A 56,021-nucleotide genomic window follows, 5' to 3' on the forward strand; every position below is an offset into this window, starting at 1 on the left:
TGGCGCACAGCAGGTGGTCTATTCGCATCAGCTGACGGCCGATCAAGCCCGGCGACGGGCGATCGGTAATGCGTAGCGCCAGATCGACGCGGTCGTCGATCAGATCCATATAACGATCTTCCAGCCGCAGCCTCACGTCCACCTTCGGGTAACGTCGCAGAAACTCAGGCATGTGCGGATGCAGCACGAAACGGCCTACCGCCTTGGGCACGCTGACGCTGACCAGCCCTTCGGGCTCTGCGGCGCCGCGCCCGCCGATCGCCATCACCGCGTCGGCCGCCGCCAGCAGGGTGCGGCAGTGCGCAAACGCCTCTTCGCCGCTTTCGCTCAGCCGCAGTTTACGGGTGGTGCGATGCAGCAGCTGCAGCGCCAGCGCCTGTTCGAGCTTCGCCACACTGCGGCTGACGGCGGAAGGTGAAGCGCCCAGTTTGCGGGCGGCGGCGGAAAAGCTGCCGCTCTCCACGACCTGGACGAAAACGGCCATTTCGGCCAACAGCGCGTAAGAAAGATTTGTGCTCATGACGCAAAGGTCCATTGTGATGGCGACGGATTATGCTCCGATTATGACATGAATATAATGGCTCTTCGAACCGAGGAGAAAAATGATGACCGAGCGACGTTATTACTACAGCGACGATTTACAGGGCCAGGCGCAGGTATTGAGCTGTGAGCCGGCCGAGGCGGGCGCTTACGCCGTGGAACTGGACGCCACGCTGTTTCACCCGCAGGGCGGCGGGCAGCCGGCCGACGTGGGAGCGTTGAACGGCGTCACCGTGTTGCGGGTGCAGCAGCAGGGGGATAGGGTGTTGCACTATACCGCGGCGCCGCTGCCGATCGGGCCGGTCAATATGCAGGTCGACGAAGCGCAACGCCGGCTGCACGCCCGCTGGCACTCCGGCGGCCATCTGATCGGCTGGCTGGGGGAAACCCGCGGTTGGCGGCCGATGAAAGCGCATCATTGGCCGGGAGAAGGGCGCATCACGTTCACGCCGGGGCCGGACGTACAGACGCTGGAGGCGGCGTTTTTACACGCGGAGCTGGCGCGCCTGATCGCCGCCGATTTGCCGCGTCGCCAACAGGCGGTGGACGGGATGCGCCAGATCGGTTTCGGCGATCTGCCTGCCTACGGTTGCGGCGGCACGCATGTCGCCACGTTGGGCGAGGTGGGCGCGATCGCGATTACCGGCGTAAAGATGAAGAAAGGGCAGCTGATCGTGCAGTATGCGCTGGAATAAAAGCGTCAGCGCCCGGCCTGCCGCAGCTGGGTGCAGAAGGCGCACTGGCATCCCGCCACCGGCACCGCCTCACAGCGGCCGATATTCACCGGCTGGGCATCCATAGCGTGAAAGCCGTAAAACAGATTTTCGATGTTCTGTTCCGCCGCACGCGCCTGTTCGGTGCGTGGCTCGGGCACTTTTGACTGAAACGCCGCAGCCTTGCCGGCCAACAGGCTGAGAAACAGCAGCGACAGCTGGATTTTCATCGTCGTCTTCCCTTTACTTTTTTTGATACGTTATAACAAAACCAAAGCGCCGCCAAGCGCCGCTCTCGCGCTCGGCGCCCGCCGGCGCGTGAGCCGGTGCGGTGAACGCCCGAGCTTAATTCTGGTTACTCGTTGATTTTATTGAAATTGATGAAATAGTCAGATGCCATCATCCAGGGCATGACAGGGCAGCCAATATTCTAAATACTTAATTGAAGAGGCGCTCGGGGCAGGAGAAGCGCTTTGGGCGCGCGTTTTTGCACGGCGCGCCCGCCGTTTTTGGCATGGACTGCATTTTCTCAGTGTCGTGGATTGTAAAATGGATTTTTGTAACCGGATTTCCGTGTGTTTATTGACGTTTAATTCATCGCGCCTGCTGCGTGACGTGTTGCAACCTGTGGCGGCGTTCGCCGATGAAATCATCGTGGTGGATTCGGGCAGTACTGACGGCACCTTGGCCATTTGCGACGACTTCAATATCAAGCCTCTTTATCACCCGTTTGAAACCCATGGCCGGCAAATGAATTACGCCATATCCCGCGCGCGATATGACTGGGTTTTGTGCCTGGACAGCGATGAGATCATGGATGATGAAGCGGTCGACGCGATGCGGCTTTTCAAGCGCACCCCAGGCCCCGACAAAAATAACGCCTATCGCATTCGTCGCGATTGGTTTGTGTTGGGACAGGCGGTCAGAACGCTTTATCCCGTCTCGTCACCAGATTACCCCATTCGCTTTTTTCATCGCCAGGTGGTGAAGTTCAATGATGCGCCGGTAGATGATGCGGCGGAAGGGGGCGCATCCACCTTGATACTGGCCGGGCACGTTAAACACGACACTTTTTTCTCAATCGAGGAAGTGTTTGCCAAGCTGAACAGCTATACGGCACGCGTGGTGAAATACAAGGCGATAAGGCCATCGATTCTCCGAGGGGTGATTAGCGCCATCGGCGCATTTTTCAAGTGGTACATTTTCAGCGGCGCCTGGAAAGCGGGCCGGGTCGGGGCCGTGACCGGCGTTTACGCGGTGTCCTACAGCTTTTTGAAGTATTTCAAGGCGTGGTACCACAGATAGCCGAACGGCGGGCGTGGCGTGAGCTCCCGTTCGATTGCGGCGCGCGATTGCGGCGTTGGGCCGGCAACCGCGCGCCGAAGGCGGGGGGCGAACCGCCTTCATCTCCTCGTTTAAACGCTGTCTTCAGCGATCAGCACCTCAGTAATATCAATGCGATGCAGCAGCTTTCTCTGTTTCTCATGGCTGATTTTCTTCATGCGGCGCAGCCGGTACAGCTCTTCTCTTTCCGCGTGCAACGAGGCTAAGTACAGCTGCTTTTCCAGCCGCTTCAGCGCCACGATATTCTTAACGTCTTCTTTGGTCAGAATTTTACGTTGCAGCACGTCCAGCATCCGCCGCGTCGTTTCTTCAATCAGTTCCGGCGTGGCGTCGTCCGGCGGGGCGACGAGCAGCTTTTCCTTGGTTTCGTTGACGGCCTTGGTCGCCGCGCTCGCCAAGGCTTCTGAAACGGAGAAAGCCTCTTCCTGATCTTCTTCCGGCGGCAGATTGCCGCGCAACAGGAAGGGCAGCGTGACGATGCCGACGACGATCGACAGCAAGATGACTCCCGAGGCGATAAACACCAGCTGATACCGCCCCGGGAATGGCGAGCCATCCAATAGAAACAGCGGAATTGACAGCACGCCCGCCAGGGTCACCGCCCCTCGCACCCCGGCAAAGGCGGCGACGAACAGATCGCGCGTGCTGAATTTCGAAAATAACAGCGGATCTTTGCGCATCAGGGTCGCGCTGCCGACCTTCATCAGCCACAGCCAAATCAAACGCACGGCGATCAAACTAAAATAGATGATCACCACGTAAGCCAGCAGTGTCTCCAGGCTGATGGAATGATCGATACCGGTTTGCGCCACGGTGAAGTTCAAGATGCCCGGCAGCTGCAGCCCAAGCAGAATAAACACCATGCCGTTAAACACGAACTCGAGCATTTCCCAAATATTATTGGTGCGTAAACGCACCAGCGGCATGCTGCGATTCACTTTGGATTGGCCAATCATCATGCCGGCGCTGACGGCGGCCAGGATGCCGGATACGCCGATTCTTTCCGCAATCAGATAGCAGGAAAAGGGCAGTAACAGCGAGAAAATAATCTGGGTGGCGGAATCGTTATACATCCATTTATGGATGAACTTAACCATTTGATTATAGAGAAAGACAATAATGATGCCGCACAGCACCCCGCCAATCGATACCTGAAGAAAGGTCAGAAAGGCGCTCTCCAGGGTAAACGCCATCGCGCCGAGCGCGACAGCGATGGAGAAGTTGAGGGAAACCAACCCGGAGGCGTCGTTCATAAGCGCCTCCCCTTCAATTACGCTCATCACGGGTTTGGGCATGCGTCCTTTACCGACGATGCCGGACAGCGCCACGGCGTCCGTTGGCGACAGAACGGCGGCCAGGGCAAATGCGGCGGCGAGGGGGATTGACGGGAGCAGGAAGTGAATCAGATAACCCACCCCGACGACCGTGATGATCACCAGCACCAGGGCCAGACAAAGGATTTCTCTGCCGTAATGGATGAACTCTTGCGCCGGCGTTTTCCAACCGTCGGCGAACAGCAGCGGGGGAATAAACAGCATCAAGAAAAGCTCGGGATTGAAGTCGATATGCAACCCAAACTGCGGCCAGGCCAACACGGCGCCAACGATGATTTGCATCAGCGGAAGCGGGATTTGGAAGGGCAATATGCGCGTCACGACGCCGGACAACGAGACGGTGAGCAATAAGATCAATATGGTGAAGAATGTTTCCATCGTGAACCTTTTGTGGATTTAATTTTTCTCGCCGTTATCAAACGGTTTTTCTGCATGCCGCCCCTCTGGCGGGCTCGTCGGCCAAGGCTGAACAGCGGCCACGGCGGCCGCTGTCGATAAAGAAAGCGCAGTTGAGCAAGGCCGGTCTTCGCCCCGCTTGCCTGTGGAATGGCGCAGGCAAACGGTGCAAAGGGTTAAGGCAGCGCAAACGCCATCACGTAATCGCCGGTTTCTGACGAATGCGCGGCGCCGCCGACCACAATAACGATGTATTGCTTGCCGGTTTTAGGCGAAACGTAGCTCATCGGCGTCGCGCTCGCGCCGACCGGCAGCGCATATTTCCAGACTTCTTTGCCGGTGCTGCTGTTATAGGCGCGCAGATAATAGTCCTGGAAGCCGGCGAAGAAGACCAGGCCGCCGGCGGTCGTCATGGTGCCCGCGTAGGTGGGCATGCCAACCGGCATCGGCAGGTGCGATCTGATGCCCAGCGGCCCCATTTTTTCGGCGGTGCCGGCCGGTATCTGCCAGGCGATCTTTTTGTTTTTGTAATCGACGGCGGTGATCGTGCCGTAAGGGGGTTGGTTGCAAGGCACTTCGAGCGGCGACATCCACATCAACGTGATCATGCCGTATGGCGTGCCGATCATGGGAGAAGGCCCGTGGCCATCGATCACTTTTTGCGGGTACTGCTTCGCGACGCGTTCATAGCTGTCGCGCGCCACTAACCAAAACACATTCGGGATGCGCACATCGTTCATGTAAGCCATATGGTTTACAGGATCAATCGACATGCTCCCCCAGTTGAGTCCGCCTAAATTGCCGGGCTGCTCGAGCGTTGGGCGGGTGCCGATCGGGGTCATGTCGCCCTGGTAATTCATCTGTTTGAACAGGATGCGGCAGGCCATCTGGTCAAACAGGGTGGTGCCCCACATTTTTTCTTCGGTCAGGCGCTCGGCGCCAATGGTCGGCATGCCGACGGAGAACGGCTGGGTTGGCGAGAGGCGCTCTTCCTCTGCGGCGCCTTGCGTCGGCACGGCTTTCTCTTCAACCTGCGCCAGCGGTTTGCCGGTCTCCCGGTTCAGGTAGAAAATCTGCCCGCGTTTGGTGCCGAGCAAAAGGGCGGGCACCGGGCGATGTTGCTCATCAAAACCGTCTACCAGCGCGGGTTGGGACGCGAGGTCATAATCCCAAATGTCGTGATGCGTGGTTTGGAATTTCCAGCGCTCACGGCCTGTTTCAATATCAATGGCGACCAGGGCAGAGTTGTACTCATCCGAATTTTCCGGGCGATTCATGCCGTAATAGTCGGGCGTTGCATTGCCAAGCGGCGCATACAACAAGCCTAATTTGTCGTCATAGGCGGCGGTGGTCCACATATTCGGCGTGCCGCGCGTATAGGTGCTTCCGGCCGGCGGCGCCTTGGTGATGCCCGGATTGCCTAAGTCCCACGCCCAGTCCAACTCGCCGGTTTTGGCGTCGAACGCCCTGATGACGCCGGAAGGCTCGCCTTTCATTACGTTATCGATAACCCAGCCGCCGACGATAATCTTCCCTCTGGCGATGGTCGGCGCCGAGGTTTGGAAGTAATAACCCGGTTTGACTTCCCCCATATGCTGGCCGAGATTCACCTCACCGTTTTGACCGAAGGCGGGGCATTTCTGGCCCGTTTTGGCATCCAGCGCAATGAGGCGGGCATCGATCGTGGTGTGAACGATCGTTTTCTCGCACAGAGCGCCTGGCGCAACATCCTCATTTTTGTAGTAGCCAAGCCCGCGGCAGCGTTGCCAAACGGGGGAGGTGGAATGCGAGTCAAATTTCCAGCGCGCTTTACCCGTATCGGCATCGATAGCGGTGATAAGACCGTTGGGCGTGCAGCTATACACCACATCATCAATCGCGAGCGGGGTATTTTGGTCCACGCCCGGCCGGAAATCGCCGGTGCGATACACCCAGGCGAGTTTCAGATCTTTGACGGTTGAACGGTTCACCTGATTGAACGGCGCGTAGCGCGTTCCTTCCGTCGTGCGGCCATAGGCGCTCCAATCGGCAGGCGCGTTGTCGCTTTTGCTCTCGATAAACGTCACGTCGCCAGCAGGGGTAATTTCGCCATGGGGAAAGAAGGCGCCGATAAAGAAAGCGACAAAGGCCACGGATAATGCCGAACCGGCGATGTAAGCCTGCTTTCGACTCTTGGCGCCGTGCAGGTACGAGGGAAGTAAAAACGCGGCGATAATAGAGAGGCCGGCGGGCACCAGCAGGCGTGGGAACAATGCCCAGTAGTTAAGCCCCGATTCCCAAAGCGCCCACAGCATCGTCATCAAAAACAGCAGGCCGGTTAAGTAACAAGCCGATTTGCTGCGCTTGAGGACCAGCACTGCGGCGGCGATGTAGCCTATCCCGGTAATGGCATAGTAGAACGATCCGCCGAGGGCGATCAGCCAAATTCCCCCCACGGTTAACGCGACGCCAGAAAAAACCAGCAAGCAAAAGAACGTGATTATTGCGGCTCTCTTACCAAACGATGTTCTAATCATATGTTTTCCTTTGACTTTTAAATCCACATTGGATCACCATCCCATCGCTGCCAACGCGTGAAAATGCCGGCGCGAAAGGCAAGGCATGTCCCGCCTTGAGACTTTTTATTCTTTAACGCTTTAGGGGCATTGAGTTGTCGTTTTGATATACATTTCAACAGTGGCCATTGCGGCTTGGATCAGTCGCCAGACCAAGATAAGGGGTTTTTATTGGGCGATGACAGAACGCGCGCGATAAAAATAACCATCAACATTTTTATTTAATACCGGGTTGTAACCGTCTCGCAGAGATACGGTTTTGGGTGCGCTGGGCAATCCGATATTTTATTGCAGTGATAAGCGCATTGAATGAAAGAGCCTCTCTGGACTAATTATTTAGAGTGATGATGAATGCGAAATTGCTTTTAATCACGAGGTTGCGTAGAGGTTTACCCTGCGTTGAGTTCAGGGTGAAACATCATTCTTTATCAAGCCGGTGTCGATAGAAACGGCGAAAAAAATGATTTAATGCCATTCTTTCCCCATCGACATAGACAATATAACCTTTCCCGCGTTCGCCGACGGTGACTTTTTCAACATTAACATTAGGATAGTGTTTTTTTAGGTTTTTAGACCATACTTGAATACTCATAATTCTATTTTCCTGATGCGCTTTATTCTTGTTTAAGGCATATTGATAGCACCCGTAAAAATAAGTCTCGTAGAAATAAAATATCGTCACTACCTGGGGATGTCTACAAGCGTGCGGGCGGGATAAAGCGAAAAATGCCGGTTGCGCTCAGGCGGGGTATTTAGTGCAAATATAATAAAAACAATAAGTTACCCAATCGGCCGCACAAAAAGCAAATGTGGGTAACACATTGATATTTAAGGTTTTGGTACGTAAGTCATATCGAAGTCAACGCTTAACGGATAAGCGGTAATTCCTTGTGGGGGCGAGAAGAACTCATCTTGGCGCGATCTTCATGGCGATATTGACGTGTTTTCCAATTAGATAAGTCTTAAAGTTGGCGCTTTGCAGCGAGTGGGTAATGAGTGGTTTTGAGCCTAAATTCAGCATAAATCTTTATTGTTTAATATAAATCATTACCCTTTTTAATAAATGGCAACGCCGATAGTGACAGGGTTACCGCGCTGGCCCTGGCGCTACCTCTTTCTCTCTGTGCTTGATAGGGAAGACAATGGGGATATAGGTCTTCATCTCTATTCTATCGCCGCCTTTGGGGGTGATAATTTCAATGAGAAAGCGATCGATCATGCCAACTTTATTTATCGGGAATGATTTGGTGTAGATACTTTGCGTGAATTTTTGCGCCTCATCGCTTGCGCCGTCATAACTGAACTCTGCATAAAGTTGCATGTCTTTTTTTCCCTGGGCGTCGGCCAGAGAGGCAAGCACGCTGCCAAGACAGTCTTCTTCAGAAATATAGAGGGTCTTCAAATAGATGCTGACGTAATTCTCTTTCTTGATGCTCGCGCCAAAATTGAAAAAGTTAATCACGCCGCTATCCGTTTTTTTCATGTTATCAATTGCCGCCAATCGCAGCGCGGAAACCGCAGGATGGAAGTGATCTATCTCTGCATCAACGCCATCCCCTGAATCGTCGAAAAATTTTGGCAGGTGCACATAGCGATGCTCGGGAATGCCGTCGAGAAACAGCAATGGGATGGCGGAGGACACGTCCCACGATTTACTTTTGCGATACTGCATCGGCGAGGTTCTGAATTGCTTGCGAAACGCCCGTTCAAAGGATTGATATGACTGAAAGTTCAGCGCTTTAACGATATCGGAAATAGAGAGGTTCGTCGCTTTCAACATAAATGCGGCGCGAATGAGTTTTCTGCCCCTCACATAGCTCCCGAAAGTCATCCCTGTTTCATCTTTAAACGCTTTTTGGATATGCCCGCGTGAATATCCGCTTTTTTCTGACAGCATCTCAACGGTGAGCTTCTCATTGAACCCACTTTCTTCCACCCAGGCGAGCAGCTCCTCAATGACTTTGGTTATAAACATGCAGGAGCTCCCTTTTAGTTATCTGCCTAATGGTTGCGTTGGGTAAAATAACGCGTTATCGGTATTCAGCGATAAGCCCCCAATTTATCCGTTCTTTTAGGAAATATCCTGAGTATAGAACGCTTGCAATATTAACGCGGTAAATTAAAAAAAATGTACTTAAAAGTGTCATTTACCAAATAGCAGCGTATGGCGAAGAAGGAGAAAGTGCAGGGATACATTTTAAGTGTATTAATTTATTGATTTTTATGAGTTTGTATGAATGAATCAAGGCGGTTGGAGCACATTTTTTGCTCATTGATAGATAAAAACTCTATATGGCTGTCAATTTATTGACAGTAACATCTTTTCGAATCGAAATAATTAACTATTCTATGTTTAAGAGTGGGTGGTTAAGCGGCAAATAGGCCAGGCAGGGGATTGCGCAATTAAATAATGGTTAATCCAAGGGGGTATCAAGGATAATGACATTCAGGGAGGAGTATGAGGGGGGTATTTTCACGAGAAATAGCGTTTGCTATTTATCTTCTGGCTGTGGCCTGCGTTTTTTGAGGCAGAATAAACGCTGAGCGTTGTTCTGTCTTGGCGTCCGTGGTTTATCAGCGTTTTTCCACACGACTTCTTTGTGAATCTCATCTTGTGCGAGAGGTGAATCGGCATCTTTCGCCCTGGAAATGATTTTTGTGCAACGTGATGCGTGGATATATTTGAACGGATATGGGAATGCCATTCTTCGAAAGAAAGCAAGCCGGACAGCTTTTGGTTCCGCAAGAAGAGAGATGCATTCAATAATAAAAATAGCAAGATGACAGGCTTTACTATGGATTGTTCTAACAAGTTCAGACGCAATATTTTAGATGAGATAATCGCTATCATTGAAAAAGCCATTGATACACAAAGCCATGTATCAATAAGGGCGCTATCCATTAAGTCAGGGTATTCCATCGGGCATTTACAGCGGATGTTCTATTTGTATGAAGGGATGAAGATAGGGACCTATATCAGAAAGCGCAGACTAAGCCGCGCGACGTTATTGCTGAAATGTACCGATATGAAGATCTATGAAATCGCGTTGCTCTCCGGGTTTAGTTCTCAGCAATCATTTAGCCGTGCGTTTTCAAATCAATTCGGTTGCCCGCCGAGAACATTCAGAACCCTGCGCGATTGGCCTTTTCTCAATTATCAACCGATTATTGGCTTCGATAAAGAGCCTTTCCCCAGCAGCATCGTGTACTTGAATTTGCATGAGTATTACGAGAATAAAAGGATCGTGCAACTGCTTTCGCCGGTAATCAGCCGGGGGCAGATGAAGGTAAACGTAAAGAATCCAATAACCTGTAGCCTGTACAACGCATCGGCAAAGTACATTGCGATCAGACGCAATGAAAAAAAGATGAGCGAAAACGAGTTCATCCTATCGCTCTATGAGGGGGTGTTGGCTTCCCTGGATATCTTCATCACGCAAAGCGTAATATTTAAAATTCACGATCACTGCCCAGGTGAAAAGGAAAACGTCAGCATGTGGTATTTCATCCCGATAAAATGAGCTCTGTTTATCGCGCGCGGCAGCAGGTTGCCTGATCACAACGGAAAGCTTGGGTTATGCCATCGATATTTTGATGGCGCCCTCCCGTCAACGCCCCATAAGCCTGTTGCCGCCAACGGAACGGTTGGTGAGGGAGAAAAAAAACCGACCGCGAGGGTCGGTAAGCATGGGGTATTCAATAGGTATGACAACACTACAATTAAATAATAGCGCGCGTTGAGGTTTTGTCTTTACCGAAAAGTGTTATCTCACGGAACAATAGACTCGGCATGCGCGCATCCTCTTTGGCAATAAGACGTGGGGCCTGCGACGCGCAGGCGTCATGAAATGAAGATAAAAAAAGCCGGCGATTAACGCCGGCCAATGAAACATCGACAATCTCTCTGAGATGCACGGCCCTACACGGGAAATAAGGCCATGCAGTTGCTATGTAATCCTACCTGGCGCGTTTTTTTTTACCAAAAAGCGATATTTTTTGGCAGGGGAGGTGGGAGAATAAAAAAGCCGGTCGTGACGACCGGCGAATGCGAAAATAACAGGGTAACGTTAATTGAAAGTGCACATAAAATGATAGCGAATTAATCCTAGCACTGACATCGGCGGTATATTTTACCTAAAAATGTCTTTGCGGCATTGGCATTACCGCCCGGCTCCGACGGCGGTATGAGTTTGTGCGCAGAGGAGAAAGGGCGGCCGATGCTGCGCCCTCCGAAACCAGGCTAAGATCCCAGCGGCCAAACCGCCTCGCGCACGGCGATCGCTTTGGGCAACAGCCCCAGGGCGTAGAAGCGGTCGGCGATGCTTTGCTGCTGGCGGATCACCTGCAAATCCATGGCGCGGATCTCGTGGCTGCGGCGCGACAGCGCGAGTTCCAGCGAGGCGCTCGCCAGCCCCAGTTCGTCGGAAAGGTGACGAGCGGCTTCTCTCGGCTGCGCGGCAATGTAGCGGCTGGTGTGCTGCAATGCTTGCATCAGCGGCTGCAACAGATCGCCCGAGCGTTCGGCGAACTCGCGGCGCGCCAGATAGAATTGCTGATTGAGCACCCGTTGGGTGCCGTCGGCGATCACGCGCAGTTCCCCGCTGCGCTGCGCGTCGCTGAGCAGCGGATCCCACATCATCCAGGCGTCCACCGCCTGCAGGTCGGTCGCCGACAGCGGATACTTCGGCGGCGCATAGACGATGCGCACATCGTTCAACGTCATTCCCTGTTCGTCCAACATCTGCAGCAATAAATAGTGCACGTTGGAGCCTTTGTTGAGTGCGATGCGTTTGCCGCGCAGATCGGCGGCGCTGCGTATCGGGCTGTCTTGCGGCACCACCATCGCCACGCTTTGCGGGGCCGGCGGCTCAAACCCGACATACACCAGCGCATTGCCCTGCGCCTGCGCGAAGATCGGCGGCACTTCGCCGGTGGTGCCGAAGTCTATTTCATCGCCGTCGAGCGCGTGCAGCAGCTGCGGCCCGGCGGGAAACTCGCTCCACAGTACGCTGATGCGCTGTGCGGCGAAGTGCTGTTCCAGGCTTTGCCGCGCCTTGAGCACGCCGAGGTTGCCAAATTTTTGATAGCCGATGCGCAGTTCGCGTTCGGGCAGCGGCGCTGCGCTGATGGCCGGCGAATGCGCGGGCGCGCCGACGCTGCGGCGGCGCGGTTTGATCAGGCCAAGATGCGCCAAATGGGTGCGCAGGGTATTGCGGCTGACGCCGAGCAAGGCCGCCGCCTGCAGCTGGTTGCCGCCGCTGCGTTCGAAGGCGTTGCGCACCAGCGCATCCAGCACCCGTTGGTAGAGCTGGGTTCCGTCGCCTTGCAACTGCTGCTGCACGAAGCGATCGATGGCGTCGTCACCGCCGCCGCCGTGATCCGTCAGGCGTTGCGTGAGCCGCAGTTGCTGCGGGGCGATCGGCCCCTCCTGGCTCAGCAAGACCGCATTATGCAGCGTGTTCTCCAGCTCGCGCACGTTGCCGGGCCAGGGGTAGTCCAGCAGCGCCTGCTGCGCCTCCACCGTCAACTGCAGCGGCGGCCGTCCCAGCCGGCGGGCGTACAGCGCAAGAAAGTGTCTGGTCAGCGCCGGAATGTCCTCCGGCCGCTGGCGCAACGGGGGTAAGGTCACCGCCGCGACGTTCAGCCGGTAATAGAGATCTTCGCGGAAGCGTCGTTGGCGGATTGCGCCGGCCAGATCGACGTGGGTGGCGGCGATGACCCGCACATCGATCTTCAGCGGTTTGCGCGAACCGACGCGGGTGATTTCTCGTTCCTGCAACACGCGCAGCAGCTTGACCTGCAGCGACAGGTTGAGTTCGCCGATCTCGTCCAGCAGCAGGGTGCCGCCTTCCGCCGCTTCGAACCAGCCCTGATGGGTGCCGACGGCGCCGGTGAAGGCGCCTTTCTCATGGCCGAACAATTCGGCTTCCGCCAGGCTTTCCGTCAGCGCGCCGCAGTTGACCGCCAAAAAAGGGCGATGGCGGCGCGCGCTGTGGTGGTGCAGATAGCGCGCCACCACCTCTTTGCCTGTGCCGGTTTCGCCGACGATCAGTACGGTGGCATCGGTGGGGGCCAGCCGATCGAGCACGCTTTGCAGAGCGAGCGACGCCGGATCGATCAGCACCGGTTTGTCGGCGGCGAACGGTTGGGGATCGTACATGGGCGTCTCCTGGCTGACGGCGAAGGGGGAAAAAATCTTATCCCAGCCCATGAGCGGCCGCGAGAGGGTAAAAGGCGCACGGTGCTGCATTGGCAACAGCTTTTCGCCGCCGCCTGCTGCCAATGCAGCAGCGCTCGGGCGGTAATGTCTTTTCAACGCATTGATATGCATTGCTTTTTAAAATCCGCCACTGTGGCATGCATCCTGCTTTTCGTTTTATAACCAAGAAAGATTTTTCTATCGATAAATATTGAGAATAGTTATATAGGAAAAGCATAAATGACTGAGTCAGCGAAAGAACGCATCAACGTTTTCTGGTTTCTGCCGACCCACGGCGATGGCCGCTATCTGGGCACGGCGCAGGGCGGGCGCCCGGTAGACCTGCCTTACTTGCAGCAAGTGGCGCTGGCCGCCGATAACCTTGGCTATTACGGCGTGCTGATCCCAACCGGTAAAAGCTGCGAGGATTCCTGGCTGGTGGCGGCGGCGCTGGCACCGATCACCCGTCGGTTGCGCTATCTGGTGGCGGTGCGCCCCGGCCTGCAGCCGCCGAGCCTGGCGGCGCGCATGGCCGCGACGCTGGACCGGTTGTCGGACGGGCGCCTGCTGATCAACGTGGTGACCGGCGGCGATCCGGTGGAAAACAAAGGGGATGGCATCTTCCTCAGCCATGCCGAACGCTACGAGGTGACACAGGAATTTCTCACGGTGTATCAACGGCTGCTGCAAGGGGAGAAGGTGGATTTCAGCGGTAAGCATATTCGCGTCGAAGGCGCCGAGTTGCTGTTCCCGCCGGTGCAGGAAAACGGCCCGCCGCTCTATTTCGGCGGCTCCTCGCCGGAAGCGATCGACATCGCCGCCGGGCAGATCGACACCTACCTGACCTGGGGCGAGCCGCTGGCTCAGGTGGCGGAAAAGCTGGCGGCGGTGCGCCAGCGCGCCGAGCGGCAGGGGCGTAAACTCAGCTACGGCATTCGCCTGCACGTTATCGTGCGCGAAACCGAAGACGAAGCCTGGGCGGCGGCTGAGCGCCTGATCGCGCATCTGGATGACGACACCATCGCGGCGGCGCAGCAGATCTTTGCGCGCATGGACTCCACCGGCCAGCGCCGCATGAGCGAGCTGCATGGCGGCTCGCGCGAGAGTCTGCGCATCGGCCCCAACCTGTGGGCCGGCGTCGGCCTGGTGCGCGGCGGCGCCGGCACCGCGTTGGTGGGCAATCCGCAGCAGGTGGCGGCGCGCATACGCGAGTATCAGGCGCTGGGCATCGACAATTTCATCCTTTCCGGCTATCCGCATCTGGAAGAGGCCCACCGCTTCGCCGAACTGGTGATGCCGCTGTTGCCGCTGGCGCAGCCGGCCCATCAGACGGCCCGCACGATCAATACCGGCCCGTTCGGCGAAACCATCGGCGGCGATCGTCGCCCCGGCCCGGTACAGCGGGAGGGCTGATGGCGAAGCGTGCCCATATTATCGTTATCGGCGGCGGTTTCACTGGCGCGGCGCTGGCGATCCAGCTGGCGCGCGGAGCGGTGGATGTCACGGTGATCGAACCGCGCGCGGCGCCGGGCTATGGCGTGGCCTACTCGACCACTGAACCGACCCACCGCATCAACGTCCCGGCCGATCGGATGCAGCTGGCGGATGAGCCGGCGGGGGATTTTGACCGCTGGTATCGCCTGGGCGGCGGATTGGTGGCCGATCCGCAGGCGTTGTGGCGCGACGGTAAAGTCTATCCGCAGCGCGGCGCCTTCGGCCGCTATGTCGAGGAACGTTTCCATCAGGCGGCGCAGTCGGGCCGGGCCCGCTTGCGGCACCTGCGCGATCGGGCGCTGCACCTGCAGCCGCAGGCGCAGGGCGCGACCGTCATCACCGCGGGCGGCGAACGGCAGTGGGGCGACTATGTGGTGTTGGCGACCAGCCATCCGCCGCCCGCGCTGCCGCGGCAGATCGCCCCGGAGCTGGCGCGCGATGCGCGTCTGATCGCCAATCCCTGGGCGGCGGAGGCGCTGGACGAAGTTGAACCCGGTGAGGCGTTGGCGATCGTCGGCACTGGGTTAACGATGGCCGATACGGTGGCGGCGTTGCACCGCCGCGGGCATCGCGGGCCGATTACCGCCTTCTCTCGTCACGGGCTGCTGCCGCGCCCCAATGCCGAAGGGGAGTACCCGACATGGTCGTTTGCCCCGCCCGCCGGACTGCGCGATGGGGTGCGGCAGGTGCGCCTTGAGGTGGCGCGCGCCGCTCGGCAACGGGTGCCGTGGCAGGCGGTGTTGGACGCGGTGCGCGCCCAGGGGCAGCGCCTGTGGCAAGCGTTGACGCCGACCGAACAGCAGCGCTTTCTGCGGCATTTGCGCGCCTATTGGGACGTGCATCGCTATCGCCTTGCGCCGCAGGTGAGCACGCTGCTGGCGGAGCAACAGGCGGCGGGCACGCTGCAGGTATTGGCCGCTCGTTTGCGTAGAGCGGAGCGAACGCCGCAGGGCGTAAGGTTGACGATTCTGCCGCGCCAAGGCGCAGAGCGTGCGCTGCAGGCGCAGCGGCTGCTGATCACCACGGGCCCGGCCCATGCCGGGCTGATCGCCGCCAGCCCCTTGCTCCATTCACTGGCGGAGCAGGGGGCGCTGCGCGCCGATCCGCTGGGGCTGGGGCTGTGGGTCAATGCCGACAGCCAGGCGATCGGCGGCGACGGCCTGGCCAACCCGCGCCTGCTGGTGGCCGGCCCGGCGGCGCGCGGCCGCTTCGGCGAACTGATGGGGCTGCCGCAGGTGGCGGAACACGCCGAAAGCGTCGCGCGTCATCTGCTGGCGGCGATCGCCGCCGGAGGGTGACAGTGCGATTTACCGGCAGACTCAAGCGTCAGTCCGCCCACACCTGCGTGCTGCGCGGGCTGTCCATCTGATAATCCGAATAGGGGCGGGTGAAGAACTCGCGCCCCAACTCGCGGGCGATCTCGCCGCGTTGGTTGCCGGCGCCGTGCACCAGCCCAACGAAGGCGGAATGGGTGTAGCGGCTGAACTCCTGGATCTGATGCACGATGCCCAGCGCCGCGCCGGGGTAGGTCTCTTCCGACGCCACCGCCAGCCCGATGCGCTTGCCGCTCATGCGTTGGTGCACGTCCGCCGCCTGAGGGTAGGCATTGGAATAGAAGCTGAACGAGCGATCGAAAAAGGCCTTGGTTTGCGCCGACATGCCGTACCAGTAAATCGGCGTGCAAAATACCGCGCCGTTGGCCGGCAGGAAGTGCTCCAGGAACAGCTCGGCGTAGCGATCGGCCGGCGGCGGCGTATGGCGTTCATCGCTCAGAAAACCGCTCAGGTAATCGTCGAGAAAATGCAGGCTGGCGACGGTGCCGGCTTCGGCGGCGCCCGCCATGATCGCCTGTGCCAGCGTGGCGCTGTTGCCGTCGCGGCGCGGGCTGCCGACCAGCACCGCCAAACGCTTGGGTTGATGAGTTGCATTCATGTCATATTCCTCTGTGTGAAATGAATTCAGCCTTACTCTAGAAACAAACCCCGGCGGGCGACAAATGACGGCTTTTCTGCCAGGATGAATTCAACTCACCTGGAGAGGCTTCGCCATGTTCGCCACGCTGCCCGTCAACGCATTACGCACCTTCGAATCCGCCGCTCGCCTGCGCAGCTTCAAGCTGGCGGCGGCCGAACTGGCGGTGACGCCGACGGCGATATCACACCAGATCAAAGCGCTGGAGCAGCAGTTGGGGTTTGCGCTGTTCGAGCGGGTGCCGCGCGGCGTGCGGCTGACACCGAAGGGGGAAACGCTGTTTGCCGGGGTGCACGGCGCGCTGCTGGACGTCGCCGCCACGCTCGAAGGCCTGCGGCCGCAGCCCAGCGCAGGATCGCTGTGCGTTTCGGTGACGCACTCGTTCGCGGCGCTGTGGCTGGTGCCGCGCCTGGGGCGCTTCTATCAGGCGTATCCGCACTATCTGGTGCGCCTGGAGGCCTGCGCCGAGGTGATCGATCTGCAGCAAGACGCCAGCGTGGACGTGGCGGTGCGCTACAGCCGCGCGCACTATCCCGCGCTGCATCAGGCGGCGCGGCTGGAGGAAAGCTTTGGCGTCTACGCCGCGCCGGGGCTGGCCGCCGCCGAGCCGGAAAATCCGGTGCTGATCACCGTCAAGTGGGGGGATTCGGCGCTGTACGACAGCGGCTGGCATGACTGGTGCCGGGCCGCCGGGGTCGATTGGTGGCGGCGCCATGCGGCGATGCGCAGCTATCACGAGGAGCATTACGCCCTGCAGGCGGCGGTGGCCGGGCAAGGGTGGGTGCTCGCCAGCTCGGTGATGGTGTCCGAGATGGTGGACAACGGCCTGCTGGCGGCGTACCGGCCGGAGGTGCGCGTACCGGGCGCCGCATACAGCGTACTGTGCGCGCCGGGGCGCGAGCGGCATCCGCCGGTCAGGGCGTTTCTGGCCTGGCTGCAGCAGGAATTGCCGCAGGACAATGGCACGAAATAAAAGTTTTACCGTCCTAAGCTGTGGGAATATCAGCGAACTTTTGTTTTTACTTCACTGCGAGAACCTATCATGAGCCAGCCAAGAATCTCCGATTACCCGATTGATGCGCAATTTATCGAGCGCTGGTCGCCGCGCGCGATGACCAACGACGCCATCGACGATCAAACGCTGCTGAGCTTCTTTGAAGCGGCGCGCTGGTCGCCTTCGGCCTACAACATTCAGCCGTGGCGCTTTGCCTACAGCAAGCACGGCTCCGACAGCTGGGAGAACTACCTGGAGTTCCTGATCGATTTCAACCGCGGCTGGGCGCAACACGCTTCGGCGCTGGTGGTGATCGTCTCCAAAACCACCAGCCTGAACGGCGAGCGGCTGGTGGACAACCCGACCCACGCGTTCGACACCGGCGCCGCCTGGGCCAACCTGGCGCATCAGGCGCACCTGAAAGGCTGGCTGACCCACTGCATGAGCGGCATTCACCACGACAAGATTAAGGCGGCGCTGCAGCTGCCGGACGACTATGCGGTGCACGCCATGGTGGCGATCGGCAAACCGGGCGACAAATCCCGCCTGCCGGATTTCCTGCAGGAGAAAGAAGCGCCGTCGGGCCGCCTGCCGCTGGGCAACACCGTCAGCGAAGGGCTGAATTTCACGCTGTGATCGCGCGTTCTCGCCGAGGCCCGCTTGGCGGGCCTTTTTTATGCGGCGAGTAAAACTTAGGGAGTATGTTCGCGTTCGTCTATTCGCTGTATATTTTGTTATATAGCGATTGCGTGATAAGGAGGAACCGATGGGGGATCATTTTGGCAAAGGGCTGTTGGCGGGATTAAAAGCGGACAACCTGAAACCCGAGGCGGAGCTGTCGCGCTTTTGCTCCGACTACAAGCGCGGTTTCGTGCTCGGCTATGCGCACCATTTGGCGCAGCGCTGCGGCGACGAGAACCGGGCGGCGTTCGAGGCCGGGCAGCTCAGCCGCGCCTATGGGCTTGGCAGCGAGCCGATGAGCGAGTTCTTCTCCGGCGGCGACAGCCGGTTGGCGGAGAAGTTTTTCCGCGCCGGCTATAACCGCCCGGCGCAGGGTTAGGGCAGACGGCCGTCAGGCGGCGCTCAGCACTGCCACCATATACACGCACGGTTGGTCGCTCTGATTTTCAAATCGGCAGTCCGCTGGCGGGCCGAGCTCCAGGCAGTCTCCCTCGGCCATCTCATGGCGCGCGTCACCCTCGATAAAGACCAGTGCGCCGGATAAGACCCAGATCAGCTGACGTTTGAACGCGTACACCGAAGCCGGCATCGGGATCGCCGCGCCGGCCGGCAGTTCGATGCGCACCAGATCGAGCGGCAAATCGGTGCGGGGCGACACGTGGCGCCGCACGTAACCGCTCTCGGGATCGACCCAGACCGGCTGATCTTCCCGGCGCAGCAGCCGGCCTTCCTGCGTTTCCGCTCGGGCGATCAGCTTGGACATGCTGAGGCCGAACGCGCCCGCCAGTCTGCCCAACAGCATCGCCGTCGGGCTGCTCTCGCCGCGTTCGATCTTATGAACCATCGCCCGTGAGACGCCAGCCCGTTCGGCCAAATCGGACAGCGACCAGTGGCGCGCTTCGCGTTCAATGCGAATGCGTGCGCCGATCAGCTGATTTAGATTGTCTAATTTAATATTCATATCGTAGTATTATAGTGGACAATTGGCCGGGGTAAACCATGATTATACGAAATGCGACGTTCAACGATAGCGCGGCGATTGCCGCTATCTATAACGACGCGGTGTTGAACAGCACCGCCATCTGGAATGAACAAACCGTGGATGCGGCCAACCGCGCGGCGTGGATCGGCGAACGGCAGGCGGCGGGTTACCCGGTGCTGGTGGCGGTGAACGCCGAGGACGAGGCGATCGGCTACGCGTCGTTCGGCGACTGGCGCGCCTGGGACGGTTATCGCCACACCGTGGAACATTCGGTGTATGTCCATCAGGCGCATCGCGGCGCCGGGATTGGCAAGGCGCTGCTGCTGGCGCTGATCGCACGGGCGCGGGAAATCGGCAAACATGTGATGGTGGCCGGCATCGAATCCGGCAATCAGGCCTCGATTAAGCTGCATCTGGCGCTGGGATTCCGCGACGTGGGGCGCATGGAACAGGTGGGCGCCAAATTCGGCCAATGGTTGGATCTGACGTTCCTGCAACTGAGGCTCGACGAACGGGTGACGCCGCCCGCGCGCTGATCCCGGGAGACAGGGCGATGAATATGCTGTTACTGCTGATCGCGGCCGGGATGGGGCTGGTGGTGCAGAATCTGCTGATGGTGCGCATCACCGAAAGCGTCTCGACCATCCTTATCACGCTGGTGATCAACTCCAGCGTCGGTTTGTTGCTGCTGGTAGGGTTGCTGCTGGCCAAAAACGGCCTCGGCGCGGTGACGGAAGTGACCGGCGCCGCCAGGTGGTGGATGCTGTTGCCGGGGCTGCTGGGATCGCTGTTCGTGTTCGCCGGCATCCTGGGCTACCAAAAACTGGGCGCGGCGGCCACCATTTCGATCCTGGTCGCCAGCCAGCTGTGCATGGGGCTGTTGGTGGACGTCTACCGCGCCGGCCCGGCGGCGCTGCGCGAGAATCTGCCGGCGCTGTTCGGCGCTCTGCTGCTGGTGGCGGGCGCCTATCTGGTGGCGAAACGCAGCTTTTGACGGCGGCTGAAAGGCAAAAAGCCCGCTCGGGTTTCCCTGAGCGGGCTTCTCTAAATATGGCTCCTCTGACTGGACTCGAACCAGTGACATACGGATTAACAGTCCGCCGTTCTACCGACTGAACTACAGAGGAATCGTTGGAACGGGGCGAATAATAGCGGGGCGGTTGCGGCTTGTAAAGCGCGAAAACGCCCGGCGCGCGCGTTTGCTGCAAGATTACCCAACCTGCTGCTTTTTCTCGCTTTTATCGCTTACCTCACGCGCAGCGCCGCCGGATTGCCCGCTGAGGCGGCGCCGTTGCCTGCCGGTGGTGCAACGCGTGCCCTGCGTTGTGGCGCGTCTCGCCCGATAATCGGCCATTTGCCGCCGTTTTTGGCCTTTTGACGACTCTGGCCTGGATCTTGCTGCGGTTGCATGACCGGATTTCGGCATTCTCAATTTAGCGGCTCGCTGGAGGCACTATGAATCTCAGACGTCTGAAGTACTTCGTGAAAATCGTCGATGTCGGCAGCCTGACCCAGGCGGCGGAGGTGTTGCATATCGCCCAGCCGGCGCTCAGCCAGCAGTTGGCGACGCTGGAGGGGGAGCTGAAGCAACAGCTGCTGATCCGCACCAAGCGCGGGGTGCAGCCGACCGAGGCCGGCAACATTCTGTATGCCCACGCGCAAACCATTTTGCGCCAGTGCGAGCAGGCGCAGAGCGCGGTCAACAGCGCCGGGCAGGCGATGAGCGGCCAGGTGTCTCTCGGGTTGGCGTCGGGGAGCACCGCAGCGCAGCTGGCGCTGCCGCTGCTGCAAACCCTGCGCGATCAGCAGCCGGGCATTTTGCTCAGCCTGCATGAAAACAGCGGCGCGGCGCTGGCCGGACAGGTGGCCAACCAGACGCTGGACATGGCGATGGTCTACGGCGCCAAAATGCCCGCCGGTCTGCACACCGTCGCGCTGATGCGAGAGGATCTCTATCTGGTGGCGACGCGCGCGGTGCCGCATCCCGGTAACAGCGTCGAGCTGCTGGACGTGGCGCGGCTGAACCTGTTCCTGCCGCGCGAGGGGGATGCGGTGCGCAACCAACTGGAGGAGGCGATGGCGCTGCGCAAGCTGGCTGTCAACGTGGTGGGGGAGATTGAATCCTCGGGTGCGCTGAGCGCCGCGATCGCCGGCGGGTTGGGGGCGACCGTATTGCCGGAGTCGGTGGCGCGCGCGATGATCGGCCCGGCCAAGGCCTGGATGGCGCGCATCAATGCGCCGACGATGTCGGTGCCGCTGTCGCTGTGCATGTCGGGCCAACAGTCGCTGTCCGCCCCGGCGCTGCTGGTGAAAGACCTGCTGCTGTCGATCGCCGGTGGCCGCAGCCAGGAGAAGCGCGCGCTGGCGCTGGTGCGTTGAGGAAAAAACGGCCCGCCGCAGCGGGCCTGAGCACCGTTATCGGAACGGCGGTTCGTTGAAGGTGCGCAGCTTGCGTGAGTGCAGGCGATCGCCCTCGGCGCGCAACAGATCGATGGCGCAGATGCCGATCTGCAGGTGTTCGGAGATTGCCCCTTCATAGAAGCGGTTGGCCTGGCCCGGCAGTTTTATTTCACCGTGCAGCGGTTTGTCGGAGACGCACAGCAGCGTGCCGTACGGCACCCGGAAGCGGTAACCCTGAGCGGCGATGGTGGCGCTCTCCATGTCGACCGCCACCGCGCGGCTGAGGTTGAAGCGCCGCGCCGAAGCGGAGTAACGCAGCTCCCAGTTGCGATCGTCGGTGGTGACCACGGTGCCGGTGCGCAAACGCTGTTTGACCTCTTCACCGGGCATGCCGCTGACCATCTTGGTGGCGTCGTACAGGGCGCGCTGCACCTCGGCGATGCTCGGGATCGGGATATCCGGCGGCAGCACCGCATCCAGCACGTGATCGTCGCGCAGATAGGCGTGGGCTAGCACGTAATCGCCGATCTTCTGGCTTTCGCGCAGGCCGCCGCAGTGGCCGATCATCAGCCAGGCGCTCGGGCGCAGCACCGCCAGATGATCGCAGATGGTTTTGGCGTTGGACGGGCCGACGCCGATGTTGATCAGCGTGATCCCTTGGCCGGTGCGCGAGATCAGGTGATAGGCCGGCATCTGGTGGTTTTTCCACGCCAGATCGGACACCGCCTGTTCGGGCGCGCTGGTTTCCGGCGTGATGTAGGTACCGCCGGCGCTGGAGAGCGCGATGTACGGGCTGGCCGGATCGGCGATCTGCGCGCAGGCCCAGCGCACGAACTCGTCCACATAGCGGGTGTAGTTGGTGAACAGCACGAACGGCTGGAAATGCTCCACCGGGGTGCCGGTGTAGTGCCGCAGACGCGCCAGCGAGAAATCCGCGCGCAGCGCATCGAAATGCGACAGCGGGAAATGGTTGTCGGTGGTGTGGTACAGGCCGTCGGCGGTCTCGTTACCGATCTGCGCCAGCTCGGTGGTGGGGAAATGCTGCGCGATACCGGCGCTCATTGAGCGATCGAGCGCCAGGCTGGAGCCGTCGATCACATAAGGGAACGGGATCTCCTGCTGCGACGGCGCCACTTCGATATGGGCGGCGTAGTCGTGTTCCAGCATCGCCAGCTGTTCGGCCAGATAGTGGCGGAACAGCTGCGGCCGGGTCACGGTGGTGCTGTAGCTGCCGGGATGGGTAAAGCGGCCGAAGGCGCGGGTTTTGTTCGGGCCGGACTGCTGCCCGTCCCAACTGACGCGCAGCTCGGGATACACGAACAGCCCGGCGGCGCGCGCCTGCGGGTCCGGCAGGGTGCCGTGGCTGATAAAGTCACTGACCGCCTGCCGCAGCGCGTCTACCGCGGCGTCATACAGGGCTTCCAGTTGATCGAGTGCCTGATCGGCGCTGAGGCCGCTGCGAGGTGGGGCATAGCTCATACTTTCTCCTTCGATGTCCCGGCTCTGGGGCGGGATTGGCGGCGTTTCACCGTCACAGGTTAGCCGAAGCAGGGCGTAAAAGCTTGGTCGAAATGACGGGCGCGGCAAAGAAATTACCGCGCCCGTGAAGGCGGGGGGATCAGGAGGCGGGAGCGGCCGCTTCGACCTTCAGCGATACCAGGCCGATGCCCAGCTTCTTCGGCGTGAAGCCGCCGCTGGCGCTCTCTTTCGGCTCGGTCGGTGCCGGCGGGGTAATGCTGATTTTCTGCGCGCCGTGTGGGTTGTCGAAACGCAGGGTGACGGTGCTGTCCTGCTCGCCGAGCGACACGAAGCGCTCTTCGTCGCCGACGCGCACCGAAATCGGTTCGCCGACGTTGTTGCCGTAGGCGCGGGCGCGCAGCACCAGATCGAAGGTTTTCGGCAGCGGATCGACATAATCGATGTCGACCGCCGGCGCCAGGTTGGCGTCGGACCAGCGGCCCCACTCCTCGACGGCGGAGACGCCGGTAATGGCTTTCACCTGTTCCGGCATGCCGGGCAGCATGAACTCGATGGCGTCCGCCCGGTACTTCATCGCCGCGTCGTCCACCTGCAGGCGGGCGACGGCGTTTTGGTAATCGGCGACGCTGTCCGCCGCCGGGCCGGTAAAGTTCACCTTGCCGCGGAAGCGCTCGCCGCTGGCCTGCACGATCTGCGGCGGCGAGGCCAGGGTGCCGGAGGCCACGCAGATGTCGGTGCTCAGCGCCAGCTGCGGCGCCCAGACCCGGCCGATCTCGTAGCATTTATCGACCCAGACGAATTTCTCCCCCGCCCCCAGCCCGGCCAGCTGCTTGCGCAGCGGGGTGGAGAGGTAGACGTTGAACATCGGTTCGATGCGGTTGTCGCCCACCCGCAGAATGAACGGCACCTTGTAGGTGACGCCGGAGAAGCTGAAGCTGCGCTGGCGCGTGTCCACGCTGTAGTCGCTGATGCGGTTCGGCAGGCCCCACTGATTGATCACCGCCGGTTTCCAGCCGTTGATTTTCTCTTCGATATTCAGGAACACCGTAGACAGCGACGGCGCCGACAGGCTGCTGCGGCCGAGGCCGATATAGTTGTCACCACCCATCACGTCCAGCACCGTGGCGCCGTTATCCAGCGTGCTGCGTTTCTCGTTGCGCTGCTCCGCCTGCGGCCGGGTGCCGTCGATGATAAAGAACAGGTTGCGGCGCTTCTGTTTGGTCAGGATGTCGTAGGCGGTGTTGTTCATCGCCAGATGATCGGAGGACACCACGATCACGGTGTTGCTGAAATAGGGCGAGCGTTTGATTTTGTCGATCAGCGCGGCGATGTGTTGCTGGCTGCAGGCTACCGCGCTCAGCGAGCGGTTTTCCTTGTTCTGCCAGGCGTAGCTTTTCTTGCTGCAGCCGGCGGAGATAAAACCGTCCGGGTGATGGGTATCGACGGTCAGGGTAAACAGCGAGAACGGCTGGCGCTGTTTGGACAGCTCGACGAACTTGCCGTACACCACGTCCAGCACGCTGTCGTCGTACCAGCCCCAGTCGTTTTTGTAGCTCGGATCGGCGACCTGTTCGCGCAGCTCTTTGAAACCGTAAACGTGGTCGAAGCCGTGGGATTTCAGGAAGGTGTCTTTGCCGGCGAACGCCAACTCGGCGCCCTGATAGAAAGAGTTGCTGTAGCCGGCGGCCTTCAGCACGTCGCCCAGGCAGACGTTCTCCGGGTAGAAGGTGGAGACCGCGCTGGAGGCGTTGCCGTCGAAGGGCGCGAACAGCGGAATGCCGCACTGTGAGGCGACCATGCCGGCGATGGTGTAGCCGGTGCCCGGCAATTGCTGGGTGTTGCTGAAATCGATGCTGTCTGCGCGCAGGGCGTTCAGCTCGTCGGCCAGGCCGGGAAACAGCTCGGTATCGAAGTAGGTGCGCTCCAGGCTCTCGGCATAGATGTACACCAGATTCGGCCGTTTGCCCTGCACGGTCTTTTTCGGCGCCTTGTAGTAGGTGGTGAAATCGGCGGTATCGCCGACGATCTGGCTCTTGACCAGCAGCGAGATGTCCTGAAACGCCGGGGTGGTGCCGACCGAGAACAGCGCCAGCAGCACGGCGACGAGGCTGTAGGCCACGCTGCTGCCTTTGGCCTTGCGGCGCAGCAGGCTGCGGGCCAGCACCGCGAAGATAAGCCCCAGCGCCGCCAGCAGGCCGATGAACGGCAGCACGTATTTGCTGATGCCCGCGCCTTTGAGGCTGCTGGTGACGGTGTAGATCACCGCATCGGTGATGCCGTCGCCGGTGAAGTAGTTGCTGGCGATCAGAATGACGTTCAGCACCAGATAGCTGCCGAGCAGCGTTAGCAGAATGGCGAACCACCAGCGGTTGGCGGCGGCCCGGGTGCGATAAATCAAGATCGACGCCAAAAAAAGAACAAACGAAACGACTGCGAGAACCATCCGCCAAACCTTGTCTGATTGGAAAAAAACGTTGCTGCCCTGGTCTGCGCCGCCGACCGTGCCGCAGCGCGAAAAGTGAAGGGTATAGCCTATTGTCGGCGGCGGAACAACGCGCGATGTCCCGCTCCGGCCGACGGTCGGCGGCTATTGTACATTTTTATGACAATAGTGTGACGTTAATCACGTCGGCGGCGGCCGCGGCGGCGAAATCTTGCTGGTCGGAGGTTTCGCTCTACGCTTAATGAGCGCCACGACGGCGCGTCCATCAGTCATTCAGGAGGAAGTATGCAGACGATTCCCGCCGCGGTACTCGACGATCTGGCCCCGCAAGGCGTGTTGCGCGCGGCGATCAATCTCGGCAATCCGGTGCTGGCGCAGGCCGGGCCCGGCGGTAAACCGCAAGGCGCTTCGGTTGAGCTGGCTGCCGCGCTGGCTCGCGAACTGGACGTGGCGCTGGAGCTGGTGACCTATGACGCGGCCGGCAAGGTGTTCGCCGACCTGGACAGCGGCGCCTGGAACCTGGCGTTTATGGCCATCGAACCGGTGCGCGCGGCGCAAATTGCGTTCAGCGAACCCTACGTGATCATTGAGGGGACTTACCTGGTGGCGAACGACGCGCCTTACTTTGAGGTGGCGCAGCTCGACAGGCCGGAGGTGCGCATTGCGGTCGGCCAGGGCGCTGCGTACGATCTGTTTTTGTCGCGTACGCTGCAGCAGGCGCAGCTGGTGCGGGCGGCAACTTCCGCCGAGGCGATCGCGCTGTTTTTCGAACGCGGGCTGGAGGCGGCGGCCGGCGTGCGTCAACCGCTGCTGGCCGCCGCGGCCGCTCATCCCGGCTACCGAGTGCTGGATGGGCATTTCACCGCCATTCGCCAGGCGATGGCGGTGCCGAGGCAAAAAACGCAGGGCGCCGCCTACGTGAACGCGTTTATCGAACGCTGCAAGGCCAACGGGCTGGTGAAGGCGGCCTTGCAGCGCAGTGGCCAGGGCGAGGTGACGGTGGCGCCGCCGGCCGCCTCGGCGTGATCAGTTCAGCTCTACCGCGTACTGTTCCACCGGGGTGATTTTCTTGATCAGCTTGTTGTCGAACAGGAACTGTTCGTAAGCTTGGTAGCGCGCGCGATCCAACTTGGCCGGATCGCGGGCGAACAGCGGCAGGCTGGCTTGCCACGCCTGTTTGTTCAACTCGGTATTCAGCTCCGGGTGCGCTTTGGCGAACGCCAGCCAGGTGTCCTGCGGGTGCGCATGCAGGTAGTCGCTGCCTTGCTTCAACGCGGCGAGGAACTTGCGGATTTTCGGCTCGTTCACCGCATCGCGGTTGGCGACGATGATTAGCTCGTCGTAGGCCGGCACGCCGTAATCTTCGACGTTGAACACCACCGGCGTCTTGCCCTGCAGCTTCAGCTCCAGCGCTTCGATGTTGCGGTAGCCGCCGATCACCGCATCGACCTGGCCCGCCAGCAGGGCGCTGGTCAGCTGGAAGTTGACGTTGATAAGCTTGATGTCCTGCGGCTTGAGGTGTTCGTGTTCGACCATGGTGGCCAGCGTCGCTTGTTCGATGCCGCTGACCGAGTAACCCACCGTTTTGCCCTTGAGATCCGCCGGCGACGTGATGCTTTTATCCAGCGCGATCACCGTATTCAACGGCGTGTTGATCAGCGTGCCGACGCGCATCAGCGGCAGGCCCTGATCGGCGAAGAAATGCAGCTGCGGCTGATAGGTGATGGCGAGGTCGGCCTGTTTGGCGGCCACCAGCCGCGGCGGCAGCGCCGGATCGGACGGCGGCACGATCTTGACGTCCAGCCCTGCGGCCTTGAAGGCGCCGATCTGCTCGGCCACCATAATCGGCGCGTGATCGGGGTTGATGTACCAGTCGAGCACCAGCGTCAGCTTTTCGGCCGCGCCGGCCTGGCCGGTGATGGCGGCGCCCAGCAGCAGCCCGCAGAGGGTTTGTTTGATCATGGTCGTTCCTTTATCCCTGGTTATGATTGCAATCATCAGTCGTTTTCCGGCGCCCAGGCGATCAGGCGCCGCAGCAGCGCATCCACCGCGGCCCACAGCAGCACGGTCATCAGCACCAAAATAAACAGCGCGGCGAAGCAGACGTCGGTCTGCATGCGCGCGTTGGCGTTCAGCATCACGTAGCCCAGCCCTTCGGCCGAGCCGACCCATTCGCCGATAATGGCGCCGATCGGCGCGACGGCGGCGGCCATGCGCAGGCCGGAGCCGAAGGCCGGCAGCGCCGCCATCAGCCGCACGTGCCGCAGCTGCGCCCAACGCGAAGCGCGCATCGTGCGCGCCAGATCGAGATAGTCGTTGTTGACCCGGCGCAGCCCGTCGAAAAAGGCCGACACCACCGGGAAGAAGATCACCAGCACCGCCATCGCCACTTTGGCGCTCATGCCGAAGCCGAACCACAGCACCAGCAATGGGGCCAGGGCGAACACCGGTATCGCCTGGCTGGTGAGCACCAGCGGCATCAGCCAGCGCTGCAGGCGCGGCGAGAAGATCATGCACAGCGCCAGCGCCGCGCCGAGCAACACGCCCAGCACCAGTCCGCTGACGATCTCCGAAGCCGTGACCAGCGTGTGCCAGGCGAGATAGCCGCGTCCGTCCCACAGCGCCTGCGCCACTGCGCCCGGCGTGGGCAGCAGAAAGGCCGGAATGCCGCTTTGCGCCGCCAGCCACCACAGCAGCAGCAGGCCGATGAAGACCGTCAACCCACGCCGCAGACGGGTGAAGCCGCGCTCTTTGGCGATATTCATTGCGCTGCCCTCACCATTTGCAGCAGCAGCTCGGCCTGGCTTTTCAGCAGGTCGGCGTCATCCGGCGCGCGCGGCGGTTGCCCGCTGATGCGGTGGGTATCGTCGAGGCCCAGCGGCCAAGGCGACAGCACCAGCAGCCGGTGGCTCAGGCGGCAAGCCTCCATCGGATCGTGAGTGATCAGCAGCACGGTGTTTTGCGCCAGCAGCTCGGCGGCCAGGCTCTGGATCTCGGCGCGGGTAATGGCGTCCAGCGCGGAAAAGGGTTCGTCCATCAGCACGATTGGCTGGCGTTCGTAGAGCGTGCGGGCGATGGCGGCGCGCTGTCGCATGCCGCCGGACAGCGCGGCGGGCAGGCTGCGGCCATGCGCGGTCAGGCCTACGCGTTCGAGCAGGTGCGCCGTCCACGCCCGATCCGGCGCTTCGCCGCGCAGCCGCGAGCCGAGGGCGACATTGTCTTCGACGCTCAGCCACGGGTAGAGCAGGTCTTTTTGCCCCATGTAGGCGATGCGCCCGGCGATCGGCAGGCCGTCGCTGCCGCTCACCGTACCCGAGCTGGCCTGCGCCAGCCCGGCGATGATTTTCAGCAGGCTGGTTTTGCCGGCGCCGCTGGCGCCGAGCAGGGAGACGAAGCTGCCGCCGGCGATGTCGAAGCTCAGCCGCTCAAAGATCGTCTGTTGACCGAAGCGCAGAGTGAGATCCCGCACCTGGATGCCGGGCGGGAGGCGCGGGGAGATCATGAGGCGTTCAGCCCCATTTGCCAAAATGCCGCTTCCAGCTGAGTGGCGGTGGTGAAAATCTGCGCCAGCTCGGTAAAGCGGCTTTGTGCGCCGCGCTGGTGGCCGACGGTTTCCAGCAGTTCGATGGCGGCGCGCACGCCGGCCAGATAGCCCTCGTCGCCGTAGTTGCGGATCCAGGAGGCGTAAGGATTGCCCTCCATTTGCGTGGCGGGATCGTGCAGCAGCCGCAGGCCGATTTCGGCATAACCGGCCACGCAGGGCAGCAGGCCGGCCAGCAGATCGAGGGCGTCGCCGGCATGGCCGATGTCCAGCACGTAGCGGGTGTAGTTCATGGTTTCCGCCGCCTCCGGCTGGGCGGCGATCTGCGCTTCGCTCAGCCCCCATTCGGCGCAGTAGGCCACGTGCAGCGGCAGCTCGGCGACGATGCCGTTGAGCGAGGCGGTGGCGGCGCGCATTTCCGGCAAGGTGCGCAGCTTGCTGACCAGCAGCGCGTAGGCACGGGCGAAGTGCAGCAGGAACAGGTAGTCTTGGGTCAGGTAACGGCGAAAAGCGCGTTCAGGCAAGGTGCCGGCGGCCAACTGCTGCAGAAACGGGTGTTCGACGTAATTTTGCCAGTGGCTGCCGGCCTGTTGGCGCAGCCGGCCGTAAAGACCGCTTTCGAACAGGGTGGTGATGGACATGGGACCTCCTTGAGTCAGTGGAGATCCGGGCACGCTGAGGTATGAACAGGCAACGGGTGATCGCGCGGTTGCCTAACCGTCCCTTCGCTGGCATGACCCAGATCAGGTTCAAAGGGTTCGGCTTGCGCCATCTCAGCCCGTAACAGGACACCCCTCGGAGCTGCCTGTTATACGACATTTGTTTTTTGATTACAATCGCCGGGCGGCGCGGCGGCAATCGGTTCGTTTAGTGCGATCGGGGGCGATTTTGCTGGCGCAAAGCGCGCGATTTTTGTCACTGTAGGCCCATGTTTTGCCTCTGAGGATGATGCCCGATGAAAAAAATTGGTTTTCTCTCGTTTGGCCACTGGTCGCCTTCCGCCCAGTCCGGTACCCGTTCCGCGGCGGATGCGCTGCTGCAGTCCATCGATTTGGCGGTCGCCGCCGAAGATCTGGGGGCGGACGGCGCCTATTTTCGCGTGCACCACTTCGCACGCCAGCTGGGGTCGCCGTTCCCGCTGCTGGCCGCCATTGGCGCCAAAACCCAACGTATTGAGATCGGCACCGGCGTGATCGACATGCGCTATGAAAACCCGCTGTACATGGTGGAGGACGCCGGCGCGGCGGATCTGATCGCCGGCGGGCGGCTGCAGCTCGGCATCAGCCGCGGCTCGCCGGAGCAGGTGATCGACGGCTGGCGCTATTTCGGTTACGCCCCGGCCGAGGGCGAAACCGACGCTGACATGGCCCGTCGCCATACCGAAGTCTTTCTGGAAGCGCTGCGCGGTGAAGGGTTCGCTGAACCCAATCCGCAGCCGATGTTCCCCAATCCGCCCGGGCTGTTGCGGCCGGAGCCGTTTTCCGCCGGGCTGCGCGATCGCATCTGGTGGGGCGCCGGTTCGAACGCCACCGCCGTCTGGGCGGCGAAGCTGGGCATGAACCTGCAAAGCTCGACGCTCAAGAATGACGAGACCGGCGAACCCTTCCATATCCAGCAGGCCAAGCAGATCCGCGCCTATCGCGCCGCCTGGCAAGAGGCCGGCCATGCGCGCGAGCCGCGGGTTTCCGTCAGCCGCAGCATCTTCGCGCTGGTGGATCAGCGGGATCGCAACTACTTCGGCGGCAGCGGTAAGGAAGGCGACCAACTGGGGTATATCGATGCGCAAACCCGGGCGATCTTTGGCCGCAGTTACGCCGCAGAACCTGACGCGCTGATCGAACAGCTGGCGCAGGACGAGGCCATCGCCGAAGCGGATACGTTGCTGCTGACCGTGCCTAATCAGCTGGGCGTGGATTACAATGCGCACGTCATCGAATCGATTTTAACCCATGTCGCGCCGGCGCTCGGCTGGCGCTAAACGGAGGATGGCATGTCACGCATTTTCATTACCGGTTCGGTGGACGGGCTGGGCCGCGCCGCCGCGCAAACGCTGTTGGACGAAGGGCATCAGGTGATTCTGCATGCGCGCGCACCCGGCCGTCTGGACGCGGTACGCGATCTGCTGGATCGCGGTGCACAGGCGGCGATCGGCGATTTGTCCGATGTGCAGCAGACTCGGCAGCTTGCCGAGCAGGTCAATCGCCTCGGCCGTCCGGACGCGGTGATCCACAATGCCGGCATGTTCACCGGGCCGCAGGTGATGCCGGTGAACGTCATAGCGCCCTACCTGCTGACGGCCCTGATCGAACGTCCCAAGCGAATCGTCTACCTGAGCAGCAGTATGCACTTTGACGGCGTGGCGGAGCTGAACGGCGTAGACTGGCTTGGCGGCGCCGCAGGTTCTTATTCGGACAGCAAGCTGTTCGTCACCACGCTGGCCGCCGCCGTGGCGCGCCTGTGGCCCGACGTCATCAGCAGCGCGGTCGATCCCGGCTGGGTGCCGACCAAAATGGGCGGCGCGGACGCGCCCGACGATCTGGCGCTGGGGCATGTGACGCAGGCATGGCTGGTGAGCAGCGATGAACCGCAGGCCCTGGCCTCCGGCGGCTATTGGCATCATCAGCAGCGCTTCGAGCCTCACGCGGCGGTACACGACGAGGCGTTTCAAACGGCGCTGCTGGCGCAATTGGCGCGCGCCGGCGGGGTGAGCTTGCCGCAGGTTTAAATGGCTATTCCTTCCAGGCCCGTCGGGTTGCCGGCGGGCTTTTTTATGCCTGCAGGGTGAACCGACGGCGCTTTTCTTATACAGTGGCTTCCTGACCTGTTTTGACCGTTCTCTCTATTATCGCCATGCACACATTCCTGATTATCGTCCCTGAAGGGGGCATGCTGTTCGAAGCGGCGGGCATCGCCGATATCCTGATGCAGGCTAATCGCCTGAGTGCCGCCGAGACGCCGCTGTATCAGATCGCGGTCGCCACCACGCAGTCTCATCGGGTGGTGCACGGCCTGTCCGGGCTGAGCCTGTTGGCCGACCATCGCCTGGCGGATCTCGATCCGCGCCTGCCGCGCGATACCGTGATCGTCGCCGGCAAAGGGGCGAGCGAAGAAGAGGGCGCCCTGGTGGCGGATTGGCTGCGCCGCGCGGCGCCACAGACGCGCCGTATCGCCTCCGTTTGCGGCGGCGCACTGTTGCTGGCCGAAGCCGGGTTGCTGGACGGACGGCGGGCGACCACCCACTGGCGACTGGCGGAAACGCTGCAGGCGCGTTTCCCGCAGGTGCAGGTCGAAAACGGCCCGATCTACGTGCAGGACGGGCCGATTTGGACCTCCGGCGGCGTCAGCTCCGGCTTCGACCTGACGCTGGCGCTGGTGGAGGACGACTACGGCTTCGTGCAGGCGCGTGAAGTGGCGCAGGATCTGGTGATGTTTCTGCGCCGCCCCGGCGGGCAGGCGCAGTTCAGCCGCTACCCGCTCAACCAGGCCAAATCGCCGGGCCCGATCCGCGACCTGCAGTCCTGGATCCTGGAGAATCTCGCCGACGATCTCAGCGTTGAACGGTTGGCCGAACGCGTGGCGATGAGCCCGCGCAACTTTACCCGCGTGTTCACCCGCGAGACGGGCATTTCTCCCGCCAAATTCGTCGAAGAAGGGCGGTTGCATACCGCCAGACAGCGCCTGGAGCAGAGTGCGCAAGGCATCGAACAGATCGCCCTGGCCACCGGCTTTGGCAACGGCCTTAACCTGCGGCGGGTGTTTGAGCGAAAACTGCAGCTGACCCCGAGCGAATACCGCGAACGCTTTCATGCGCGCAATTTGGCGTAAATTGATCGGTAAACGTCATTTACGCCGCTTCGAGGCAGGGCTAGAGTTGAGGCAAAGCCCAAAACGAGGAGTGCATCATGGTGAGAGTAGGCATTAATGGATTCGGCAGGATCGGACGCAACGTGCTGCGCGCGGCGCTGGGGCGCAGCGATTTTGAAGTGGTGGCGATCAACGATCTGACCGACAGCAAGACGCTGGCGCACCTGCTGAAATACGACACGCTTTCCGGCACCCTGGCCGCCAGGGTGGAAGCCGGCGACAACCAGCTGCTGCTGGACGGCCGGCCGATTCAGGTGTTTTCGCAGCGCGATCCCGCCGAGATCCCCTGGAGCAGCGTGGGCGTGGACGTGGTGATCGAAGCGACGGGCTTCTTTACCGACAAGGCCAAGGCGGAAGTGCACATCACGCACGGCGGCGCCAAGCGGGTGATTATCTCGGCGCCGGCCAAGAACGATGACATCACGCTGGTGATGGGGGTTAACGATCACCTCTACGATCCGGCGCTGCATAAGGTGGTCAGCAACGGCAGCTGCACCACCAACGGGCTGGCGCCCGCCGCACAGGTGCTGCATCAGGCGTTCGGCATCGAATACGGGCTGATGAACACCACTCACGCCTATACCAACAGCCAGGCGCTGCACGATCAGCCGGAAAAAGATCTGCGTGGCGCGCGGGCGGCGGCGGAGTCTATCGTGCCTTACTCCAGCGGTGCGGCCAAGGCGCTCGGCAAGGTGATCCCCGAGCTGGACGGCCGCCTGACCGGTTATTCACTGCGGGTGCCGGTGCCGGTGGTTTCCATCGTCGATCTGACGGTGACGCTGAAACGCCCGGCGACGGCGGAGGAGATCAACGCGGCGTTCCGCGCGGCGGCGGCGTCCGGCCCGCTGAAAGGGATCCTGGGGTACAGCGATGAGCCGCTGGTGTCGAGCGACTACCGGGGCGATGCGCGCTCGTCGATTATCGACGGTTTGTCTACGCTGGTGATCGGCGGCAATCTGGTGAAGGTGCTCGCTTGGTATGACAACGAGTGGGGCTTCTCCAATCGGTTGGTCGATCTGGCGCTGCTGATGGAAAAGCGCGGGCTGTAAACGCCCAACAGCAAAAAGCCCGCTTAAGTTGCCTTAAGCGGGCTTTTCTAAATATGGCTCCTCTGACTGGACTCGAACCAGTGACATACGGATTAACAGTCCGCCGTTCTACCGACTGAACTACAGAGGAATCGTGTGAACGGGGCGCATCATATCCAGCTGCCCCAGGTGTGTCAACGCTAAATTGCCCCAGGCGGTGCGACTGCTCGGTATCTGAGCAATAAGCCCGTCAATCAGCCCATTGCGCGTCGTTTTCTGCCTGGGCGCGCAGCAGGCGCGCCAGCGGATCCTGGCGGTAGAAGCGGCAAAAGTGCTGATACAGCGCCGGGAAGCGTTCGGCCAGCAGCTCGGGGGCGCTGAAGAAGTACTCCGACAGCACGGCGAAGCACTCGGCCGCATCGGTGGCGGCGTAGGCATCCATGCTGGCGGCCTCTTCGCCGACCATGTCGATCTCGTCCTGCAGGCTTTCCATCGCGGCGTGCAGATCATGTTCCCAGGCGGCCACCTCGCGCAGCGGGATCGGCGGCACGCCGGTGGCGACGCCGCCGTTGCGCATATCCAGCTTGTGTACCGCTTCGTGGATCACCAGATTAAAACCGGAAAGGTCGAAAGAGTCCTGCACGTCTTGCCAGTTGAGCACGATCGGCCCCTGTTCCCAGCTTTGGCCGGACTGCACCACCGGCCCCGAGTGCACCAGGCCGATCTCGTCCTGCCATTCGTCTTCCACCACGAATGGGGTGGGGTAGAGCAGAATTTCGTTGAAGCCGTCGAGGCACTCCGCGCCCAGCTCCAGCACCGGCAAGGCGAACAGCAGGGCGATGCGCGCCTGCATCTGCGAGGTGAGCTGCAGCCCCTGCAGCGGCACGATGCGCTTTTGCTGCAAAATCTGCCCGGCGACGGCCACCAGCCGCTGCCGCTCTTGCTCATTCAGCGGCGAGAGCAGCGGGATCGCCAGCGCGTCCCGCCACTGTGCCTGGGTATCCGCCTCGGGGTGAGAAGGTTGAGTCGCTTTCCACGGCCATTTAATCATCAGGTTGCTCGTAAAGTCGTCACTTGAACGTTCAGCGGTATGCTAATGCTGTAAAAATGCCGTAAAAGCGGGCATGATAGCAAGCGTTGTCAGGAGAGATGCCGGAGCGGCTGAACGGACCAGTCTCGAAAACTGGAGTAGGGGCAACTCTACCGGGGGTTCAAATCCCCCTCTCTCCGCCATTATTCAATCACTTACGAAAAAATCTTTCAACGATCCCCATCACAGTTAAAGCGCCCCGGCCCTGCAGGCCGACACGCCTTCCCCTTTGTTCTCGATTATTTCCCGACGCAATCAAACATCATTCGAACGCGCATCCAGATAGGCGGCATATTGATGCTCTGTCGCTTGACGCGACTGATGACGCCGCTTGGCGACGATCATCGCCACCGTCAGCAGGGCGGGCAGCGCCAGGACGGCGAAAATGGTGCTGAAGCTCCAACCGAGCGCCAGCATTTCAGCCCCGGCCAGCGCGCTTAAGATAGCGCCCAAACGGCCGATGCCGTGCATCCAGCTGGAGCCGGTGGCTCGCGCTTCGGTGGGGTAAAAGCTGGCCGACAACGCGTTCATGCCGGTGTTGGCGCCCCCGATGCAGAACCCGATGGCCATCGCGCAGCCGCCCATCAGGAGGGGGTAACCCATCGCCATCCCCATCAGCAGAGTGAACAGCGCCCCCAACCCATAAATCGACGCCAACGCGCGATGCGGTTCGGATCTGTCCATCAACCACCCGGAAAATAGCGATCCTAATGTCCCGCCCGCCTGAAACAGCGCGGTGATGACCGCCGCTTGCGCGATGTTGAAACCGCTGTCTTTAATCAGCAGCGGCAGCCAACTGCCTAAGGTGTAGTACAGAAACAGCGCGCTAAAATACGCGCCCCACAGCATTAAACTGCCGAAGCGGTACCGTGCGCTTACCACCAGTTTAACCGGATGAGTGCAGACCTGGCCCGGCGGGGGCAGAACGACGGTAGAATGTCGAAAATCGCGATCGGGCGCCAGTTTCGCCAGAATGCGCTGAATGCCGCCCTGATCTGCCCGTTTCGCCACCAGGAAACACACCGATTCGGGTAACGCCGCCATCAGCACGGGCGCGAACAGCAGGGGCAAGATCCCGCCGAGCAGCAGCACGGCATGCCAGCCGAAGCGCGGCATCAGCCAGGACGCGGCGAATCCGCCCAAGGCGGCGCCAAAGGTGAAGCCGCAGAAAACCACGGTAATCAAGAAAGCGCGGCGTCGGGCGGGCGCGAACTCCGCCACCAGGGTGCCGACATTCGGCATGGCGGCGCCGAGCCCCAATCCGGTGAGCAGGCGAAATAACATCATCTGCTCCATATTTTGAGAAAACGCCGTCACCAGCGTCCAAACGCCAAAAAAGAATACGCTGTTGATGATGACGACTTTGCGGCCGAATCTGTCTGACAATGGTCCGGATAGCATCGCGCCCAGCGACAGGCCAATCAGCGCCGCGCTGATCACCAGCCCCAGTTCGCGGTTAGTGATTTGCCAATCCGCCTTAAGCTCTGGCGCAATAAATCCCATGATAACGATATCGAATCCATCCAGAGCAATGATGCAAAAGCCGAGCAGCACGATCATCTTTTGCCATTTGCCTAACGGGCGGTCGTCGATCAGCGCCCGAACATTGATTGCGTTGTTTCCCGACATGGAGGTGCCCCCGGTGCAGTAGTTGAGTGTCATCACTATAAGCAGCCCCTGGGTGGACGTTAAACGGCGATAATCGAAAAAATGTGCGTTTATCGGACAATTGAGCCGGCGGTGAGTGACGAGGCAGTGTTAACTTTATGTTATGAAAAGGGATTGCCGTGAGAATGGCGGCGCCGGAGGCCACTGAGAGTGTGAGCGCGATCATTAACCTTTTCAGTAAGATGGAAGAACAGGCGGGCCTTGATGGCCCGCGCGATTAACGCATGGCGGTGAGCCGAACCGGGGCGTTGGCGGCCCCAAAGCCGCGGTAGCCGCCTCGGCGCTCCAGAAGTTCGAAGAAGAAGCGGCCTTTTTCATAGGGCACGGTGTAGACATGCAGCAATTCTCCGCCCTGATCGTCTCGATCGTAGAGCACATTGCCCGCTTGCAGCTGTGAGAGGAAAGCGGGGTCCAGATCGAAACGCGCTCTGAGATCGTGATAGTAGTTATCGGGAATACGCAGCGTTTTTAATCCGCGCGCCTGCGCCGCTTTCACCATGCTGAACAGATCCTCGCAGCCAAAGGCGACGTGCTGCAAGCCTGCGCCCTGATAGGCGGTTAGCGCCTGGGCGATTTGCGTTTCCCGGCTCACCGACATATTCAGCGGCAGCCGGATGGCGTCGTTGGGGCTGCGCAGGACGCGGCTGCGAACCAAACCCAGCGGATCGGGCAATTCCCACTCGTTGTCCTGCACAAAACCCGGCACGCTGCGCAGGAACATGATCCAGTTGCCGCTCGATTCATCCGCCAGCGCAATCGCCAGGTGATCGATGCTCTGCAGCGCGGGCGGCGGCGCGCTGCGATGCGTCAGATGAAAATCGGCGTGATAAATATCGTTCTTGGGATCTTCGTCCGCTTCCACCAGATAAATCAGGCTGCCGTCCGGTGCGCACAGCGCGGGGATTTGCCGCTCGTTGGGGCCGGTTTCTCCTTGCCAGATGGCGTACCCGTAGTCTTGCGCCCGTTGCAGTAAACGCGCTACGCCGCGCACCCGCCACGCCACGGCGCACAGGGAAATGCCGTGCAGGTGATAATAGCCGCTCGCTTGGCTTTCCGGCTGGGCATTCAGAATGACATTCACTTTGCCGTTGCGATAGAGGGCGACGCTTTTGGAGCGGTGCTCGCCGGCGTGAACCAATCCCAGCTGCGTCAGCCATTGGCTCATCGCCAGCCCGTCGTTGTGCGAGACGGCAAATTCGATAAACTCCAGCGCCAGCAAGGGCGGATGCGGCTGCGAATGGAATAAGGAACGTTCCATGAGCGAGGCCATGGCGTTGGGCAGCAGAGGCTGTTTGGCCAACCAGTCATAGGTTTGCTCCTCCAGCCACAACAACGATCGGAAACCGTCCTGGGCCGTGGGGAGTACCGGCGAGGCGCGGAAACCATCGTTAAATATCTCCAGCGACCAGGCGCCGCGATAGCCATGCGCGGAAAGTTGGGTCATGAACTGGGTCAGATTCAGCTCCCCCTGGCCGGGGAAGCAGCGGAAATGGCGACTCCAGGCGAGCACATCCATCTTCAACAGCGGGGCGTCCGCCAGTTGGACAAACACGATTTTTTCGGGCGGCACGTCCTCGAGGCCATCGAGGTTATCGCCGCGCGACAGGATATGAAAACTATCGAGAATGATCCCCAACGCCGGATGATCTACGGCCTTCACGCGCGCCCAGGCGTCGCGCCACATATTCACGTGACGTCCCCAGGCCAGCGCTTCATAACCGACAGTAATATCATACTCGGCGGCCAACTCCGCCAACGCGCGCAAATCGCTCACTTGCGTGGCCATGTCTTCGCTGCTGTCGGGCGAGACATTGCTGCAGAGCAGCATGCGAGAACAGCCCAGTTGCTGCATGACTTCGAACTTGCGCGCCGCGCGGGAAAGGTTCTGCGCCAGCGTTTCGCGCGGGCCTCCTTCGAAGTCCCGAAACGGTTGGAACAGTAAAATTTCCAGGCCCAGTTCGGCGCACAATTCACGGATTTCCGCCGGTGAGCCGGGGTAGTAGACCAGATCGTTATCGAAAATTTCGACGCCATCAAAGCCTGCGGCGGCGATAGCCCGCAGTTTTTCCGGCAGCGAACCCGATACCGAGACCGTCGCGATAGAACGTTTCATCATTGCCTCCAGTTAAGCGGTCATGGATGACCTGAAAGCGACCATTCAGCAGCGAGGCGGACCACCGACGGGAATTGAATCATGTTATGGACCAAATGAAATGTTTCGTCAATTCAGAACATTCCATTGCTTTTGGTTATATAAAGCGATCGGTTTTCTCACTTTACTTTTACATATTGCGCTTCCTACACTCTGTCGACATGTACCCTCAAATAATAAGGATACCGGGATGAAAAGTGATTGGATGGCGCGAGAACTGGTGCATCGCGATTACAGTCATCACCCGCCGGCGCTGGCGCCGCTGTATAAAACCAGCGTGCTGCGGTCGCCGCGCAATGCATTAATTTCATTGCAAAACTCGCTGTCTGAACTGACCGCCCCCGTCTTCACGCCAACGGATATCGGCCCGCTGGATCACGATCTGATTCTGAATTACGCCAAAGACGGCTTACCGCTCGGCGAGCGGATCATCGTGCATGGATTTGTGCGGGATGCCTTTGGGACGCCGGTGCGCAACGCCCTGGTCGAGGTATGGCAGGCCAATGCGGGAGGGCGCTATCGTCACAAGAAAGATCAGTATCTGGCGCCTATCGATCCCAACTTTGGCGGCTGCGGCAGGATGCTGACCGACGACAACGGGTATTATTGTTTTCGTACGATCAAGCCGGGTCCGTATCCCTGGCGCAATCAGGTCAGCGACTGGCGTCCGGCACATATTCACTTCTCGCTCTCCGGCGAGGCGTTCGCGCAGCGCTTGATCACGCAGATGTATTTCGAAGGCGATCCGTTGCTCGTTCGCTGCCCCATCTTGCAGTCGGTAGGCAGTGACGATGCGATGCGCACGCTGATTGCCGAGCTGGATATGCACGCCGCCGTGCCGCTGGACAGCCTTGCTTACCGCTTCGATCTGGTGCTGCGGGGCCATCGAGCTACGTGGTTTGAGAACCGTACACAGGGAGCCGCGTGATGAAAAAGTATTTGTCTGAAACGGCCTCGCAAACCGCCGGGCCTTATGTGCACATCGGTTTGGCGCCGCATGCCGCCGGCTTTGATATTTTCGAGCGTAATTTCACCCATGTGTTGACGCAACCGGAGACGCGCGGGGAGCGCATCGTGGTGGAAGGGCATGTCTATGACGGCTCCGGCACGCCGGTTCGAGACGCGCTGGTCGAAGTCTGGCAGGCCAATGCCGCCGGGCGATATCAGCACCCCGCTGACGGCCAGTTGGATAAGCCCGACGATCCGGCGTTTCGCGGCTGGGGGCGAACCTGTTCGGATTTCACCAGCGGCCTGTGGCAATTCGAGACGATTAAACCGGGCCGCGTGACGGGGCGCGACGGCCGGTTGATGGCGCCCCATCTCAATCTGTGGATAGTGGCCCGCGGCATCAACATCGGGTTGAACACGCGTCTCTACTTTGCCGACGAACAGGCAGCCAATGCCGAAGATCCGGTGTTGAATCTCATCGAGTGGGAAAAACGGCGCAGCACGTTATTGGCGCAAAGGCGGCAGCGCGGGGATCAGACGGTGTACCATTTCGACATCTGGTTACAGGGCGAGAACGAAACCGTTTTTTTTGATATTTGATCCTCCGTTCGCCCTGACAATGAGCTTGCCGCGCCGGCGGCAAGTTAATACTATAAATCATGAACATGACTTCTCGCTTTAGCCAACGCATCCGCCTTCGTCATCTGCACGCCTTTGTCGCTACCGCGCAACAGGGGACGTTGGTGCGCGCCGCACAGCAATTGGGCATCACGCAGCCCGCGCTCTCTAAAACGCTCAACGAACTGGAAAGCCTGGCCGGCGAGCGCCTTTTTTCGCGCAATCGGCAGGGGGCGGAACTGACCGCCGCCGGGGCGCGTTTCCTGCAGGATGCCAGCCGCGTTTTGGATGCGCTGAATGTGTTGGGGCGCACGCTTGCCTCGGACAGCGAGGCGCTGCCGGCGCCGCTGCATATCGGCGCGCTGCCCACCACGCTGGTGAGCCTGGTCGCGCCGGTCGTGGTGGGGTTGCAGCAGCAATCCCCCGGCTGGCGCATGCAGGTTACGACGCTGGCCAACGATGCGCTGATGATGGCGGTGAGATCGGGGCAATTAACGTTAGGCATCGGGCGCATGTCAGACCCCTCCCGCATGGAGGGGCTCAACTTCGAGCTGCTGTACCATGAAACGCTGCGGCTGGTGGTTGCGCCTCATCATCCGCTGTTGCATTCGGATGTCTCGCTGGCGGAGGCGTTGAGCTGGCCATTGGTGCTCTCCCCGCGGGGTACGGTGCCGCGTCAGAATGCGGAGGCGCTCATTGTCAGCCACGGGCTGGCGGTGCCGGAAGGGTGCGTCGAGACGTTGTCGGTTACGCTGGCGCGCTGCCTGACGCTACAGTATGGCTATGTGTGGCTGGTGCCTTACGGCGCGGTGCGTGATGACTTGTTCAGCAATCACCTGCGTGCGCTGCCGTTGCCTACCCAGGGGATGGCCGAGCCGCTGGGCATCATTACCCGGCAAGAGACGCTCTCGCCCCCTGAGCAGCAGCGCCTGATTGCTGCGCTGCGCCAAAGGGTGCTGGATGTGCCGGTATAACCGTGTCTTCTAGTCGTCCGATCGCCGCCCGGCGTCGTGTTCGGCAAAGACGGATTGCGCCAGATGAAAAGCGGCGTTCGAGGCGGGTAAGCCGCAGTAAAGCGCCGCATGCATCAGAACTTCTTTGATCTCTTCACGCGTGACGCCGTTATTGAAGGCGGCCCGGATATGCATTTTCAGCTCAGCTTCGCGATTCAAGGCGATCAGCATCGCGATGGTGATCAGGCTGCGGGTATGGCGCGACAAGCCCGGACGCGTCCATATTTCCCCCCAGGCGTAGCGAGTGATGAAATGCTGAAACTCCTCGTTGAGCGGCGACAGCGCCGCGAGGGTATTATCGACATGCTCATCGCCCAGCACCGCTCTGCGCACCGTCAGGCCTTGCTGATAACGTTGCCGCTGCGTGAGCTGCTCATCCAAAAAGGCCCGGAACGCGCGGTTAAATGCCCGCCAGGCTTCGATGCTGGACAGGTGGGCGGCGGGCAGGATGACGCATTGCGCGTCGGGAATGCCTGCCGCCAAGGCTTTTGCATCGTCGACGGTCGTTACCGCATCCTCATGTCCGGCGATAACCAGCGTCGGAACGCGGATGCCTGCCAGCTCGGCCCGTAAATCGGCGGTCGCCAGCGCGTCGCAGCAAGCGGCATAGCCCTCGGGATCGCAGGCGGTGAGCTGTTGCACGACGGTTTGCACCTTGACGGGGGCGGATTGGCAAAATGCCGGGGTGAACCAGCGCGCTGCCGCGCCATCGCTGACGGCGGACATGCCGCACTGGCGTACCCGCGCGGCGCGTTCTCGCCAATGCTCCGTCACCCCGATTTTCGCGGCGCTATTGGCGATCGTCAGCGTCAGCAAGCGATCGGCATGAAAGCGCGCCAGCCATAACCCCGTCAGCCCCCCCATGGAGATGCCGCAGAAATGCACCCGATCAATCGCCAGAGTGTCCAGCAGGGACAGCACCTGTTCGCCCAGTCGCGCCAGCGAGCCGGGCTGTTCATCGGGCGCAGAGTCGCCGTGGCCGGCAACGTCGTAGCGCAGAATGCGATAGTGGGCGATGAACGCGTCGCGCTGCGGTTGCCACATTGCCAATGAGGTGCCCAGCGAGTTGCCAAACAGAATAACCGGGGCGTTTTCAGGCCCCTCAAGGACATAATTCAACATGATTGCTCCCTCTCGGCCATCGCCAGGACTTGTTGAATGAAACGCTGCGTGCTGCCGGTGGCATTGGCCGGATCGAGCAAGGTTTCCAGGGTTTCCCGGCTGAGTCGGGAAGAGACTTCCGCATCGGCGCACAGGAGGGTTAACAGGGGTTGCTGGGTGGCCAGGGCTTGCCGGCAGCACCGTTCTATATGATGGTGCGCCTGTTGACGGCCGAGGGTGGGGGCCAAGGCCAGGGTAACCGATTCAGCCATGATCAGCCCCTGCGTCAGCGCCAGATTGCGCCTCATCGCCGCTTCATGCACCTCCAGACCGTTAATGAGATCCAGGCTTTGCGCCAATGCCGCCCCGCTCAGCACCAGGAGCTGCGGCAGGCTTTGCCACTCGGCCTGCCAGCCGCCCAGCGCACGTTCGTGCTCCTGCACCAGGCCGGCATACAATCCGGACATCAACGCAGGCAGACGGTTGGCCGCGCTGAGGATGGCGGCGCAGAGTACCGGATTGCGCTTATGCGGCATCGTGGAAGAGCCGCCGCGTCCGGGGGCCGACGGCTCGCTGATTTCAGCGACTTCGGTCTGCATCAACAAAGACATGTCGCGCGCCAGCTTGCCGAGCGAGCCCGTCAGGCCGGCATACCAACTCGCCAGCTCCAACAACCGATCGCGTTGGGTATGCCACGGCGTGGCGCTGCGCGGCAGGGCCAGCGCTTGCGCCAGCGCCCGCTCAACGCGCTCGCCCTGTTCGCCGAGCGAGGCGAGCGTGCCGGCCGCGCCGCCGAATTGCAACGCGAGCACGCGTGGCCGCATTTCAGCCAGACGAGCCCGATAGCGCAGCAAGGCGTCCAGCGTGCCGGCCAGCTTCAGCCCCAGCGTCGTTGGCAAAGCGTGTTGCAGCCAGGTGCGGCCCACCATTAACGTTGCGCTATGGCGCCGGCATTGTGCCGTCAGCGCCGCAATCAGCTGATTGAGCAGCGCGTCGGTTTTATCGAGCGCGCTGCGCAGTTGCAGCACCAGCCCGCTGTCAATCGCATCCTGACTGGTCGCCCCCCAGTGAACGAAACGCGCCGCTTCCGGTGAGGTTTGCGCCACCAACGCCGTCAATTGTTTGACGAGGGGAATGGCTAAATTGCCCGCCAATCCGGCGGACTGCGTCAGCGCGGCGGCGTCGAGCTTTTCCGCCTGGCAGTGGCTGCGTATGATCCGCGCGGACGCGTCATCGATAATCCCTGCAGACGCCAGGGCCTGCGCCAGGCCGGCTTCGAAATCAAGCATGCCCTGCAGCAGCGCCGTGTCGCTGAAGCAGGGCGTTAATGGCGAAGCCATAAACATTGCGCTATAGAGAGACATTCGTTATATCCGTTCCAGAATCAAGGCGACGCCTTGCCCGACACCGACGCACATGGTGCACAGGGCAAAACGCCCGCCGGTGCGCCGCAGTTGATAAGCGGCGGTCATGGCCAACCTGCCGCCGGATGCCCCCAGGGGATGCCCCAGCGCGATAGCGCCGCCGTTAGGGTTGACCCGTTCCGCGTCATCCGGCAGTCCCAGGGCGCGCGTCACGGCCAGCGCCTGGGCGGCAAAGGCTTCATTCAACTCGATGACGTCCATTTGCGCCAGGCTCAAACCGGTTTGCGCCAGCACTTTGCGGACCGCGGGAACCGGCCCGTAACCCATGATGCGCGGCTCTACGCCGCAGGCGGACATGCCGACCACACGCGCCAGCGGGGCGAGTCCATACTGCACCGCCGCGCGTTCGCTGGCAATGAGCAGGGCGCTGGCCCCGTCGTTGATGCCCGAGGCGTTGCCGGCGGTGACGCTCCCCTCAGGGCGCACGACGCCTTTCAGGGCGGACAGCGCGGCCAAAGAAGTGCTGCGGGGATGTTCGTCGCGAACCAGGCTGAGCGGCTCGCCTTTGCGTTGCGGAATGCTGACGGCGATCAGTTCCTCATCAAACAGGCCCAGCTCCTGAGCGCGGGCGGTGCGCTGTTGGCTGCGCAATGCAAAGGCGTCTTGATCGGCGCGGCTGACGGCGAAATCGCGAGCCACATTTTCGGCGGTTTCAGGCATGGTTTCGACACCGAACCGCGCGCGCATTTGCGGGTTGATAAAGCGCCATCCCATCGTCGTATCTTCCATTTTCAGCGATCGGCTGAAGGCGCTGTCCGCTTTGCCGGTGACAAAGGGCGCGCGCGACATGCTTTCCACGCCGCCCGCGATGATGACCTCCGCTTCGCCGCATTTAATGGCGCGCGCCGCCATGCCTACCGCGTCCAATCCCGAACCGCACAGGCGATTGAGGGTGGTGCCCGGCACGGTGGGGGGTAATCCGGCCAACAGCAGCGCCATTCGCGCCACGTTGCGGTTGTCTTCACCGGCCTGGTTGGCGCACCCCAGAATAACGTCATCAATGGCGTGGGGATCCAACTGCGGCAGTCGGGCAAGCAGCGCCTTCAGGGGCAGAGCGGCCAAATCGTCGGCGCGCAGCGCGGATAATGCGCCGCCGTAACGGCCGAATGGCGTACGAACGGCATCGCAGATAAAAGCCTGTTGCATGGCGATTTCCTCAAGCGGGGATCAAGTCAGATTGCAGTAAACGTATCGGGGTTAACGCTTGCAGCGCGTCAAAGGTGAGCCCCGGACACAGCTCCAGCACCTGCGGGCCGTCCGGGGTGATATCAATGATTGCCATATCCGAATAAATGCGGCTGACGCAGGCCAATCCGGTCAGCGGGTAGCTGCACTGTTCCACCAGCTTGCATTCGCCGCTCTTGGTCAGATAGTCCATCATCACATAGACTTTGCGCGCGCCGATGGCCAGATCCATGGCGCCGCCCACCGCCGGGATCGCGTCTTCGGCGCCGGTGCTCCAGTTGGCCAGATCGCCGGCAGCCGAGACCTGATACGCCCCCATCACGCAGATATCGAGGTGGCCGCCGCGCATCATGGTAAAAGAGTCGGCGTGATGGAAATAACTGCCGCCGGGCAGCAAGGTCACCCGTTCTTTACCGGCGTTGATGAGTTCCGGATCTTCTTCGCCCGGCGCGGGTGACGGCCCCATGCCGAGCAGGCCGTTTTCGCTGTGCAGAATCACCTCTTTGTCGGCGGGCAGGTAGTTAGCGATGCGGGTCGGCAGCCCAATCCCGAGGTTGACGTAGGCGCCTTCCGGAATATCGCGCGCTACCCGTTGGGCTAATTGGTCGCGGGTTAATTTTTGCATGTTATGACTCCTCAGGCAGAGAGGGAAAAGGTCGCGGGGTGCGCCACCGCCACCAGGCGCTGGACGAAGATGCCCGGCGTTATCACGTTTTCCGGATCCAGTGCGCCCAGCGGCACCAATTCAGCGACCTGCGCTATCGTCGTGGCGGCGGCCATCGCCATCACCGGGCCAAAATTACGCGCCGCTTTGCGGTAAACCAGATTGCCCCAGCGGTCACCCCGATGGGCCTTTATCAAGGCGAAATCCGCCTTTAAGGGCGTTTCAAACACGTAATGCCGTCCGTCGATTTCACGCGTTTCTTTGCCTTGCGCCAGCGGCGTGCCAAAGGCGGTTGGGGTGAAAATGCCGCCCAACCCGCTGCCGGCGGCCTGCATGCGGGCGGCAAGGTTGCCCTGAGGCACCAGTTCCAGTTTGATCGCGCCGCGGCGATAAAGGTCGTCAAAGACCCACGAATCGGCCTGGCGCGGGAAGGAACAAATCATCTTTCGCACACAGCCGGTCTTGAGCAGCGCCGCGAGGCCGCTGTCGCCGTTGCCGGCGTTATTGCTGATTACCGTCAGCTCGCGGGCACCGTGTTCAATCAGCGCATCGATCAGTTCCAGCGGCTGTCCCGCGGGGCCAAAGCCGCCAATCATGATGCTCGCGCCGTCCGGAATGATGGACACGGCGTCTTCCAGGGTGGCCACACTTTTATCGATCATCTGTTGTTCCTTTCATTCGGCGCCCGCCGGGGGAGTGTTTATCGTCAATGGGAAAGTAGATCGTCCCTTTCAGGCAAACAATACCGATTATCGAAAAAGTGTGCGATTATCGGCTATTCTTTGAGAGGCATTCGCAGGTTGTGATCGTCGGCACACCGATATTTCAGGCAGACAGCGGGGTAACGAGAATGGAAAAAGAACAGGAAATTACGCGCAGCAGCACCGATCCCTGGAAGGGGGATCCCGACTTTATGGCCTCTTTGGCGCGAGGATTGGAGGTCCTGCAGGCTTTTACGCCGCAGCGGCGGCTGATGTCGGTGTCGCAGATTAGCCAGCGTACCGGCATTCCGCGCGCGGCGGTGCGCCGCTGCCTTTACACCCTGAGTAAGCTGGGCTTTGTGTACGCGGAAGACGGCAAGAATTATGAGCTGCGCCCGCGCGTCTTGTCGCTGGGTCACAACTGGCTGGGGGCTTCGCCGTTGGCCAACGCCGCGCAGCCGGTGTTGAGGCAACTCAGCCAGACGCTCAATGAGTCCTGTTCCATGGCCATATTGGACGGCGATGACATTCTTTATATCGCCCGCGCATCAACTTCGCGGATCATGACCATCGATCTGCACGTCGGCAGTCGCTTACCCGCCAGCACGACGTCGATGGGGCGGGTGCTGCTCAGCGGGCTCGCCAGTGAGACGTTGAATGACTATTTGGCGCGATTGACTCAGCTGCGTTACACCAGCCATACCCTGGTGAGCGTCAGCGCATTGCGGGAAGAGCTGGCGCGCGTGCGTCAGCAGGGATATGCCATCAACGATCAGGAGCTGGAGATTGGCCTGCGTTCACTGGCGGTGCCGCTCACCACGCCGGACGGCCGCATCGCCGCGGCGTTGAACGTCGGTGTGCATGCCGGCCAGGTTTCCGCAGAGCGTTTGCACCAGCACCACCTGCCTTTGTTGCGCTCGGCCGCCGAAGAGATATCGCTGCTGTTGCACGACTCACCTTGAGCGAGCGCGCAGGGGGCGTATGCGCCCGATTTTTTCCGCGTCTTGCGGCGTGATGCGGTGTTGTATTGTGGGCCGCGGGTAAGGTAATTTGCTGAGGGCATGATGACTGACGCGGGGGCCAACGGACATGAACGAAAGAATCGACTACCACATCGAGAAATACCATTTCGCGCCGCTGGATGAAGCCCCGCGGCTTGCGCGCCAGTGGAGCGAGGTGTTGAACGAGTGTCGCCAGACGCAGGCGGGCGCGGAAGAGCGCCTGCGCATTGCGTTGCTCAACGTGGACTATGTGACCAGTTTCGAATTGCCGTTTCGCTTATTGCTGGTGCGGGCGCCGCAGCTGATTGCCGGCCTGCGCGATGAGCTGTCGATCAGTCAAAAAAATGTGGTGTTCAACGGCAAGCGCTTTGGCTGCGTTTACAGCCTGAAGAGCGATTTAAGCGACGTGCCCGAGGCCTTCCAATACGGTCTGTCGACCCGCATTCACCGAACCTCGGCGTCGGGCGTGGACGCGCTGCCTTACCGGGAAATCGCCAAGGCGCTCAAGGCGCCGCGTGAGCGGCTTAAGCTGGCGCTGGAGCAGGGGCTGCGCGTCACGGCGCTGGACGGACTGTTCTGGTTCGGCATACAGCGCATCGCCGCCGAAGTGCGCAGGCTAAGAAAAACCGGCATGACGATCGTGACGGCGGAAACGGAGATTTTCGACACCCTGACCGGCACGACGCGCAAGGTACCGGTTTACCGGCTGGCCGATCGTTAATGGCCGTTATAGATAAAGAGGAGGCTCAGACCAGAAACCTCCTTATTGATAGCGCGGTTTATCGATAGGCTTCATTGCGCGCGATGGCATACTTCCCGCTGCCCAGCAGCAGTATGGCGACCCCACCCATAAAGAACACCAGTTCGTTTTCAATGCCCCAGGCGCCGACGTCGGTGACGGTGAAGACCTTGCCGGTGCCTACCATCAAAAACGCCACCACCAGCGTGAGGGCGTAAACCCCTGCGGCGGGGCGGGTGAACAGCCCCAAAACGATCAGTATCGGCGCCAGGATCTCCCCAACATATACGCCATAGGCGATGAAGGCGGGCAGCCCTTGTTGTTGTAACGCATCGGCGATCCAGCCGACGCCATGCTGAACTTTCGCGACGCCGTGAAACAGCATCAGCCCGCCGAAGGTTAGCCTGAGCGCCAATTTGCCTGCGTCCGGGTGGTCAAAAAAGCGAGTGAATGCCGCATTGAGTGACTTAACCATGGCTTTTTCTCCTGAATAGGAATGATTTTCAATCAATATATCAGTCGGATGAATGCGAAAGCTGTTCTGGATCAGGAAAACGGCGGGCTTGGCGCTAAATCGCCGGACGAGGCCAGCGATGCTGCCTGATTTTTAGGCGGAATAACCTGTGCGCACGGGCCGAACCGGGGATGAGAAAAGTCATCGGCAGGGTTGGCCCGCCGCGTAGCCCATCTCTTTTCTGTATGTGTTGGCTACCTGATTTGCGTTTTCATCAATGATTGTCAAAGGACAGGCAACGTAAAGATTCATAAGGTTTTTTTGCAGCAATGAAAAGGTGCGCGTTTTCGCTTTAATAACCCAATAGAGTTACCTTTATTTTTATTTTGAACCGCTAAATCATTAACGCTTTTTTTCGGCCTTTTTATTGGGAATTATCTTGCTTATTTTGCCTTGCGAAAGTTGATCCTGTGGGACGCACGGCCAGTGGCGGGTTTTATTTTTATAGATTTTCTTATTTTTTGATGACAATTCAATGCCGAAGAGAATGAGTGAGATTGACTGAGGGGGTTATGAGTGGGTGTAAATTTCCATGAACTATTTTTCCTGGCGTAAAAGTAATCGATTCAGCGCTGTTTTAAGTTATTGAATTGTTTGTTTTATGTATATTGATTTGTTATTTTTTTATTAAAAAAATAATATTTTTTCTTGATATTGGGTTTGCCTTTGCTAGTATCAAATTAGTGGTCTTATCAGTTAGGGAAACATTTCTTGTATATGGAACAGATCGCTGGTCTTAACACGGTTACTGTCGTTGCAGCGCTTACGTGGTTATTTCGCGGTTATAGTAAATGATATCTCTAATGCCACTTTAGTCTGCGAGACCCTTTACTGCAGTGGTGCTTTTGCCGCGGTAAGCCGTATGAGAACACACATGAAGGGGAATTGAATCTTAAATTATTCTGATCATTACCCTGAGTTAACTATAAAAGAACGATACTTTATCCACCAGGCTGTTTGTGTACCAATAGGTATTCGGTGCACCACGGCGGAATGTTAATCTGTGCTTTAGCTTTAAAATTAATAATCAAAACTCTCGCCAAATTGTTTATTTTCACACCAGGTTTCGCATGTGTAAGTACTGAGTGCTGGAAATGAAAGTCACACTGCCATCGTCTTCTATTGATCATTGCGTGCTACCCGCTTGCAAGAAACGACTGGCTGTCATGGTTTTATGAAAAAATTTCACTATTTACTGTGGTTATCATTTGCTAATTAAATTATTTGTATCCAGTGGTATTACTGGAATTATCCTACCAAGGATGAAACGTTGTTTTTAGGGCAGTTTTTGATTTTTTTCCTATTCTTAGCTTGCATAATTATCGTTTGCAATTTATTGATTTTAAAAGGAAAAAATAAATATGTAAATGTAAAATAGTTTAAACCGATCACTGTGATTCTATTGATAGGTTCAATCTATTATTGTTGTTAATATTAATACATCTAAACAATTTGCGAGCTTGGTGACGACTAACTTACGCTAAAAGGACTCTGGGAAAGACTGGCGAACGTAAAAGCCCGCTTTATTAGGCTTTATGTTTCTAGTGCTGATTGAAAAGGATATCAGGCCATGAATGAAGTCATCTCAACGGAAGTGAATGGCGTCGAATTTGATCCACGATACAGTGAAATTGAATTCACGCTTTCGGAATATGACAGCCAAACCGATCCGCTTAATGCCGTAGACAATGCGCGTGATATCAATTGGCACGCCATTCGCGAGCAGTCTGCTGCGTTGCTGGAACAGTGCTTCGATTTACATGTCGTGCTGTGGTTTATGCGCGCCAATCTTCATATCGACGGTTTTTCGGCCTTCTACCAGGGCATTAAGGATATTGACGCCAAATATGCCGAGGAGGGCGCCACCATTTTCCCTCAGGCGGATATGGAACCCTCATCGGACAGCTTTCATGCGGCCGCATTAGGGTGGCTCGCCACATCGTCCTGTCTGCACGAAATCAAGAACAGCAAGATTTTTCCCGACACGCCGTTAACCACCGACGAGCTGCTGAATATGCGGCTTGACGAGCAGGAAGGCAAAAGCCTGCATTTTTCGGAGGTGGTAAAGGTGCTGGGGCAAGCCGACAGTTATTTTGCCGGCAGAAATCTGCCTTCGCTGAAAGAGCAATTGGCGCTGGAAATCGATGCGCTGGAGCGCGTCGAGAATTACGCCAATCTGCAGGCTGAAGATTATCGTTTGGACTGCCGGCAGGTGCGCGACTATTTGAAACAGTTCAACCGCCAGCTGGCTTCACTGGAACAGCAGGAATTGCCGGCTGAACGGGATGACGCGGAGATTGACTCGCCGGATGCTGACGCGCCTGTCGCCATGCCCGGCAAATATATCCGTTCCCGGCAGGATGTCATCTTGCTGTTGGATCAGGTTTTGGACTATTTCCAAAACTATGAGCCCAGCCATCCGGCCCCCATTCTTATTCGACGTTCACAAAAAATGATCGGTATGGACTTCGCGACGATTGTTGAGGAGCTTTTGCCGGAATCTCTGGCCTCGTTAAATCAATTGTCCGGGAAGTAATTTTTATCACAAAGGAGTTTTCCAATGGCTAAGGACTCAAGCTCTCAGAAATTTATCGGTAAAAATAACGCGCCGCGCGTGCAAATTGAATATGACGTAGAGCTTTACGGTTCACAAAAGAAAGTGGAGTTGCCCTTTGTTACGGGGGTCATGTCCGATCTCTCTGGGCATCGGAAAAAGCCTTTGCTGCCGATCGAAGAGCGGAAATTCCTGACCTTTGATCAGGACAACTTCAACGATCGTATGCGCGCCATCAAGCCTCGTCTGCAATTTTACGTAGAGAACACCCTGAGCGAAGACGATGCGTTGCTGGACGTGGAATTGGAGTTTGAATCGATGGATGACTTCACGCCTGGCGCCATCGCCAAACGGGTTCCGCAGATGCAACGCCTGCTTGAAGCCCGGGAACATCTCACGGAGCTGATCACCTATATGGATGGTAAATCCAGCGCGGAAGAAGTGGTGAAGAATCTGCTGGAGAAACCCGATTTTCTGCATCGTTTGGTGACGGATGCGCGTAAAACGGTCGCGGATGCGGAACAGGATGTGCAGGATTCCGGCAATAAAGGAGATGAGGAATGAGAGCGAGGCAACGACGCTATTCGGCTAAGCAGCAGGCTACGGCAGTCGCTGAAGTTGAAACGCAGGAAACGGAAAATGAGCTTGACGGTTTGCTCAAGCGTTCATTCCGGCCCAGAACGAACGAGGCTTCGGAAGCGGTTCGTCGGGCTATCGGCACGCTGTCCGAATATGCCAATAAAGGCAAGGTCAAGGTCAGTCAGGATGTCGTATTGACCATTGAATCGTTGATTGCCCAGATCGACGAACAGCTTTCGCAACAGATGAACAATATCTTGCACCACAAGGAGTTCCAGAAGCTGGAGTCCGCCTGGCAAGGTCTGAGTTATCTGGTCGATAACACCAACGTCAGCGAAACGCTCAAGATCCGGGTGTTGAACATCAGTCAGGATGAGCTGACGCGCAATTTGCGCCGCTATCGGGGCTCCGCCTGGGATCAAAGCCCGGTGTTCAAACAGATTTACGAACAGGAATATGGTCAGTTCGGCGGCGAGCCGTTCGGTTGCATCATCGGCGATTTTGAATTCGATCACAGCCCGATGAGCGTTACGCTGCTGACCGAGTTGGCGAAAATTTCCGCGGCGTCGCACTGTCCGTTCATTTCCGCCGCGTCGCCGTCGCTGCTGCAGATGAGCAAGTGGAACGAACTGGGCAACCCGCGGGATATCGGCAAGATTTTCACCACGCCGGAATATGCGTCCTGGCGCCGCCTGCGCGAAAGCAACGACTCGCGTTACCTGGTGTTGACGATGCCGCGTTTCCTGTCGCGTTTGCCTTATGGGGCGAAAACCAACCCGATCGAAGAGTTCGCTTTCGAGGAGTCCGTCAGGCCGGATGTGGATGATGATTTTTCCTGGGCCAACTCGGCGTATGCGATGGGCGTCAACATCAACCGCGCGTTCCATGAGTACGGCTGGTGTTCGAAGATTCGCGGCATCGAATCCGGCGGCTCGGTGGAAGAACTGCCCGCCTACGCGTTTCCATCCGATGAGGGCGGATATGAACTGACGTGCCCGACGGAAGTGGCCATTTCCGATCGGCGCGAGCAAGAGCTTTCCGACGCCGGGTTCTTGCCCCTGGTCTATCGCAAGCATTCCGATTTCGCCGCTTTTATCGGTTCTTGCACCATGCACGCGCCGGCGAAATACGAGGATCCCGACGCGACGGCCAACGCCAAGCTGTCTTCGCGCTTGCCTTATATTTTCGCCACGTGCCGATTCGCGCACTATTTGAAATGCATCGTGCGCGACAAAATCGGTTCTTTTCGGTCCAGGGACGATATGCAGCTGTGGCTGAATGACTGGCTGATGAACTATGTCGATGGCGATCCTTCCGTATCGACCGAGGCGACCAAGGCGCGTCGTCCATTAGCCGCCGCCGAGGTGCGCGTTGAGGATGTAGAAGACGATCCGGGTTATTACCGCGCGCATTTCTATTTGCGCCCGCATTACCAGTTGGAAGGCATGACCGTGTCCTTGCGACTTGTATCAAAACTTCCGTCAGCCAAAAAAGATGGGAGCAGATAAGTTACGGCTGGTCATTGGTTTGGATATTGCCGACGTTAATTATTAAATGGCGTTGGTGGGAATTGATATTTCATTGAAATTTAGCGGCGCTGTTTTTTACGCTATTGCTATTTATTAATGGCTAATGGGTTCTCATTGTCGCTATTTCAATGATCGCGTAGGCAATATAACGACTTATCTGAATAGACTTTTCAATTAACGAAGTAGACCTATCAGTCAAGGAGACAAAAAATGAGCACGAAAGCTTTAGTAGACTATTTTTTGAAAATTGAGGGTGTTGATGGTGAATCACCCGACCAAACCTACCCTGGCTGGATTCAGCTGCAAGCCTGGCAATGGGCGGAAGAAAACGCCGGCCGTTGGGGGTTCGGGAGCGGCGGTGGTTCAGGCAAAGTCGAGATGAAAGACTTTGAGTTTCGCATGGTGAGCAATAAGGCTTCGCCGAAACTGTTCCTGATGTGCGCCACCGGCGAGCATATTCCTCAGGCAAAACTTGTTTGCCGTAAATCAGGCCAGGGTCAGCAAGACTTCATTGCCGTGACCTTCAGCAACTGCCTGGTTTCTTCATTCAAGACCGTGGGTAATATGCCGCTGAATTCCACCATCGGTACTGAAATCGATACCGTGCTGCCAACCGACGTTATCAAGCTGAATTTCGCACGTATCGAAGTTGAGTACAAAGAGCAAAACAATGATGGCTCCATGGGTGCGGTAATTAAGACGGGGTATGACCTCAAGCTTAATGCCCGTATCTGATCATTGATGTCACAACACTAATTGCAGGCTGTCTGCCCGCAGCGATTGCGGGCAGACATAAGCCTTATCGCGAGGTGTTAAATGAAAGCGTCATTGCCCATGCTATTCGATAAGCTCAGCGTGAGACATCAAAGCGCCAGCGCCGATAATTGGCGGCGTGTTTTGGTGCGTGATATCGAATTTTTACTGAATGACGCATCGCGCAGCGCTGATTTGAAACTTCATGATTATGCGCACAGCGAAAGTTCGGTATTGAATTATGGCCTGCCGTCGCTGAGCCAACGCATACCGATTAATACCGATCCGTTAACGCTGGCGAGACATATACAAAGAATCATTACTTCGTTTGAGCCGCGTCTGGATCCGAAAACGATTCGTGTGGTGCCTGTAGTGAATGAACGCCAATCGTATGTGCTGGCGATTTTATTCGATATTTATGGCACCTGCTCATTACCGGGTGACGAAATGCTGGTTAATTTGCGCATCGCTCTTGATTATTCCTGTGGCGCCGTACACGTATTTGATTAATAGGGGTGACTATGTTCAGTGAGCGCTTTCTCCAATTATATAATGATGAGCTGCGTTATTTTCGCGAGGCCGGTCGTCAGTTCGCCTCTTCTCATCCCCAGGTCGCCCAGCATTTAGGCATGCATATCGACGGCGTGCTGGATCCTTTCGTTGAGCGTCTGTTGGAGGGCTCCGCGTTCCTTTGCACCCGCATCCAGGAAAAGCTGAACAATGAGCAGCCGGAATTTGCCCTGCAAATGCTCTCACGCCTGGCGCCGCTGTGGTATACGCCGGTTCCCGCGATCGCTACCGTCGCGATTAAGCCCGATCTCTCTTTTCCCCAGTGGCACAGCCAGGTTGACCTGCCGCGCGGGAGCCGCATGACCCTCAACGATATCTCGCTGAACAACAAACCCGCCACGTTCACCACGGCGCGGCATATTAAAGTGCAGCCCGTTGAGATTTCACTGGCGGAATGTGAGATTTTGCCGCCGCACCATTTGCCTGACGGCGCCGCCAGACACATGCAGGATTGCTCGGCCTACGTCAGGATATGCCTGACGACGCACGGCGTGCTTCCCGTCTCGGAGCTGGATCTCGAGCCGCTGCACCTGACGCTGGCGGAAGATACGGTGCGGGCCAATCAACTGCTGGCCGCGTTGCTTAATCGCACCTTGCGCATCGTGCTATGGGCGAAAAGCGACGACCGGCCAATCGTCAAAGTCTTGCAGCCGGACAGCTTGCGCCTGGGCGGCGTCAGCGATGAAGAAGCCTTGTTGCCCACCGTGGTGGGGGAACTGCCCGGCAACCGGCTGATGCGCGAATACTTCGCCGCGCCAAGCCGCTTCTTCAGCCTGGAGCTGCATGGCGTGCAGGATTTTCTGCGCCAATGTGAACGCGTTCACGAGTTCGAGATCTTGTTCGCGCTGGAGCAACGCCCACTCACTCTGATCGGTCGCGTCAACGCCAGGGATTTTCATCTTTTCGCGACCCCGGTCATCAACCTGTATCGCCGCCATTGCTCGCCGGTGCTGCTGACGGATGAGCGCACGGAGCACCAGCTGGTGGTCGATCGTTTGAACACCTCGCTGTATGAGATACACAGCGTAAAACAAGTGAAAGGCATGCTGCCCGACGGCAACCCGGTGATTTTCTCTTCGCTGCAGGCCGACGTGCAGTACGACTGCGAGCGGGAGCCGGCCGGTTATACGCTGCACCGTCGCCGGGAGCCGTCGCCCTCCAAGTACAACAATCCGCACCTGCCCAACGAAGATACCTTCATCGCCATCTCGCCGGGCAAAAGCGGCATCGACATCGACGACATCACGTCGCTCAGCGTCG

51 protein-coding genes, 3 tRNA genes and 1 riboswitch (2 of these 55 only partly in view) are annotated in these 56,021 nt (G+C 59.4%); of the genes, 28 read left to right on the plus strand and 26 right to left on the minus strand.

Features of this window, described 5'->3' with window-relative positions; translation table 11 throughout:
- A protein-coding gene (locus tag ACJ8J1_RS03565; RefSeq protein ID WP_033643702.1) for a LysR family transcriptional regulator crosses the window boundary here: on the minus strand, positions 1-520 show its 5' portion. 416 nt of this gene lie to the left of the window's left edge; 520 of the gene's 936 nt are visible here — the first part of the coding sequence; the start codon lies at positions 518-520; its stop codon lies beyond the left edge, outside the window.
- A gap of 85 nt (positions 521-605) precedes the next feature.
- Here ACJ8J1_RS03565 and ACJ8J1_RS03570 point away from each other — a divergent pair, with 85 nt between their 5' ends.
- The gene (locus tag ACJ8J1_RS03570; RefSeq protein ID WP_033643701.1) at positions 606-1,235 is read left to right on the plus strand and encodes a serine-tRNA(Ala) deacylase AlaX; all 630 of its coding nucleotides are present in this window, start codon (positions 606-608) and stop codon (positions 1,233-1,235) included.
- Positions 1,236-1,240: 5 nt separating this feature from the next.
- On the opposite strand, the gene ACJ8J1_RS03575 is transcribed toward ACJ8J1_RS03570, so the two are convergent.
- Positions 1,241-1,483, minus strand: a complete 243-nt coding sequence (locus ACJ8J1_RS03575; RefSeq protein ID WP_015378427.1) for a hypothetical protein — start codon at positions 1,481-1,483, stop codon at positions 1,241-1,243.
- A 319-nt stretch (positions 1,484-1,802) separates the two neighbouring features.
- Here ACJ8J1_RS03575 and ACJ8J1_RS03580 point away from each other — a divergent pair, with 319 nt between their 5' ends.
- Positions 1,803-2,558 (plus strand): glycosyltransferase family 2 protein, encoded by a 756-nt coding sequence (locus tag ACJ8J1_RS03580; RefSeq protein ID WP_033643700.1) that lies wholly within the window; start codon positions 1,803-1,805, stop codon positions 2,556-2,558.
- Between the two features lie 110 nt (positions 2,559-2,668).
- Here ACJ8J1_RS03580 and ACJ8J1_RS03585 read toward each other — a convergent pair whose 3' ends face one another.
- The 4 genes from ACJ8J1_RS03585 to ACJ8J1_RS03600 form a co-directional block, all read right to left on the minus strand.
- The gene (locus ACJ8J1_RS03585; protein ID WP_016927100.1) at positions 2,669-4,309 is read right to left on the minus strand and encodes a Na+/H+ antiporter; all 1,641 of its coding nucleotides are present in this window, start codon (positions 4,307-4,309) and stop codon (positions 2,669-2,671) included.
- A 194-nt stretch (positions 4,310-4,503) separates the two neighbouring features.
- On the minus strand, positions 4,504-6,843 hold the full coding sequence (locus ACJ8J1_RS03590) for a membrane-bound PQQ-dependent dehydrogenase, glucose/quinate/shikimate family (RefSeq protein WP_069099985.1): 2,340 nt from the start codon (positions 6,841-6,843) through the stop codon (positions 4,504-4,506).
- Between the two features lie 457 nt (positions 6,844-7,300).
- Positions 7,301-7,474 carry a hypothetical protein gene (locus ACJ8J1_RS03595; RefSeq protein WP_154219870.1) on the minus strand — a complete coding sequence of 58 codons (174 nt, stop codon included), beginning with the start codon at positions 7,472-7,474 and terminating at the stop codon, positions 7,301-7,303.
- Between the two features lie 495 nt (positions 7,475-7,969).
- Entirely contained in the window at positions 7,970-8,857 is an 888-nt protein-coding gene (locus ACJ8J1_RS03600; RefSeq protein WP_033643699.1) for a helix-turn-helix domain-containing protein, read from the minus strand.
- A 697-nt stretch (positions 8,858-9,554) separates the two neighbouring features.
- On the opposite strand from ACJ8J1_RS03600, the gene ACJ8J1_RS03605 reads away from it, so the two are divergent.
- On the plus strand, positions 9,555-10,403 hold the full coding sequence (locus tag ACJ8J1_RS03605; protein WP_223524802.1) for a helix-turn-helix domain-containing protein: 849 nt from the start codon (positions 9,555-9,557) through the stop codon (positions 10,401-10,403).
- Between the two features lie 719 nt (positions 10,404-11,122).
- Here ACJ8J1_RS03605 and ACJ8J1_RS03610 read toward each other — a convergent pair.
- Positions 11,123-13,042 carry a sigma-54-dependent Fis family transcriptional regulator gene (locus ACJ8J1_RS03610; protein ID WP_033643697.1) on the minus strand — a complete coding sequence of 640 codons (1,920 nt, stop codon included), beginning with the start codon at positions 13,040-13,042 and terminating at the stop codon, positions 11,123-11,125.
- Between the two features lie 279 nt (positions 13,043-13,321).
- Here ACJ8J1_RS03610 and ssuD point away from each other — a divergent pair, with 279 nt between their 5' ends.
- Entirely contained in the window at positions 13,322-14,494 is a 1,173-nt protein-coding gene (ssuD, locus tag ACJ8J1_RS03615) for an FMNH2-dependent alkanesulfonate monooxygenase (protein WP_033643695.1), read from the plus strand.
- Positions 14,494-15,873: an FAD/NAD(P)-binding protein gene (locus tag ACJ8J1_RS03620; protein WP_033643694.1), complete on the plus strand. Its 1,380-nt coding sequence runs from the start codon at positions 14,494-14,496 to the stop codon at positions 15,871-15,873. The genes ssuD and ACJ8J1_RS03620 overlap by 1 nt, the downstream gene beginning before the upstream one ends.
- Before the next feature lie 28 nt (positions 15,874-15,901).
- Here the strand turns inward: ACJ8J1_RS03620 and ACJ8J1_RS03625 are convergent, their stop codons facing one another.
- Complete coding sequence (locus ACJ8J1_RS03625; RefSeq protein WP_033643693.1) at positions 15,902-16,507, minus strand: flavodoxin family protein; 606 nt, start codon at positions 16,505-16,507, stop codon at positions 15,902-15,904.
- Between the two features lie 115 nt (positions 16,508-16,622).
- Between ACJ8J1_RS03625 and ACJ8J1_RS03630 the strand changes: the two genes are divergently transcribed.
- The 3 genes from ACJ8J1_RS03630 (at position 16,623) to ACJ8J1_RS03640 (ending at position 18,600) form a co-directional block, all read left to right on the plus strand.
- A complete protein-coding gene (locus ACJ8J1_RS03630) occupies positions 16,623-17,519 on the plus strand; it encodes a LysR substrate-binding domain-containing protein (RefSeq protein ID WP_033643692.1) in 897 nt (298 codons plus the stop codon).
- A 69-nt stretch (positions 17,520-17,588) separates the two neighbouring features.
- Positions 17,589-18,176, plus strand: a complete 588-nt coding sequence (locus tag ACJ8J1_RS03635; RefSeq protein WP_033643691.1) for a nitroreductase family protein — start codon at positions 17,589-17,591, stop codon at positions 18,174-18,176.
- Between the two features lie 130 nt (positions 18,177-18,306).
- Positions 18,307-18,600 (plus strand): DUF2623 family protein, encoded by a 294-nt coding sequence (locus ACJ8J1_RS03640; RefSeq protein WP_033643690.1) that lies wholly within the window; start codon positions 18,307-18,309, stop codon positions 18,598-18,600.
- A gap of 12 nt (positions 18,601-18,612) precedes the next feature.
- Here the strand turns inward: ACJ8J1_RS03640 and ACJ8J1_RS03645 are convergent, their stop codons facing one another.
- Complete coding sequence (locus ACJ8J1_RS03645) at positions 18,613-19,182, minus strand: helix-turn-helix domain-containing protein (RefSeq protein ID WP_033643689.1); 570 nt, start codon at positions 19,180-19,182, stop codon at positions 18,613-18,615.
- A gap of 38 nt (positions 19,183-19,220) precedes the next feature.
- Between ACJ8J1_RS03645 and ACJ8J1_RS03650 the strand changes: the two genes are divergently transcribed.
- Both ACJ8J1_RS03650 and ACJ8J1_RS03655 read left to right on the plus strand, forming a co-directional pair.
- A complete protein-coding gene (locus ACJ8J1_RS03650; RefSeq protein ID WP_033643688.1) occupies positions 19,221-19,739 on the plus strand; it encodes a GNAT family N-acetyltransferase in 519 nt (172 codons plus the stop codon).
- Between the two features lie 17 nt (positions 19,740-19,756).
- Entirely contained in the window at positions 19,757-20,197 is a 441-nt protein-coding gene (locus tag ACJ8J1_RS03655) for a DMT family transporter (RefSeq protein WP_033643687.1), read from the plus strand.
- 57 nt (positions 20,198-20,254) lie between these two features.
- Here the strand turns inward: ACJ8J1_RS03655 and ACJ8J1_RS03660 are convergent.
- Positions 20,255-20,330 (minus strand) — tRNA-Asn (locus tag ACJ8J1_RS03660).
- Between the two features lie 328 nt (positions 20,331-20,658).
- On the opposite strand from ACJ8J1_RS03660, the gene nac reads away from it, so the two are divergent.
- Positions 20,659-21,582 (plus strand): nitrogen assimilation transcriptional regulator NAC, encoded by a 924-nt coding sequence (gene nac, locus ACJ8J1_RS03665; protein WP_033643686.1) that lies wholly within the window; start codon positions 20,659-20,661, stop codon positions 21,580-21,582.
- Between the two features lie 36 nt (positions 21,583-21,618).
- Here nac and ACJ8J1_RS03670 read toward each other — a convergent pair whose 3' ends face one another.
- Entirely contained in the window at positions 21,619-23,082 is a 1,464-nt protein-coding gene (locus ACJ8J1_RS03670) for an AMP nucleosidase (RefSeq protein ID WP_442520322.1), read from the minus strand.
- Between the two features lie 139 nt (positions 23,083-23,221).
- Positions 23,222-25,525: a phosphatidylglycerol--membrane-oligosaccharide glycerophosphotransferase gene (gene opgB / locus ACJ8J1_RS03675; RefSeq protein ID WP_033643684.1), complete on the minus strand. Its 2,304-nt coding sequence runs from the start codon at positions 25,523-25,525 to the stop codon at positions 23,222-23,224.
- Between the two features lie 285 nt (positions 25,526-25,810).
- On the opposite strand from opgB, the gene ACJ8J1_RS03680 reads away from it, so the two are divergent.
- The gene (locus tag ACJ8J1_RS03680; protein ID WP_033643683.1) at positions 25,811-26,551 is read left to right on the plus strand and encodes a transporter substrate-binding domain-containing protein; all 741 of its coding nucleotides are present in this window, start codon (positions 25,811-25,813) and stop codon (positions 26,549-26,551) included.
- On the opposite strand, the gene ACJ8J1_RS03685 is transcribed toward ACJ8J1_RS03680, so the two are convergent.
- The 4 genes from ACJ8J1_RS03685 to ACJ8J1_RS03700 are packed head-to-tail and all read right to left on the minus strand — an operon-like array spanning position 26,552 to position 29,707.
- On the minus strand, positions 26,552-27,487 hold the full coding sequence (locus ACJ8J1_RS03685; RefSeq protein WP_033643682.1) for an ABC transporter substrate-binding protein: 936 nt from the start codon (positions 27,485-27,487) through the stop codon (positions 26,552-26,554).
- Positions 27,488-27,522: 35 nt separating this feature from the next.
- Positions 27,523-28,290: an ABC transporter permease gene (locus ACJ8J1_RS03690; protein ID WP_033643681.1), complete on the minus strand. Its 768-nt coding sequence runs from the start codon at positions 28,288-28,290 to the stop codon at positions 27,523-27,525.
- The gene (locus tag ACJ8J1_RS03695) at positions 28,287-29,027 is read right to left on the minus strand and encodes an ABC transporter ATP-binding protein (protein ID WP_033643680.1); all 741 of its coding nucleotides are present in this window, start codon (positions 29,025-29,027) and stop codon (positions 28,287-28,289) included. The genes ACJ8J1_RS03690 and ACJ8J1_RS03695 overlap by 4 nt, the downstream gene beginning before the upstream one ends.
- A complete protein-coding gene (locus ACJ8J1_RS03700; protein ID WP_033643679.1) occupies positions 29,024-29,707 on the minus strand; it encodes a TenA family protein in 684 nt (227 codons plus the stop codon). Before ACJ8J1_RS03700 ends, ACJ8J1_RS03695 begins: the two co-directional genes overlap by 4 nt.
- Before the next feature lie 62 nt (positions 29,708-29,769).
- Positions 29,770-29,872, minus strand: a riboswitch (TPP riboswitch).
- A 149-nt stretch (positions 29,873-30,021) separates the two neighbouring features.
- Here ACJ8J1_RS03700 and ACJ8J1_RS03705 point away from each other — a divergent pair.
- The 4 genes from ACJ8J1_RS03705 (at position 30,022) to gap (ending at position 33,979) form a co-directional block, all read left to right on the plus strand.
- Positions 30,022-31,044, plus strand: coding sequence for an LLM class flavin-dependent oxidoreductase (locus ACJ8J1_RS03705; protein WP_033643678.1), 1,023 nt, complete (start codon positions 30,022-30,024; stop codon positions 31,042-31,044).
- Positions 31,045-31,056: 12 nt separating this feature from the next.
- Positions 31,057-31,791 carry an SDR family NAD(P)-dependent oxidoreductase gene (locus tag ACJ8J1_RS03710; protein ID WP_033643677.1) on the plus strand — a complete coding sequence of 245 codons (735 nt, stop codon included), beginning with the start codon at positions 31,057-31,059 and terminating at the stop codon, positions 31,789-31,791.
- 125 nt (positions 31,792-31,916) lie between these two features.
- Positions 31,917-32,891, plus strand: coding sequence for a GlxA family transcriptional regulator (locus tag ACJ8J1_RS03715; RefSeq protein WP_033644315.1), 975 nt, complete (start codon positions 31,917-31,919; stop codon positions 32,889-32,891).
- Positions 32,892-32,968: 77 nt separating this feature from the next.
- Positions 32,969-33,979 (plus strand): type I glyceraldehyde-3-phosphate dehydrogenase, encoded by a 1,011-nt coding sequence (gene gap, locus ACJ8J1_RS03720; protein WP_033643676.1) that lies wholly within the window; start codon positions 32,969-32,971, stop codon positions 33,977-33,979.
- Between the two features lie 54 nt (positions 33,980-34,033).
- On the opposite strand, the gene ACJ8J1_RS03725 is transcribed toward gap, so the two are convergent.
- A tRNA-Asn gene (locus ACJ8J1_RS03725) sits at positions 34,034-34,109 on the minus strand.
- Between the two features lie 99 nt (positions 34,110-34,208).
- Positions 34,209-35,009 carry a DgsA anti-repressor MtfA gene (gene mtfA, locus ACJ8J1_RS03730; RefSeq protein WP_033643675.1) on the minus strand — a complete coding sequence of 267 codons (801 nt, stop codon included), beginning with the start codon at positions 35,007-35,009 and terminating at the stop codon, positions 34,209-34,211.
- 92 nt (positions 35,010-35,101) lie between these two features.
- On the opposite strand from mtfA, the gene ACJ8J1_RS03735 reads away from it, so the two are divergent.
- Positions 35,102-35,191 (plus strand) — tRNA-Ser (locus tag ACJ8J1_RS03735).
- 112 nt (positions 35,192-35,303) lie between these two features.
- On the opposite strand, the gene ACJ8J1_RS03740 is transcribed toward ACJ8J1_RS03735, so the two are convergent.
- Positions 35,304-36,677, minus strand: a complete 1,374-nt coding sequence (locus tag ACJ8J1_RS03740) for an MFS transporter (RefSeq protein ID WP_050594430.1) — start codon at positions 36,675-36,677, stop codon at positions 35,304-35,306.
- Positions 36,678-36,933: 256 nt separating this feature from the next.
- A complete protein-coding gene (locus ACJ8J1_RS03745) occupies positions 36,934-38,829 on the minus strand; it encodes a bifunctional sugar phosphate isomerase/epimerase/4-hydroxyphenylpyruvate dioxygenase family protein (RefSeq protein ID WP_033643674.1) in 1,896 nt (631 codons plus the stop codon).
- A 229-nt stretch (positions 38,830-39,058) separates the two neighbouring features.
- Here ACJ8J1_RS03745 and pcaH point away from each other — a divergent pair, with 229 nt between their 5' ends.
- The 3 genes from pcaH to ACJ8J1_RS03760 are packed head-to-tail and all read left to right on the plus strand — an operon-like array spanning position 39,059 to position 41,408.
- Positions 39,059-39,796: a protocatechuate 3,4-dioxygenase subunit beta gene (gene pcaH, locus ACJ8J1_RS03750; protein WP_033643673.1), complete on the plus strand. Its 738-nt coding sequence runs from the start codon at positions 39,059-39,061 to the stop codon at positions 39,794-39,796.
- A complete protein-coding gene (gene pcaG, locus ACJ8J1_RS03755) occupies positions 39,796-40,416 on the plus strand; it encodes a protocatechuate 3,4-dioxygenase subunit alpha (RefSeq protein WP_016927159.1) in 621 nt (206 codons plus the stop codon). The genes pcaH and pcaG overlap by 1 nt, the downstream gene beginning before the upstream one ends.
- A 59-nt stretch (positions 40,417-40,475) precedes the next feature.
- Complete coding sequence (locus ACJ8J1_RS03760) at positions 40,476-41,408, plus strand: LysR substrate-binding domain-containing protein (RefSeq protein ID WP_033643672.1); 933 nt, start codon at positions 40,476-40,478, stop codon at positions 41,406-41,408.
- Positions 41,409-41,417: 9 nt separating this feature from the next.
- Here the strand turns inward: ACJ8J1_RS03760 and pcaDC are convergent, their stop codons facing one another.
- Genes pcaDC through ACJ8J1_RS03785 form a run of 5 tightly spaced genes read right to left on the minus strand, consistent with a single transcriptional unit; the run spans position 41,418 to position 46,483 of the window.
- On the minus strand, positions 41,418-42,572 hold the full coding sequence (gene pcaDC / locus ACJ8J1_RS03765) for a bifunctional 3-oxoadipate enol-lactonase/4-carboxymuconolactone decarboxylase PcaDC (protein ID WP_033644313.1): 1,155 nt from the start codon (positions 42,570-42,572) through the stop codon (positions 41,418-41,420).
- On the minus strand, positions 42,563-43,912 hold the full coding sequence (locus tag ACJ8J1_RS03770) for a 3-carboxy-cis,cis-muconate cycloisomerase (RefSeq protein ID WP_033643671.1): 1,350 nt from the start codon (positions 43,910-43,912) through the stop codon (positions 42,563-42,565). Before ACJ8J1_RS03770 ends, pcaDC begins: the two co-directional genes overlap by 10 nt.
- Positions 43,913-43,915: 3 nt before the next feature.
- The gene (gene pcaF / locus ACJ8J1_RS03775; protein WP_033643670.1) at positions 43,916-45,118 is read right to left on the minus strand and encodes a 3-oxoadipyl-CoA thiolase; all 1,203 of its coding nucleotides are present in this window, start codon (positions 45,116-45,118) and stop codon (positions 43,916-43,918) included.
- Positions 45,119-45,128: 10 nt separating this feature from the next.
- Positions 45,129-45,782, minus strand: a complete 654-nt coding sequence (locus tag ACJ8J1_RS03780; protein ID WP_033643669.1) for a 3-oxoacid CoA-transferase subunit B — start codon at positions 45,780-45,782, stop codon at positions 45,129-45,131.
- 11 nt (positions 45,783-45,793) lie between these two features.
- The gene (locus ACJ8J1_RS03785; RefSeq protein ID WP_033643668.1) at positions 45,794-46,483 is read right to left on the minus strand and encodes a 3-oxoacid CoA-transferase subunit A; all 690 of its coding nucleotides are present in this window, start codon (positions 46,481-46,483) and stop codon (positions 45,794-45,796) included.
- A 188-nt stretch (positions 46,484-46,671) separates the two neighbouring features.
- Between ACJ8J1_RS03785 and ACJ8J1_RS03790 the strand changes: the two genes are divergently transcribed.
- Together ACJ8J1_RS03790 and ACJ8J1_RS03795 are read left to right on the plus strand one after the other, a co-directional pair.
- Positions 46,672-47,484, plus strand: a complete 813-nt coding sequence (locus tag ACJ8J1_RS03790; RefSeq protein WP_033643667.1) for an IclR family transcriptional regulator domain-containing protein — start codon at positions 46,672-46,674, stop codon at positions 47,482-47,484.
- Between the two features lie 127 nt (positions 47,485-47,611).
- Positions 47,612-48,244 (plus strand): helix-turn-helix domain-containing protein, encoded by a 633-nt coding sequence (locus ACJ8J1_RS03795; protein WP_033643666.1) that lies wholly within the window; start codon positions 47,612-47,614, stop codon positions 48,242-48,244.
- A 58-nt stretch (positions 48,245-48,302) separates the two neighbouring features.
- Here ACJ8J1_RS03795 and ACJ8J1_RS03800 read toward each other — a convergent pair whose 3' ends face one another.
- Positions 48,303-48,737 (minus strand): DoxX family protein, encoded by a 435-nt coding sequence (locus ACJ8J1_RS03800; protein ID WP_033643665.1) that lies wholly within the window; start codon positions 48,735-48,737, stop codon positions 48,303-48,305.
- Positions 48,738-50,346: 1,609 nt separating this feature from the next.
- On the opposite strand from ACJ8J1_RS03800, the gene ACJ8J1_RS03805 reads away from it, so the two are divergent.
- From ACJ8J1_RS03805 to tssF, 6 genes are all read left to right on the plus strand, one after another.
- Entirely contained in the window at positions 50,347-51,312 is a 966-nt protein-coding gene (locus ACJ8J1_RS03805; protein ID WP_033643664.1) for an ImpA family type VI secretion system protein, read from the plus strand.
- A 24-nt stretch (positions 51,313-51,336) separates the two neighbouring features.
- On the plus strand, positions 51,337-51,894 hold the full coding sequence (gene tssB / locus ACJ8J1_RS03810) for a type VI secretion system contractile sheath small subunit (RefSeq protein WP_033643663.1): 558 nt from the start codon (positions 51,337-51,339) through the stop codon (positions 51,892-51,894).
- Positions 51,891-53,417, plus strand: coding sequence for a type VI secretion system contractile sheath large subunit (tssC, locus tag ACJ8J1_RS03815; protein ID WP_033643662.1), 1,527 nt, complete (start codon positions 51,891-51,893; stop codon positions 53,415-53,417). The genes tssB and tssC overlap by 4 nt, the downstream gene beginning before the upstream one ends.
- 231 nt (positions 53,418-53,648) lie before the next feature.
- Entirely contained in the window at positions 53,649-54,173 is a 525-nt protein-coding gene (locus tag ACJ8J1_RS03820; protein WP_004935369.1) for an Hcp family type VI secretion system effector, read from the plus strand.
- An 81-nt stretch (positions 54,174-54,254) separates the two neighbouring features.
- Entirely contained in the window at positions 54,255-54,701 is a 447-nt protein-coding gene (locus ACJ8J1_RS03825) for a type VI secretion system baseplate subunit TssE (RefSeq protein WP_015378391.1), read from the plus strand.
- 11 nt (positions 54,702-54,712) lie between these two features.
- Positions 54,713-56,021 carry the 5' portion of a type VI secretion system baseplate subunit TssF gene (tssF, locus tag ACJ8J1_RS03830; RefSeq protein WP_033643661.1) on the plus strand. The gene runs 533 nt beyond the window's last position, so only the first 1,309 of its 1,842 coding nucleotides appear in the window; its start codon is at positions 54,713-54,715; its stop codon lies off the right edge, out of view.

Origin of the sequence: Serratia sp. CY37869 (assembly GCF_052168895.1) — a bacterium.
Lineage (GTDB): Bacteria > Pseudomonadota > Gammaproteobacteria > Enterobacterales > Enterobacteriaceae > Serratia > Serratia ureilytica.

Bases quoted from the DNA above. Each gene is read 5' to 3' on its own strand.
- ACJ8J1_RS03570 (WP_033643701.1), top strand. From the start codon at position 606: ATGACCGAGCGACGTTATTACTACAGCGACGATTTACAGGGCCAGGCG.
- ACJ8J1_RS03575 (WP_015378427.1), bottom strand. From the start codon at position 1,483: ATGAAAATCCAGCTGTCGCTGCTGTTTCTCAGCCTGTTGGCCGGCAAG.
- ACJ8J1_RS03580 (WP_033643700.1), top strand. From the start codon at position 1,803: ATGGATTTTTGTAACCGGATTTCCGTGTGTTTATTGACGTTTAATTCA.
- ACJ8J1_RS03585 (WP_016927100.1), bottom strand. From the start codon at position 4,309: ATGGAAACATTCTTCACCATATTGATCTTATTGCTCACCGTCTCGTTG.
- ACJ8J1_RS03590 (WP_069099985.1), bottom strand. From the start codon at position 6,843: ATGATTAGAACATCGTTTGGTAAGAGAGCCGCAATAATCACGTTCTTT.
- ACJ8J1_RS03595 (WP_154219870.1), bottom strand. From the start codon at position 7,474: ATGAGTATTCAAGTATGGTCTAAAAACCTAAAAAAACACTATCCTAAT.
- ACJ8J1_RS03600 (WP_033643699.1), bottom strand. From the start codon at position 8,857: ATGTTTATAACCAAAGTCATTGAGGAGCTGCTCGCCTGGGTGGAAGAA.
- ACJ8J1_RS03610 (WP_033643697.1), bottom strand. From the start codon at position 13,042: ATGTACGATCCCCAACCGTTCGCCGCCGACAAACCGGTGCTGATCGAT.
- ssuD (WP_033643695.1), top strand. From the start codon at position 13,322: ATGACTGAGTCAGCGAAAGAACGCATCAACGTTTTCTGGTTTCTGCCG.
- ACJ8J1_RS03620 (WP_033643694.1), top strand. From the start codon at position 14,494: ATGGCGAAGCGTGCCCATATTATCGTTATCGGCGGCGGTTTCACTGGC.
- ACJ8J1_RS03625 (WP_033643693.1), bottom strand. From the start codon at position 16,507: ATGAATGCAACTCATCAACCCAAGCGTTTGGCGGTGCTGGTCGGCAGC.
- ACJ8J1_RS03630 (WP_033643692.1), top strand. From the start codon at position 16,623: ATGTTCGCCACGCTGCCCGTCAACGCATTACGCACCTTCGAATCCGCC.
- ACJ8J1_RS03635 (WP_033643691.1), top strand. From the start codon at position 17,589: ATGAGCCAGCCAAGAATCTCCGATTACCCGATTGATGCGCAATTTATC.
- ACJ8J1_RS03640 (WP_033643690.1), top strand. From the start codon at position 18,307: ATGGGGGATCATTTTGGCAAAGGGCTGTTGGCGGGATTAAAAGCGGAC.
- ACJ8J1_RS03645 (WP_033643689.1), bottom strand. From the start codon at position 19,182: ATGAATATTAAATTAGACAATCTAAATCAGCTGATCGGCGCACGCATT.
- ACJ8J1_RS03650 (WP_033643688.1), top strand. From the start codon at position 19,221: ATGATTATACGAAATGCGACGTTCAACGATAGCGCGGCGATTGCCGCT.
- ACJ8J1_RS03655 (WP_033643687.1), top strand. From the start codon at position 19,757: ATGAATATGCTGTTACTGCTGATCGCGGCCGGGATGGGGCTGGTGGTG.
- nac (WP_033643686.1), top strand. From the start codon at position 20,659: ATGAATCTCAGACGTCTGAAGTACTTCGTGAAAATCGTCGATGTCGGC.
- ACJ8J1_RS03670 (WP_442520322.1), bottom strand. From the start codon at position 23,082: ATGAGCTATGCCCCACCTCGCAGCGGCCTCAGCGCCGATCAGGCACTC.
- opgB (WP_033643684.1), bottom strand. From the start codon at position 25,525: ATGGTTCTCGCAGTCGTTTCGTTTGTTCTTTTTTTGGCGTCGATCTTG.
- ACJ8J1_RS03680 (WP_033643683.1), top strand. From the start codon at position 25,811: ATGCAGACGATTCCCGCCGCGGTACTCGACGATCTGGCCCCGCAAGGC.
- ACJ8J1_RS03685 (WP_033643682.1), bottom strand. From the start codon at position 27,487: ATGATCAAACAAACCCTCTGCGGGCTGCTGCTGGGCGCCGCCATCACC.
- ACJ8J1_RS03690 (WP_033643681.1), bottom strand. From the start codon at position 28,290: ATGAATATCGCCAAAGAGCGCGGCTTCACCCGTCTGCGGCGTGGGTTG.
- ACJ8J1_RS03695 (WP_033643680.1), bottom strand. From the start codon at position 29,027: ATGATCTCCCCGCGCCTCCCGCCCGGCATCCAGGTGCGGGATCTCACT.
- ACJ8J1_RS03700 (WP_033643679.1), bottom strand. From the start codon at position 29,707: ATGTCCATCACCACCCTGTTCGAAAGCGGTCTTTACGGCCGGCTGCGC.
- ACJ8J1_RS03705 (WP_033643678.1), top strand. From the start codon at position 30,022: ATGAAAAAAATTGGTTTTCTCTCGTTTGGCCACTGGTCGCCTTCCGCC.
- ACJ8J1_RS03710 (WP_033643677.1), top strand. From the start codon at position 31,057: ATGTCACGCATTTTCATTACCGGTTCGGTGGACGGGCTGGGCCGCGCC.
- ACJ8J1_RS03715 (WP_033644315.1), top strand. From the start codon at position 31,917: ATGCACACATTCCTGATTATCGTCCCTGAAGGGGGCATGCTGTTCGAA.
- gap (WP_033643676.1), top strand. From the start codon at position 32,969: ATGGTGAGAGTAGGCATTAATGGATTCGGCAGGATCGGACGCAACGTG.
- mtfA (WP_033643675.1), bottom strand. From the start codon at position 35,009: ATGATTAAATGGCCGTGGAAAGCGACTCAACCTTCTCACCCCGAGGCG.
- ACJ8J1_RS03740 (WP_050594430.1), bottom strand. From the start codon at position 36,677: ATGTCGGGAAACAACGCAATCAATGTTCGGGCGCTGATCGACGACCGC.
- ACJ8J1_RS03745 (WP_033643674.1), bottom strand. From the start codon at position 38,829: ATGAAACGTTCTATCGCGACGGTCTCGGTATCGGGTTCGCTGCCGGAA.
- pcaH (WP_033643673.1), top strand. From the start codon at position 39,059: ATGAAAAGTGATTGGATGGCGCGAGAACTGGTGCATCGCGATTACAGT.
- pcaG (WP_016927159.1), top strand. From the start codon at position 39,796: ATGAAAAAGTATTTGTCTGAAACGGCCTCGCAAACCGCCGGGCCTTAT.
- ACJ8J1_RS03760 (WP_033643672.1), top strand. From the start codon at position 40,476: ATGAACATGACTTCTCGCTTTAGCCAACGCATCCGCCTTCGTCATCTG.
- ACJ8J1_RS03770 (WP_033643671.1), bottom strand. From the start codon at position 43,912: ATGTCTCTCTATAGCGCAATGTTTATGGCTTCGCCATTAACGCCCTGC.
- pcaF (WP_033643670.1), bottom strand. From the start codon at position 45,118: ATGCAACAGGCTTTTATCTGCGATGCCGTTCGTACGCCATTCGGCCGT.
- ACJ8J1_RS03780 (WP_033643669.1), bottom strand. From the start codon at position 45,782: ATGCAAAAATTAACCCGCGACCAATTAGCCCAACGGGTAGCGCGCGAT.
- ACJ8J1_RS03785 (WP_033643668.1), bottom strand. From the start codon at position 46,483: ATGATCGATAAAAGTGTGGCCACCCTGGAAGACGCCGTGTCCATCATT.
- ACJ8J1_RS03790 (WP_033643667.1), top strand. From the start codon at position 46,672: ATGGAAAAAGAACAGGAAATTACGCGCAGCAGCACCGATCCCTGGAAG.
- ACJ8J1_RS03795 (WP_033643666.1), top strand. From the start codon at position 47,612: ATGAACGAAAGAATCGACTACCACATCGAGAAATACCATTTCGCGCCG.
- ACJ8J1_RS03800 (WP_033643665.1), bottom strand. From the start codon at position 48,737: ATGGTTAAGTCACTCAATGCGGCATTCACTCGCTTTTTTGACCACCCG.
- ACJ8J1_RS03805 (WP_033643664.1), top strand. From the start codon at position 50,347: ATGAATGAAGTCATCTCAACGGAAGTGAATGGCGTCGAATTTGATCCA.
- tssB (WP_033643663.1), top strand. From the start codon at position 51,337: ATGGCTAAGGACTCAAGCTCTCAGAAATTTATCGGTAAAAATAACGCG.
- tssC (WP_033643662.1), top strand. From the start codon at position 51,891: ATGAGAGCGAGGCAACGACGCTATTCGGCTAAGCAGCAGGCTACGGCA.
- ACJ8J1_RS03820 (WP_004935369.1), top strand. From the start codon at position 53,649: ATGAGCACGAAAGCTTTAGTAGACTATTTTTTGAAAATTGAGGGTGTT.
- ACJ8J1_RS03825 (WP_015378391.1), top strand. From the start codon at position 54,255: ATGAAAGCGTCATTGCCCATGCTATTCGATAAGCTCAGCGTGAGACAT.